The 54,767-nt window shown below is 61.3% G+C and carries 53 protein-coding genes and 1 tRNA gene (1 of these 54 only partly in view); 20 read left to right on the forward strand and 34 right to left on the reverse strand.

What is annotated here, in order from left to right; genetic code table 11:
* The 16 genes from nuoG to I5S59_RS11085 form a co-directional block, all read right to left on the reverse strand.
* On the reverse strand, positions 1-2,197 hold the 5' portion of the coding sequence (gene nuoG / locus I5S59_RS11010; protein WP_197876627.1) for an NADH-quinone oxidoreductase subunit NuoG. 518 nt of this gene lie to the left of the window's left edge; the window shows 2,197 of its 2,715 coding nt (coding positions 1-2,197); the start codon lies at positions 2,195-2,197; its stop codon lies beyond the left edge, outside the window.
* A gap of 130 nt (positions 2,198-2,327) precedes the next feature.
* The gene (gene nuoF, locus I5S59_RS11015) at positions 2,328-3,692 is read right to left on the reverse strand and encodes an NADH-quinone oxidoreductase subunit NuoF (protein ID WP_197876628.1); all 1,365 of its coding nucleotides are present in this window, start codon (positions 3,690-3,692) and stop codon (positions 2,328-2,330) included.
* Complete coding sequence (gene nuoE, locus I5S59_RS11020) at positions 3,689-4,186, reverse strand: NADH-quinone oxidoreductase subunit NuoE (RefSeq protein WP_012313767.1); 498 nt, start codon at positions 4,184-4,186, stop codon at positions 3,689-3,691. Before nuoE ends, nuoF begins: the two co-directional genes overlap by 4 nt.
* Positions 4,187-4,188: 2 nt before the next feature.
* Entirely contained in the window at positions 4,189-5,970 is a 1,782-nt protein-coding gene (gene nuoC / locus I5S59_RS11025) for an NADH-quinone oxidoreductase subunit C/D (protein WP_128324643.1), read from the reverse strand.
* 78 nt (positions 5,971-6,048) lie between these two features.
* Positions 6,049-6,726 carry an NADH-quinone oxidoreductase subunit B gene (locus tag I5S59_RS11030; protein WP_010220398.1) on the reverse strand — a complete coding sequence of 226 codons (678 nt, stop codon included), beginning with the start codon at positions 6,724-6,726 and terminating at the stop codon, positions 6,049-6,051.
* A 10-nt stretch (positions 6,727-6,736) separates the two neighbouring features.
* Positions 6,737-7,150, reverse strand: coding sequence for an NADH-quinone oxidoreductase subunit A (locus I5S59_RS11035; protein WP_128324644.1), 414 nt, complete (start codon positions 7,148-7,150; stop codon positions 6,737-6,739).
* A gap of 358 nt (positions 7,151-7,508) precedes the next feature.
* Entirely contained in the window at positions 7,509-8,171 is a 663-nt protein-coding gene (locus tag I5S59_RS11040; protein ID WP_197876629.1) for a lysoplasmalogenase, read from the reverse strand.
* A gap of 178 nt (positions 8,172-8,349) precedes the next feature.
* The gene (gene aceA, locus I5S59_RS11045) at positions 8,350-9,675 is read right to left on the reverse strand and encodes an isocitrate lyase (RefSeq protein ID WP_128324647.1); all 1,326 of its coding nucleotides are present in this window, start codon (positions 9,673-9,675) and stop codon (positions 8,350-8,352) included.
* 486 nt (positions 9,676-10,161) lie between these two features.
* Complete coding sequence (locus I5S59_RS11050) at positions 10,162-10,896, reverse strand: secretin N-terminal domain-containing protein (RefSeq protein ID WP_232239694.1); 735 nt, start codon at positions 10,894-10,896, stop codon at positions 10,162-10,164.
* A 92-nt stretch (positions 10,897-10,988) separates the two neighbouring features.
* A complete protein-coding gene (locus I5S59_RS11055) occupies positions 10,989-11,423 on the reverse strand; it encodes a GNAT family N-acetyltransferase (protein ID WP_197876630.1) in 435 nt (144 codons plus the stop codon).
* Entirely contained in the window at positions 11,416-12,582 is a 1,167-nt protein-coding gene (locus tag I5S59_RS11060) for a cupin domain-containing protein (protein ID WP_128324649.1), read from the reverse strand. Before I5S59_RS11060 ends, I5S59_RS11055 begins: the two co-directional genes overlap by 8 nt.
* Before the next feature lie 82 nt (positions 12,583-12,664).
* Positions 12,665-14,035, reverse strand: a complete 1,371-nt coding sequence (gene purB, locus I5S59_RS11065; protein ID WP_197876631.1) for an adenylosuccinate lyase — start codon at positions 14,033-14,035, stop codon at positions 12,665-12,667.
* Positions 14,036-14,214: 179 nt separating this feature from the next.
* A complete protein-coding gene (hflD, locus tag I5S59_RS11070) occupies positions 14,215-14,835 on the reverse strand; it encodes a high frequency lysogenization protein HflD (protein WP_128324651.1) in 621 nt (206 codons plus the stop codon).
* Positions 14,835-15,956, reverse strand: coding sequence for a tRNA 2-thiouridine(34) synthase MnmA (gene mnmA / locus I5S59_RS11075; RefSeq protein WP_197876632.1), 1,122 nt, complete (start codon positions 15,954-15,956; stop codon positions 14,835-14,837). The genes hflD and mnmA overlap by 1 nt, the downstream gene beginning before the upstream one ends.
* A gap of 70 nt (positions 15,957-16,026) precedes the next feature.
* A complete protein-coding gene (locus tag I5S59_RS11080) occupies positions 16,027-16,467 on the reverse strand; it encodes an NUDIX hydrolase (protein ID WP_197876633.1) in 441 nt (146 codons plus the stop codon).
* A 76-nt stretch (positions 16,468-16,543) separates the two neighbouring features.
* Positions 16,544-18,769, reverse strand: coding sequence for an NADP-dependent isocitrate dehydrogenase (locus I5S59_RS11085; RefSeq protein WP_197876634.1), 2,226 nt, complete (start codon positions 18,767-18,769; stop codon positions 16,544-16,546).
* A gap of 406 nt (positions 18,770-19,175) precedes the next feature.
* Here I5S59_RS11085 and icd point away from each other — a divergent pair, with 406 nt between their 5' ends.
* Complete coding sequence (icd, locus tag I5S59_RS11090; RefSeq protein WP_197876635.1) at positions 19,176-20,432, forward strand: NADP-dependent isocitrate dehydrogenase; 1,257 nt, start codon at positions 19,176-19,178, stop codon at positions 20,430-20,432.
* Between the two features lie 79 nt (positions 20,433-20,511).
* Here the strand turns inward: icd and cspD are convergent, their stop codons facing one another.
* Entirely contained in the window at positions 20,512-20,769 is a 258-nt protein-coding gene (gene cspD, locus I5S59_RS11095; protein ID WP_128324656.1) for a cold shock domain-containing protein CspD, read from the reverse strand.
* 224 nt (positions 20,770-20,993) lie between these two features.
* Between cspD and clpS the strand changes: the two genes are divergently transcribed.
* Positions 20,994-21,356 carry an ATP-dependent Clp protease adapter ClpS gene (gene clpS / locus I5S59_RS11100; RefSeq protein WP_009400967.1) on the forward strand — a complete coding sequence of 121 codons (363 nt, stop codon included), beginning with the start codon at positions 20,994-20,996 and terminating at the stop codon, positions 21,354-21,356.
* Between the two features lie 30 nt (positions 21,357-21,386).
* Positions 21,387-23,657: an ATP-dependent Clp protease ATP-binding subunit ClpA gene (clpA, locus tag I5S59_RS11105; RefSeq protein ID WP_197876636.1), complete on the forward strand. Its 2,271-nt coding sequence runs from the start codon at positions 21,387-21,389 to the stop codon at positions 23,655-23,657.
* Positions 23,658-23,752: 95 nt separating this feature from the next.
* Here the strand turns inward: clpA and infA are convergent, their stop codons facing one another.
* The 3 genes from infA to aat form a co-directional block, all read right to left on the reverse strand.
* Positions 23,753-23,971: a translation initiation factor IF-1 gene (gene infA, locus I5S59_RS11110; RefSeq protein WP_002553999.1), complete on the reverse strand. Its 219-nt coding sequence runs from the start codon at positions 23,969-23,971 to the stop codon at positions 23,753-23,755.
* A gap of 104 nt (positions 23,972-24,075) precedes the next feature.
* The gene (locus tag I5S59_RS11115; protein WP_128324659.1) at positions 24,076-24,783 is read right to left on the reverse strand and encodes an arginyltransferase; all 708 of its coding nucleotides are present in this window, start codon (positions 24,781-24,783) and stop codon (positions 24,076-24,078) included.
* Positions 24,784-24,840: 57 nt separating this feature from the next.
* Positions 24,841-25,521 (reverse strand): leucyl/phenylalanyl-tRNA--protein transferase, encoded by a 681-nt coding sequence (gene aat, locus I5S59_RS11120; protein WP_197876637.1) that lies wholly within the window; start codon positions 25,519-25,521, stop codon positions 24,841-24,843.
* Between the two features lie 269 nt (positions 25,522-25,790).
* Here aat and ftsK point away from each other — a divergent pair, with 269 nt between their 5' ends.
* From ftsK to cysG, 6 genes are all read left to right on the forward strand, one after another.
* Positions 25,791-28,226 (forward strand): DNA translocase FtsK, encoded by a 2,436-nt coding sequence (ftsK, locus tag I5S59_RS11125; RefSeq protein WP_420066452.1) that lies wholly within the window; start codon positions 25,791-25,793, stop codon positions 28,224-28,226.
* A 63-nt stretch (positions 28,227-28,289) separates the two neighbouring features.
* Positions 28,290-28,913, forward strand: a complete 624-nt coding sequence (lolA, locus tag I5S59_RS11130; protein WP_197876639.1) for an outer membrane lipoprotein chaperone LolA — start codon at positions 28,290-28,292, stop codon at positions 28,911-28,913.
* Between the two features lie 18 nt (positions 28,914-28,931).
* A complete protein-coding gene (locus tag I5S59_RS11135; RefSeq protein WP_128324664.1) occupies positions 28,932-30,257 on the forward strand; it encodes a replication-associated recombination protein A in 1,326 nt (441 codons plus the stop codon).
* Positions 30,254-30,628: a fluoride efflux transporter CrcB gene (gene crcB / locus I5S59_RS11140; RefSeq protein ID WP_038612780.1), complete on the forward strand. Its 375-nt coding sequence runs from the start codon at positions 30,254-30,256 to the stop codon at positions 30,626-30,628. The genes I5S59_RS11135 and crcB overlap by 4 nt, the downstream gene beginning before the upstream one ends.
* A 17-nt stretch (positions 30,629-30,645) precedes the next feature.
* A complete protein-coding gene (gene serS, locus I5S59_RS11145) occupies positions 30,646-31,926 on the forward strand; it encodes a serine--tRNA ligase (protein WP_128324665.1) in 1,281 nt (426 codons plus the stop codon).
* Complete coding sequence (gene cysG / locus I5S59_RS11150) at positions 31,927-33,315, forward strand: siroheme synthase CysG (protein WP_197876640.1); 1,389 nt, start codon at positions 31,927-31,929, stop codon at positions 33,313-33,315.
* A gap of 75 nt (positions 33,316-33,390) precedes the next feature.
* Here cysG and I5S59_RS11155 read toward each other — a convergent pair whose 3' ends face one another.
* From I5S59_RS11155 to I5S59_RS11190, 8 genes are all read right to left on the reverse strand, one after another.
* Positions 33,391-34,359, reverse strand: coding sequence for a glutathione S-transferase family protein (locus tag I5S59_RS11155; RefSeq protein ID WP_197876641.1), 969 nt, complete (start codon positions 34,357-34,359; stop codon positions 33,391-33,393).
* Positions 34,360-34,469: 110 nt separating this feature from the next.
* A complete protein-coding gene (locus I5S59_RS11160; RefSeq protein ID WP_197876642.1) occupies positions 34,470-35,465 on the reverse strand; it encodes a glycosyl transferase family protein in 996 nt (331 codons plus the stop codon).
* Entirely contained in the window at positions 35,462-35,797 is a 336-nt protein-coding gene (locus I5S59_RS11165) for a TusE/DsrC/DsvC family sulfur relay protein (protein WP_197876643.1), read from the reverse strand. The genes I5S59_RS11160 and I5S59_RS11165 overlap by 4 nt, the downstream gene beginning before the upstream one ends.
* A complete protein-coding gene (gene tusB / locus I5S59_RS11170) occupies positions 35,794-36,093 on the reverse strand; it encodes a sulfurtransferase complex subunit TusB (RefSeq protein WP_197876644.1) in 300 nt (99 codons plus the stop codon). The genes I5S59_RS11165 and tusB overlap by 4 nt, the downstream gene beginning before the upstream one ends.
* On the reverse strand, positions 36,093-36,452 hold the full coding sequence (gene tusC / locus I5S59_RS11175) for a sulfurtransferase complex subunit TusC (protein ID WP_197876645.1): 360 nt from the start codon (positions 36,450-36,452) through the stop codon (positions 36,093-36,095). Before tusC ends, tusB begins: the two co-directional genes overlap by 1 nt.
* A gap of 1 nt (position 36,453) precedes the next feature.
* Entirely contained in the window at positions 36,454-36,846 is a 393-nt protein-coding gene (gene tusD / locus I5S59_RS11180; RefSeq protein ID WP_197876646.1) for a sulfurtransferase complex subunit TusD, read from the reverse strand.
* Positions 36,847-36,986: 140 nt separating this feature from the next.
* A complete protein-coding gene (locus I5S59_RS11185; protein ID WP_197876647.1) occupies positions 36,987-38,363 on the reverse strand; it encodes a nucleobase:cation symporter-2 family protein in 1,377 nt (458 codons plus the stop codon).
* A gap of 208 nt (positions 38,364-38,571) precedes the next feature.
* Positions 38,572-39,243, reverse strand: a complete 672-nt coding sequence (locus tag I5S59_RS11190) for a Bax inhibitor-1/YccA family protein (protein ID WP_107025601.1) — start codon at positions 39,241-39,243, stop codon at positions 38,572-38,574.
* A 121-nt stretch (positions 39,244-39,364) separates the two neighbouring features.
* On the opposite strand from I5S59_RS11190, the gene I5S59_RS11195 reads away from it, so the two are divergent.
* Positions 39,365-39,452: transfer RNA gene (locus I5S59_RS11195), tRNA-Ser, on the forward strand.
* 292 nt (positions 39,453-39,744) lie between these two features.
* Here the strand turns inward: I5S59_RS11195 and I5S59_RS11200 are convergent.
* The gene (locus I5S59_RS11200; RefSeq protein WP_197876648.1) at positions 39,745-40,449 is read right to left on the reverse strand and encodes a murein L,D-transpeptidase catalytic domain family protein; all 705 of its coding nucleotides are present in this window, start codon (positions 40,447-40,449) and stop codon (positions 39,745-39,747) included.
* Between the two features lie 83 nt (positions 40,450-40,532).
* On the opposite strand from I5S59_RS11200, the gene I5S59_RS11205 reads away from it, so the two are divergent.
* The 8 genes from I5S59_RS11205 (at position 40,533) to I5S59_RS11240 (ending at position 46,581) form a co-directional block, all read left to right on the forward strand.
* Complete coding sequence (locus I5S59_RS11205) at positions 40,533-42,284, forward strand: L,D-transpeptidase family protein (protein ID WP_197876649.1); 1,752 nt, start codon at positions 40,533-40,535, stop codon at positions 42,282-42,284.
* 301 nt (positions 42,285-42,585) lie between these two features.
* Complete coding sequence (locus tag I5S59_RS11210) at positions 42,586-42,813, forward strand: hypothetical protein (protein ID WP_197876650.1); 228 nt, start codon at positions 42,586-42,588, stop codon at positions 42,811-42,813.
* 68 nt (positions 42,814-42,881) lie between these two features.
* Complete coding sequence (locus I5S59_RS11215) at positions 42,882-43,103, forward strand: HEAT repeat domain-containing protein (RefSeq protein WP_197876651.1); 222 nt, start codon at positions 42,882-42,884, stop codon at positions 43,101-43,103.
* A 379-nt stretch (positions 43,104-43,482) separates the two neighbouring features.
* Positions 43,483-44,226 (forward strand): IclR family transcriptional regulator, encoded by a 744-nt coding sequence (locus tag I5S59_RS11220; RefSeq protein ID WP_197876652.1) that lies wholly within the window; start codon positions 43,483-43,485, stop codon positions 44,224-44,226.
* A 135-nt stretch (positions 44,227-44,361) separates the two neighbouring features.
* Positions 44,362-45,687 (forward strand): short-chain fatty acid transporter, encoded by a 1,326-nt coding sequence (locus I5S59_RS11225; RefSeq protein ID WP_197876653.1) that lies wholly within the window; start codon positions 44,362-44,364, stop codon positions 45,685-45,687.
* 27 nt (positions 45,688-45,714) lie between these two features.
* The gene (catC, locus tag I5S59_RS11230; protein WP_128324695.1) at positions 45,715-45,999 is read left to right on the forward strand and encodes a muconolactone Delta-isomerase; all 285 of its coding nucleotides are present in this window, start codon (positions 45,715-45,717) and stop codon (positions 45,997-45,999) included.
* Positions 46,000-46,011: 12 nt separating this feature from the next.
* On the forward strand, positions 46,012-46,314 hold the full coding sequence (locus I5S59_RS11235; RefSeq protein ID WP_197876654.1) for a YciI family protein: 303 nt from the start codon (positions 46,012-46,014) through the stop codon (positions 46,312-46,314).
* Between the two features lie 126 nt (positions 46,315-46,440).
* On the forward strand, positions 46,441-46,581 hold the full coding sequence (locus I5S59_RS11240; RefSeq protein ID WP_197876655.1) for a hypothetical protein: 141 nt from the start codon (positions 46,441-46,443) through the stop codon (positions 46,579-46,581).
* Between the two features lie 99 nt (positions 46,582-46,680).
* On the opposite strand, the gene I5S59_RS11245 is transcribed toward I5S59_RS11240, so the two are convergent.
* Entirely contained in the window at positions 46,681-48,303 is a 1,623-nt protein-coding gene (locus I5S59_RS11245) for a methyl-accepting chemotaxis protein (RefSeq protein WP_197876656.1), read from the reverse strand.
* A gap of 232 nt (positions 48,304-48,535) precedes the next feature.
* On the opposite strand from I5S59_RS11245, the gene I5S59_RS11250 reads away from it, so the two are divergent.
* Positions 48,536-48,727, forward strand: a complete 192-nt coding sequence (locus tag I5S59_RS11250) for a hypothetical protein (protein ID WP_197876657.1) — start codon at positions 48,536-48,538, stop codon at positions 48,725-48,727.
* Positions 48,728-48,754: 27 nt separating this feature from the next.
* Here the strand turns inward: I5S59_RS11250 and I5S59_RS11255 are convergent, their stop codons facing one another.
* Genes I5S59_RS11255 through I5S59_RS11270 form a run of 4 tightly spaced genes read right to left on the reverse strand, consistent with a single transcriptional unit; the run spans position 48,755 to position 53,008 of the window.
* Positions 48,755-49,351: a TetR/AcrR family transcriptional regulator gene (locus tag I5S59_RS11255; protein ID WP_197876658.1), complete on the reverse strand. Its 597-nt coding sequence runs from the start codon at positions 49,349-49,351 to the stop codon at positions 48,755-48,757.
* The gene (locus I5S59_RS11260; RefSeq protein ID WP_197876659.1) at positions 49,344-50,663 is read right to left on the reverse strand and encodes a spinster family MFS transporter; all 1,320 of its coding nucleotides are present in this window, start codon (positions 50,661-50,663) and stop codon (positions 49,344-49,346) included. Before I5S59_RS11260 ends, I5S59_RS11255 begins: the two co-directional genes overlap by 8 nt.
* 12 nt (positions 50,664-50,675) lie before the next feature.
* On the reverse strand, positions 50,676-52,028 hold the full coding sequence (locus I5S59_RS11265; protein WP_197876660.1) for a spinster family MFS transporter: 1,353 nt from the start codon (positions 52,026-52,028) through the stop codon (positions 50,676-50,678).
* Positions 52,025-53,008 (reverse strand): flavin reductase family protein, encoded by a 984-nt coding sequence (locus tag I5S59_RS11270; protein WP_197876661.1) that lies wholly within the window; start codon positions 53,006-53,008, stop codon positions 52,025-52,027. The genes I5S59_RS11265 and I5S59_RS11270 overlap by 4 nt, the downstream gene beginning before the upstream one ends.
* 198 nt (positions 53,009-53,206) lie before the next feature.
* Between I5S59_RS11270 and I5S59_RS11275 the strand changes: the two genes are divergently transcribed.
* The gene (locus I5S59_RS11275; protein WP_197876662.1) at positions 53,207-54,643 is read left to right on the forward strand and encodes a coniferyl aldehyde dehydrogenase; all 1,437 of its coding nucleotides are present in this window, start codon (positions 53,207-53,209) and stop codon (positions 54,641-54,643) included.
* Positions 54,644-54,767 lie beyond the last annotated feature (124 nt).

Consider the following 54,767-nt stretch of genomic DNA (forward strand, 5'->3'; position numbering starts at 1 on the left):
AAAAGGCGAAGGCGGTGTCTTTGTCTTGCGGGGTACGCGGCTCGTGCACGCTGATGTTGGCGCGCATGGCGGTACGGCCAGAGTAGCGCAGCGGCTCACGCGCGATCTTCATGCCCTTGATGCGGAACGAAGCGGACGGCGCGGCGTTGACGATACCGGTCAGTTGCGGTGCGGCAGTGGCGCAAGCGCTGGTGACGTGGTCCAGTTGGGTCCAGTCCACCGGCTTGTTGAGCAGGGTTGCACGCAGGGCGTGCATCCAGCGCCAGCCTTCGTGAACCAGGATGCTGCTGTCCAGGTAGGTCGGATCGAACACCTGGAAGAAGCGCTGGGCACGGCCCTCCTGGCTGACCAGGGTGCCATCGCCTTCGGCGAAGGTGGCGGCTGGCAGGACCAGGTGCGCGCGTTCGACAGTCGCGGTGCGCTGGTGGTCGGCGACGATCACCACCTTGGCGGCGGCCAGGGCAGCGTCGACCTTGGCTGCAGGTACGCGGCTGTAGAGGTCGTTTTCGAGCACGACGATGGCGTCGGCTTTACCGGAAATCACGGCGTCCAGGGCGGCGTCGACGGACTCGCCACCGAGCATGGCCAGGCCGAGGCGGTTGGCCTCTGGAACGACCAGGCTCAGGGAACCGTTTTTCTCGCGCAGCTTCAGGGCCTTGGCGATGTTGGCGGCCGCTTCGATCAGCGCGCTGGACGCCAGCGAGGTGCCGGCTACGACCAGTGGGCGGTTGGCAGCAACCAGGGCGTCGGCGATGCGCTTGGCCAGTGCCAGGGCTTCGGCATCCAGGCCTTCTACGGCAGGTGCGCTCGGGTCGATGGCGTGGGCAACGGCGAAGCCGATGCGGGCCAGGTCGTCCGGAGCTGCGTGTACGCACTCTTCGGCAACGTCGTCGAGCTTGGTTTCAGCCAGGCTGGCGATGAACAGCGGGTACATGGCGTGCTGGCCGATGTTCTTCACCGCAGCATCGAGCCACGGCTGAACGCGCATGGCATCGGCCATGGCTTCGGCCTTGCCCTTGACCGACTGGCGCAGGGCCAGGGCGACGCGGGCAGCAGTCTGGGTCAGGTCTTCGCCGAGGACGAACACGGCATCGTGGTCTTCCATCTCGCGCAGGGTCGGAACCGGCAGCGGGCTGTCGTTCAGCACTTGCAGCGCCAGGCGTACACGGGCCAGTTCACCGGCTTCCATGCCCGAGTAGAAGTGCTCGGCACCAACCAGCTCGCGCAGGCCGTAGTTGCTTTCGAGGCTGGCGCGTGGCGAACCGATACCGACGATGTTGCGACCGCGCAGCATGTCGGCGGCTTTGTCCAGGGCAGCATCCAGGCTCAGCTTGGTGCCATCGGCCAGCAACGGCTGACGCGGACGGTCGGTGCGGTTGACGTAGCCATAGCCAAAACGGCCACGGTCACACAGGAAGTACTGGTTGACCGAACCGTTGAAGCGGTTTTCGATACGGCGCAGTTCGCCATAACGCTCACCCGGGCTGATGTTGCAACCGCTGGAGCAACCATGGCAGATGCTCGGGGCAAACTGCATGTCCCACTTGCGGTTGTAGCGCTCGGAGTGGGTTTTGTCGGTGAACACACCGGTCGGGCAGACCTCGGTGAGGTTGCCGGAGAACTCGCTTTCCAGCACGCCGTCTTCAACGCGACCGAAGTAGACGTTGTCGTGGGCGCCGTACACGCCAAGGTCGGTACCGCCGGCGTAGTCCTTGTAGTAACGCACGCAGCGGTAGCAGGCGATGCAGCGGTTCATCTCGTGGGCGATGAACGGGCCGAGCTCCTGGTTCTGGTGGGTACGCTTGGTGAAACGGTAGCGGCGCTCGTTGTGGCCGGTCATTACCGTCATGTCTTGCAGGTGGCAGTGACCGCCTTCCTCGCAGACCGGGCAGTCGTGCGGGTGGTTGGTCATCAGCCATTCAACGACGCTGGCGCGAAACGCCTTGGACTCGTCGTCGTCGATGGAAATCCAGGTGCCATCGGTGGCAGGGGTCATGCAGGACATGACGATACGACCACGGGTGTCGTTTTCGTCGGTGTACTGCTTGACCGCGCACTGGCGGCAGGCGCCGACGCTACCGAGCGCCGGGTGCCAGCAAAAATAGGGGATGTCGAGGCCTAGCGACAGACACGCCTGTAACAGGTTGTCTGCACCGTTGACTTCGAGCGCTTTGCCGTCTACGTGGATAGTGGCCATGGTTCAAAGTTCTTCGTTGGCCCGCGTCTGCGGGCGTGGCTAATGGAAATCTGTGTGCCTGCGGCCCGCACAGGGACTACCTGGCGAGCTGCGTGGCAGCGGGTGGCACGGGCCACCCGCATTTCATTTTTTATGCGCCGCCTACGATCGGCTTGGCCAGGTTCGGGCGCAGGGCTTCGCTGCCTGTAACAGGGGCGACGCCGGCCTCGAACTCCGGACGGAAATACTTGATGGCACTGCCCAGCGGCTCGACGGCGCCCGGTGCGTGGGCGCAGAAAGTGCGGCCAGGGCCGAGGAAGTTGACCAGACCCAGCAGGGTCTCGATGTCTTCCGCCTTGCCTTGACCCTTCTCCAGGGCGCGCAGCATTTTCACGCTCCACGGCAAACCATCGCGACACGGGGTGCACCAGCCGCAGGATTCGCGGGCGAAGAACTCTTCCATGTTGCGCAGCAGCGAGACCATGCTGATGCTGTCGTCCACCGCCATCGCCAGGCCTGTACCCATGCGGGTGCCGACCTTGGCAATGCCGCCGGCATACATCTGGGCATCCAGGTGCTCGGGCAGCAGGAAGCCTGTGCCGGCGCCACCAGGCTGCCAGCACTTGAGCTTGAAGCCGTCGCGCATGCCACCGGCGTAGTCTTCGAACAGTTCGCGGGCGGTAACGCCGAAGGGCAGTTCCCACAGGCCCGGGTTCTTGACCTTGCCGGAGAAGCCCATCAGCTTGGTGCCGTGGTCTTCGGAGCCTTCGCGTGCCAGCGACTTGTACCAGTCAACGCCGTTGCCGACGATGGCAGGGACGTTGCACAGGGTTTCGACGTTGTTCACGCAGGTCGGCTTGCCCCAGACGCCAACGGCGGCAGGGAAGGGCGGCTTGGAGCGCGGGTTGGCACGGCGGCCTTCGAGGGAGTTGATCAGTGCGGTTTCTTCACCGCAGATGTAACGCCCGGCGCCGGTGTGCACGAACAGTTCGAAGTCGAAGCCGCTGCCAAGAATGTTCTTGCCCAGCAGGCCTGCGGCCTTGGCTTCGTCGATGGCGCGGTTGAGGTTCTTCGCTGCCGTGGTGTACTCACCGCGCAGGAAGATGTAGCCGCGGTAGGCTTTCAGCGCACGGGCGCTGATCAGCATGCCTTCGACCAGCAGATGGGGCTGTTGCTCCATCAGCATGCGGTCTTTCCAGGTGTTCGGTTCCATTTCGTCCGCGTTGCACAGCAGGTAGCGGATGTTCATGGATTCGTCTTTGGGCATCAGGCCCCATTTGATGCCGGTGGGGAAGCCCGCACCGCCACGGCCCTTGAGGCCGGAATCTTTAACGGTCTGGACGATATCGTCCTGGGACATCTGCGCAAAGGCCTTGCGGGCGGCAGCGTAGCCGTCCTTGGCCTGGTACTCGTCGAACCACACCGGCTCGCCGTCGTCACGCAGGCGCCAGGTCAGCGGATGGGTCTCGGCCGAACGGGCGATGCGGTTGGCAGGGCCGAAGGAAGTGATGGTCATACGTAACCCTCCAGCAACTTGGAGACGCCAGCAGGCTGGACATCGCCAAAGGTGTCGTCGTCGATCATCAGTGCCGGGGCCTTGTCGCAGTTACCCAGGCAGCAGACCGGCAGCAGCGTGAAGCGGCCATCGGCGGTGGTCTGGCCGAGGCCAATGCCCAGCTCGCTCTGGATCTGGCTGACCACGGACTCGTGGCCGCCGATGTAGCAGACCATGCTGTCGCAGACGCGGATGATGTGCCGGCCAACCGGCTGACGGAAGATCTGACTATAGAAGGTGGCCACGCCTTCGACGTCGCTGGCAGGGATGCCGAGCACTTCGCCAATGGCGTAGATGGCGCCGTCCGGCACCCAGCCGCGTTCCTTCTGAACGATCTTCAGGGCTTCGATGGACGCCGCGCGCGGGTCCTCGTAGTGATGCATCTCGTGCTCGATGGCCGAGCGCTCGGTTTCGCTCAGGGCGAAACGGTCGGTTTGGATAAGCGTGCTGTTCATGCTTAGCGGTCCACGTCAGCCATAACGAAGTCGATACTGCCCAGGTACGCAATGAGGTCCGCGACCATGCTGCCGCGGATCACCGAAGGGATCTGCTGCAGGTGCGGGTAGCTCGGGGTACGAATCCGGGTGCGGTAGCTCATGGTGCCGCCGTCGCTCGTCAGGTAGTAACTGTTGATGCCCTTGGTCGCTTCAATCATCTGGAAGGATTCGTTGGCCGGCATGACCGGGCCCCACGACACTTGCAGGAAGTGAGTGATCAGGGTTTCGATGTGCTGCAGGGTGCGCTCTTTCGGCGGCGGCGTGGTCAGCGGGTGATCCGCCTTGTACGGGCCTTCCGGCATGTTGCGCAGGCACTGGTCGATGATGCGGATACTCTGGCGCATCTCCTCGACACGGACCATGCAGCGATCGTAGGCATCGCCGTTGTGGGCCAGCGGTACTTCGAACTCGAAGTTCTCGTAGCCGGAGTAAGGGCGCGCTTTGCGCAGGTCGAAGTCCAGACCGGTGGAACGCAGGCCGGCACCGGTGACGCCCCATTCCAGGGCCTCTTTGGTGTTGTACTGGGCAACGCCGATGGTCCGGCCTTTGAGGATGCTGTTCTGCAGGGCCGCCTTGGTGTACTCGTCGAGGCGCTTTGGCAGCCATTCGACGAAGTCTTTCACCAGTTTGTCCCAGCCGCGTGGCAGGTCGTGGGCAACACCACCGATGCGGTACCAGGCCGGGTGCAGACGGAAGCCGGTGATGGCTTCGATCACGGTGTAGGCGCGCTGGCGGTCGGTGAAGGTGAAGAACACCGGGGTCATGGCGCCAACGTCCTGGATGTAGGTACCCAGGAACAGCAGGTGGCTGGTGATCCGGAAGAACTCGGCGAGCATGATGCGGATCACGTCGACTTTTTGCGGCACCTGGATGCCGGCCAGCTTCTCGACCGCGAGCACGTACGGCAGGTTGTTCATTACCCCGCCGAGGTAGTCGATACGGTCGGTGTAGGGAATGAAGCTGTGCCAGGACTGACGCTCGGCCATCTTCTCGGCACCACGGTGGTGGTAACCGATGTCCGGGACGCAGTCGACGATCTCTTCACCGTCCAGCTGCAGCACGATACGGAACGCACCGTGAGCCGAAGGGTGGTTCGGGCCGAGGTTGAGGAACATGTAGTCCTCGTTGGCGCCGTGGCGTTTCATGCCCCAGGCTTCCGGGTTGAAGCGCGCGGCTTCTTCCTCGAGCTGCTGCTTGGCCAGGGTCAGGCTGTACGGATCGAACTCGGTGGCACGGGCAGGGTAGTCCTTGCGCAGCGGGTGGCCTTCCCAGGTGGGCGGCATCATGATCCGGGTCAGGTGCGGGTGGCCGGCAAAGTCGATGCCGAACATGTCCCAGACTTCACGCTCGTACCAGTTGGCGTTGGGCCAGATACCGGTGACGGTCGGCAGGTTCAGGTCGCCTTCGCTCAAGGCCACCTTGATCATCACGTCGCTGTTCCGCTCCACCGACAGCAGGTGGTAGAACACGCTGAAGTCGGCGCCTGGCAGGCCACGGCGCTGGGTACGCAGACGCTCGTCCACACCGTGCAGGTCGTAGAGCATGCTGTACGGCTTGGCGACGTTGCGCAGGAAGGTCAGCACGTCTTTGAGTTTGGCACGGGTAACCCAAAGCACCGGCATGCCGGTGCGGGTTTCCTGGGCGACGAACGCCTCGGGGCCAAACTTGTTGTTCAGTTCGACAACCACATCCTGGTCGTCAGCCTTGTAAGGCGGGATATAAATAGCGGTGTCCGCTGTCATGGTCTCGGTCGCTTTCGGTCAACGTAGAGAATGAAGCCAGGCTGCCTGTCGCGCATGCGCAGGCAACAGGTCGCTGGATCAGACTTCGTCGGGGCTGCGCAGGTTGGTGACCTGGATGCGCTGTTCACGGCGTTGCTCTTTCTGCGACGGCATCTCGGCACGGTAAATGCCTTGATCACCGACAACCCAGGAAAGAGGACGACGCTCCTGGCCAATCGACTCCTGCAACAGCATCAAGCCTTGCAGGAAGGCTTCAGGGCGAGGCGGGCAGCCGGGCACATAGACATCCACGGGGAGGAACTTGTCGACCCCCTGAACGACCGAGTAAATGTCGTACATGCCGCCGGAGTTGGCGCACGAACCCATGGAGATGACCCACTTCGGCTCAAGCATCTGCTCGTACAGGCGCTGGATGATCGGCGCCATCTTGATGAAGCAGGTGCCGGCGATGACCATGAAGTCGGCCTGACGCGGCGATGCCCGGATGACCTCGGCGCCGAAGCGGGCGATGTCGTGGGGCGCCGTGAACGCCGTGGTCATTTCCACGTAGCAGCAAGAGAGGCCGAAGTTGTACGGCCACAGGGAGTTTTTACGCCCCCAGTTGACCGCACCACTGAGCACATCTTCAAGTTTGCCCATGAAGATGTTCTTGTGGACCTGGTCCTCTAGCAGCGAATCGGAGACGGTTTCCCGCTCTCCGATTGGATATTGCTCGTTAGGCGCATCCGGGTCGATTCTGGTGAGATTGTATTGCATTGCCAAAGCCTCATTGTTTCAGCTTCGCTTGCCGCTTACGGCGGGATTCCGGCGCCCAATCAAGAGCCCCCACCCGATAAAGGTAGACAAGACCTGCCAACAGAATTGCTATGAAAACGAGAGCTTCGACGAATCCGGTCCAGCCGCTTTCGCGGACGGACACAGACCATGCAAAGAGAAAGAGGGCTTCGATATCGAAGATCACGAACAGCATCGCGACCAGATAGAATTTGGCTGACAGGCGCAAGCGGGCGCCGCCAGTAGGCAGCATGCCGGATTCGAACGGTTCGTTTTTGCTGCGGCCCCAGGCCTTGCTACCGAGCAGGGCAGACAGACCGAGCATGAAGGCACACAGGCCAACGACACCGAAAAGGAAAATGGCAAAGCCCCAGTTGTGGGCGATGAGTCCTGTCGAATCGGGCATGCTGAAAATCCTTATACAGAGACCAGTCTCTGCGGCTTGGAAAGTAGTGGAGCAGTGACGATATGTCGCAGCGGAATCTATCGTGCTGATTTTATGGGTAAACCCGGTGCAAGTAAAATTTCTGCAGCAAATTTATTCGTAGCATTAAGAACAAAAATCTTTCGTAACACGCTGCAGGCCGCATGGGACGGGCATTGTCCCGGGTTTTGTTAATTATGTTTCTTGCACGGTGTAATGAAGTTGTAAATTCGTAATGATAATTAATATCATTTGACTCGATACAATTCATCCCACTGTTACGGTCAACTACAAAGTTGTGCGGCATGAGTATCTCCCGCAAGTTTCGGTGCCGGGTGTTTTAACCGAATTTATCCTGGCGTGCCGCGGTCTGGATCAAGGTTTTTGCCGATCGCTGGGTGTGCACTGAAGCGGCAATGGCCCATTGTCCCAGCCAGTAGGCGAGGATGATCAGGTAGGGCGCGGCTTGAAAATGGCCGACAAAGCGGTCAATGCCGATCAGGCTGTCGGAAAATACAAAGGCGATGGCGCCCAGCGCGGCCGGGCCACCACACGCCAGGGCGCGCCAGAGCATGGCGCTGATGGCCAGGGCGTATACCGTCACCGGGATCAGCAGTTCACCCAGGCCGTGACTAATCAGTACGCTCAGCAGTACACCGCCAACCACTGCCGACACCGCCAGCGCCCAGGTGGCCAACCGGCGTGTTTCGCTCAGGTAGGCGCGCAAATAGGCCAGGTGGGCGCAGAGAAACGCCGCCAGGCCAAATACGAACAGGTCGCCTGGAACGGCCAGGAGGATGTCGCCGAGGAGTGAGAAACCCAGGCCTACGGCAATCCAGCGTCGGTAAGCGCAAGGTGCTGCGGTCCGGAGCCAGACAATAAGGGCGATGACAGGAATGGGTTTGACGGCAAGACCGAGCAGCGCGTTCTGGCTGGCCAGTGCATATATATAGATGGCTGCAGCTGTCAGGGCCAGGCTGAGCAGCGTAACGGGGCGGGGCATGGCCAGTCCTTGGTGTTGTTGTGCACCTAGCATAGCCACTGGGGATTTATAGGGAAGGGGTGAATCGGCCGAATCACGCGGCACTGTGGAAGTCCGCGGCCACAAAAAACAAGACCCGGAGCCCCATCACAGGCCCCGGGTTTTGTCTGTTACCCGAATTTCAGCAACCGATCAATGATCAGTGGAACTGCTCTTCTTCAGTCGAGCCGGTCAGTGCGGTTACCGAAGACTTGCCACCCTGGATAACGGTGGTCATGTCGTCGAAGTAGCCGGTGCCGACTTCTTGCTGGTGAGCAACGAAGGTGTAGCCTTTCGAAGCGTCAGCGAACTCTTGCTCTTGCAGTTTCACGTAGGCGGTCATGTCGTTGCGGGCGTAGTCGTGCGCCAGGTTGAACATGCCGTGCCACATGTTGTGGATACCGGCCAGGGTGATGAACTGGTGCTTGTAACCCATGGCCGACAGTTCGCGCTGGAACTTGGCAATGGTGGCGTCGTCCAGGTTCTTCTTCCAGTTGAAGGAAGGCGAGCAGTTGTACGACAGGATCTGGTCCGGGTATTCCTTCTTGATCGCTTCGGCGAAGCGACGGGCTTCTTCCAGGTCCGGCTTGGCGGTTTCGCACCAGATCAGGTCGGCGTAAGGGGCGTAGGCCAGGCCACGGGCAATGGCTTGGTCCAGGCCGGCACGCACTTTGTAGAAACCTTCCTGGGTACGCTCACCGATTACGAACGGCTGGTCGTACGGGTCGCAGTCGCTGGTCAGCAGGTCAGCGGCGTTGGCGTCGGTACGGGCCAGGATGATGGTCGGTACGCCGGCAACGTCGGCTGCCAGACGGGCAGCGGTCAGCTTCTGTACAGCTTCCTGGGTCGGTACCAGAACTTTGCCGCCCATGTGGCCGCATTTCTTCACCGAAGCCAGCTGGTCTTCGAAGTGAACGCCGGCGGCGCCTGCTTCGATCATGTTCTTCATCAGTTCGTAGGCGTTCAGAACGCCGCCGAAACCGGCTTCGGCGTCAGCCACGATTGGTGCGAAGTAGTCGACGTAGCCTTCGTCACCCGGGTTCTTGCCCGCTTTCCACTGGATCTGGTCAGCGCGGCGGAACGAGTTGTTGATGCGCTTGACCACGGTTGGAACCGAATCCACCGGGTACAGCGACTGGTCTGGGTACATGGACTCGGCCGAGTTGTTGTCGGCAGCCACTTGCCAGCCGGACAGGTAGATAGCCTGGATACCGGCTTTAACCTGTTGTACAGCCTGGCCGCCGGTCAGGGCGCCCATGCAGTTGACGAAATCTTTTTCCGGGCGGAAGGATGGGTGTGCACCCTGGGTGACCAGCTTCCACAGCTTCTCGGCACCCATGCGGGCCAGGGTGTGCTCAGGCTGGACCGAGCCACGCAGACGTACGACATCAGCGGCGGTGTAGGTACGGGTCACGCCTTTCCAGCGCGGGTTTTCGGCCCAGTCTTTTTCGAGGGCTGCAATTTGCTGTTCGCGTGTCAGTGCCATGGAAATAAACCTCGTCGCATCGGTCTTGGAAAAATTCTCGCTCACACAGCGCAGATCAGAAGCCTGGCGTCAGTCATGTTCAGCGATTTTGCGACGGTCGAACGATGGGGCTCGACGGGGGAAGTGAGCAGGGGCGGGCGAGGTCTTCGCTGCAGGGTGGCTCGTGGTTGCCGAACTGCAGTGAACAGTGCTGCCGGGTGCCTCTTGATGCGCTTCCGTCCCTCGGGACAACTTCGTTCCAGTCGCAATCTCGTCAAACTGCCTTGTGGGCTGTACAGACACGAGTCGGCTCAGGTGGGTAGGTTAGAGCGCGGCTCGAAGGCCCTTGCCAGGGCCTCTGATTAGCGGGAGCGGGGCCATCATGCCTTTACCAAATGTGGTCGTCAAATGTTTTGTAGTGCTTTTTTATCACCACTACATCTTTTGTCTAATACGACCCATCAGTCAGTTCCGAGGCCGTTGGTCGAGGCCTTGATTTACCTGGGTTCAGTCCAGCGCGTCGACTTTTACACGTAGTGTCACGTTTTCACCGCGCTGGGTACTGTAATTGAGGCTTGACGCGTTGCGATCAGACTGGCTCTGCTGGTTCACACCCGCCAGGGTGATCCATTCACCCAGCTTGCCACTGACGGTTGTGTCGGTACTTTGAACCTTCACTACATCGGGACGTTCCTGGCTCATCCGGTCATTATTGGTGCTGATGCTCAGGTTGACGGTGTCGCCATTGACCCGCGCGGTGACGTAAAAGCCCTGGGTGACATTGCGGTATTCAGTGTCGCTTTGCAGTCGGCCATAACCGTCGGTGCTGGTACTGGTGACGGGAATGCTCTGGCCGGTCTGGATCAGTGCCGGGCTGCCTTCGGTGGCCTGGATCTGCTGCATGCCGCCTTCGCGGTTGGCGGTACCGTAGTGAATGATGCGGGCGTTGCCGCGGTTGTCCTGGAAATTGCTGTCGTTGTTGTCGACGCTGATCAGCAGGCGGCGCTGGGCGGTGTCGAGCTGTTGCAGCAGTGCGCGCAGGTCATCGATCCGTTCAGGGGCTGCGTTGACGATCAGTTTGTTTTCGAAGGCGCTGACGGTGCCGTCTTTGCCGAGAAAGGACTGTGCGGTGGGGAGCAGTTCGGCGCTGGTGCGGTGGTTCAGCGGCAGGACTTCGGTGGCAGCCAGGGTGCTGAGGCTGAACGACAGAAGCAGGGAGGCAAGCAGGGGGCGTAGCGGCATGTCCGTAATCTCCGCGGGTAGAGCGGACATGATGGCAAATTTGTCGGGGTTTTGCTCAAGAGCAGGAGCCGGCATGCCGGCTCCTGCATCCTTCAGGCCAGCTCGCGGGACTCGCGAACCATGTCCACGTGCGGAATTCCTGCTTCGAGGAACTCCTCGCTGACCACCTTGAAGCCAAGGCGCTCGTAAAACGGCGTGGCATGCACCTGGGCGCTGAGCATCTGCTGCTTGAGGTCGCGGTTTTGCGCTTCGACGATAACCGCCTGCATCAGTGCGTCACCGACTTTCAGGCCGCGCCAGTCCTTGAGGACCGACACACGACCGATCTGGCCGTCAGGCAGCAGGCGGGCGGTGCCGATCGGGTAGTCACCCTCAAGGGCCAGAAAATGCACGGCGCTGTCATCGTCGGCATCCCACTCCAGTTCCGGCGGTACGCTTTGCTCGGCGATGAACACGGCTTCGCGAATGCGGCGGATATCAGTGTTGTCTTTGTGCCAGTCGGCAAGGCGGACGCGGATCTTATTCATTGGCAAATCCCAAACTTCCCTGTTTGACCAGTTCGCAGATCAATGTAATGCCTTGATCGTTTTCAAGCCACTGTTCCAGGTTTTCGATATGCAATGCATCGGCGGCGCAGATCAGCTTCAGCAGCTCGCGCAGGTCGCCCGGCAGCAGACGGCTCTGGCCGCTGGCGAACAGCAGCAGGTTGTCGTCGACTTCGGACCAGGCCAGGCGTGCGCTCGGGTTGCGGATCAGGATCGCGCCCTGGGCCAGGCTTTCGATCAACTCGACTTCATCCAGCGGCTCGCCGCTGACCAGTTCCGGGTAGCGTGGCTCGGTCATGAACTGGCCGAACCAGGTCAGCAGCAGGCGCTCGTCGCCCATGTGCTCGGTGAGCAGGCTTTTCAGGCGGTCCAGTGCGTCGTGCTGGATCTGGTGCGGGTCGCTGACCGGCTGGGCGTCGGCATCGCTGTAGCGCTCTTCGTCCGGCAGGAATTGGCTGAGGAAGTCGGTGAAGTGGGTCAGTACTTCTGCGGCGCTCGGGGCGCGGAAGCCTACCGAGTAGGTCAGGCAGTCGTCTTCGGCGACGCCGAAGTGAGCCAGGCGTGGCGGCAGGTAGAGCATGTCGCCAGGCTCCAGGGTCCACTCGTCGCTTTGTTCGAATTCGGCGAGGATGCGCAGGTCGGCGTGCTCAAGCAGCGGGCTGTCGCTGTTGCACATCTGGCCGATCTTCCAGTTGCGTTTGCCCTGGCCTTGCAGCAGGAACACATCGTAGTTGTCGAAGTGCGGGCCAACACTGCCACCCGGGGCGGCAAAGCTGATCATCACGTCATCGACGCGCCAGCTCGGCAGGAAGCGGAAATGCTCCAGCAGCTCGCCGACTTCCGGAACAAACTGGTCGACTGCCTGCACCAGCAGGGTCCAGTCACGCTCGGGCAGGGTGCTGAACGCGTCTTCCTCGAACGGACCGCGACGCAGCTCCCACGGGCGCTCGCCGTGCTCGATGACCAGGCGCGATTCGACTTCTTCTTCCAGGGCCAGGCCGGCCAGTTCGTCGGCATCGATCGGGCTTTCGAAGTCCGGGAAGGCCTGGCGTACCAGCAGGGGTTTCTTCTGCCAGTAGTCGCGCATGAATTCACGGGCGGTGAGACCGCCCAGCAGCTGCAGTGGAGTATCAGGATTCATGTGTAACCTATTGAAAAAAAGTAATTTTCTTTCGGTAAAAAACACGCCCGGCTAAGCCGGGCGTTTACGCGCAGGGCGTAGATCAGATGCGTTTGGCTTGAGCCGCAGCGTTACCGATGTAATTGGCTGGGGTCAGCTTCTTCAGTTCTTCGCGCGCTTCAAGCGGCATATCCAGGCCGTCGATGAAAGTCTGCAGCGCTTCAGGGCTGATGCCCTTGCCACGGGTCAGCTCTTTGAGCTTCTCGTAGGGGTTTTCGATGTCGTAGCGACGCATGACCGTCTGGATCGGCTCGGCCAGTACTTCCCAGCACGCGTCCAGGTCTTCGGCAATGCGCTGGGTGTTGATTTCCAGCTTGCTGATGCCCTTGAGGCTGGCTTCGTAGGCGATCACGCTGTGAGCAAAACCAACGCCCAGGTTACGCAGGACGGTGGAGTCGGTCAGGTCACGCTGCCAGCGCGAGATCGGCAGCTTGCTGGCGAGGTGCTGGAACAGTGCGTTGGCGATACCCAGGTTGCCTTCGGAGTTTTCGAAGTCGATCGGGTTGACCTTGTGCGGCATGGTCGACGAACCGATTTCGCCAGCGATGGTGCGCTGTTTGAAGTAACCCAGGGAAATGTAGCCCCAGATGTCGCGGTCGAAGTCGATCAGGATGGTGTTGAAGCGGGCGATCGCGTCGAACAGCTCGGCGATGTAGTCGTGCGGTTCGATCTGTGTGGTGTACGGGTTGAACACCAGGCCCAGCTCGTCTTCGATGAAGGCGCGGGCATTGGCCTCCCAGTCGATCTGCGGGTAGGCCGACAGGTGGGCGTTGTAGTTGCCTACGGCGCCGTTGATCTTGCCCAGCAGCGGTACGGCGGCAACCTGTGCAATCTGGCGCGCGAGGCGGTAGACGACGTTGGCCAGCTCTTTACCCAGGGTGGTCGGCGAAGCCGGTTGGCCGTGGGTGCGCGACAGCATCGGCACGTCGGCGAAGCGGTGGGCCAGCTCACGGATCGCCTGGGCGATCTGGCGCATCAGCGGCAGCAGCACGTCGTCACGGCCGGCGCGCAGCATCAGGGCGTGGGACAGGTTGTTGATGTCTTCACTGGTGCAGGCGAAGTGGATGAATTCACTTACCTTGGCCAGTTCCGGCAGCTTGGCGGCCTGCTCTTTGAGCAGGTACTCGATGGCCTTGACGTCGTGGTTGGTGGTGCGCTCGATTTCTTTCACGCGCTCGGCGTGCTTGAGGGCGAACTCATCGGCCAGGCCATTGAGCAGGGCGTTGGCTTCGGCAGAAAACGCTGGAACTTCAGCGACTTGCGGATGAGCGGCGAGGCGTTGCAACCAACGTACCTCGACCAGGGCGCGGAAACGGATCAGACCGTATTCGCTGAAAATAGGGCGCAGGGCCTGGGTTTTGCCGGCATAACGGCCGTCAACAGGGGAAACCGCAGTGAGCGAGGAAAGCTGCATGGGGTGTTCTCGGACAGTCAGGCTTTGAAGAGGGCGCATATCATACATGAAAAACGCGCCCGAGTCGGGTGGCTGACAAAAGGTAATGCCAGCAGATCAATCAAACAGTGGGTCGGCATACACCGGGTCTAGTGGGAGCTGGCGTAGCCGGCGATGGGCTGCGCTGCAGCCCCTGAAAATCAGCCGCGCAACATCGGATACAGTTCTTTGAGCAGCTTGCGCCGGCTGACCACCAGTTGCCAGCGGTGGCCGCCCAGCTGTCGCCACAGGCGCGCAGCGCGAATACCGGCGAGCAGCAGGGCGCGGATCTTCGAAGCATTGCTCGGTTGCTGCAGGTGGCGCATGTCGCCATGCACCTGGATGCGCTGGCGCAAGGTGCTCAGCGTGTCTTGATACAGCGCGCCACTGGAGGCGATGACATTTTCATGGACCAGGCCAAAGTGGTCGGCCTGGGACTGAATTTGCGGCAGGCGATTGCCGATCACATCGAGCATGTCGCCGCGCTTGGCCAGCTGGCGCTCAAGGCCGAGCATCGACAGCGCGTAGCGCAGTGGCTCGCGTTGCAGGCTGCCCGGATCGCGTTCCAGGGCGCTGGCCAGTGCGCGGTAACCGTCGCGCAGGTTGAGGTCGTCGCCACCGAACACCTCCAGGGTGTTCTGCGGGTCGCGCACCAGCAGGCTGCCCAGCATGCAGCCGAGGTTGGCCTCGCTGGCCTGGCCGGTGCGGGCAATGCGATCGACCAGCACCGCCGCCTGGAACACGCCACCGAGGGCGATCAGTTGCTCCTGGATCGAGCTCATCAGCGCGCGCTCCACGGCTCGGCCGTTTCGATCACGCCGCCGCCCAGGCAGATTTCGCCGTCATAGAACACTACCGACTGGCCAGGGGTCACTGCCCGTTGAGGCTCGTCGAAGACGGCGCGGTAGCCGTTTTCGGTGCGCTCCAGAGTGCAGGTCTGGTCGCTTTGGCGATAGCGCACTTTGGCGGTCAGCTGGCGCGGGCTGGTCAGGTCGATCGGGTTGACCCAGAAAATTTCCGACGCCAGCAGGGCGCGGGAGAACAGCCATGGGTGCTCGTTGCCCTGGCCGACCACCAGCACGTTACGGCCGAGGTCTTTTTCCAGCACGTACCAAGGCTCGTCACTGGCGTCCTTGAGGCCGCCGATGCCCAGGCCCTGGCGCTGGCCGATGGTGTGGTACATCAGGCCATGATGGCGGCCGATGACTTCACCGTCGGTGGTCTGGATTTCACCGGGTTGCGCCGGCAGGTACTGCTTGAGGAAGTCGCTGAAGCGGCGTTCGCCAATAAAGCAGATGCCGGTAGAGTCTTTTTTCTTTGCCGTGGCCAGGCCATGTTTCTCGGCGATGGCGCGAACTTCGGGCTTTTCCAGTTCGCCTACGGGGAACAGAGTGCGGGCAATTTCCTTGCCGCCGACGGCGTGCAGGAAGTAGCTCTGGTCCTTGTTCGGGTCCAGGCCCTTGAGCAGTTCGGTGCGGCCATCGGTGTCGCGTCGGCGCACGTAGTGGCCGGTGGCGATCAGGTCGGCGCCGAGCATCATGGCGTAGTCGAGGAACGCCTTGAACTTGATTTCACGGTTGCAGAGGATGTCCGGGTTCGGCGTGCGTCCGGCCTTGTACTCTTCCAGGAAGTGCTCGAAGACGTGGTCCCAGTACTCGGCGGCAAAGTTGGCGGTGTGCAGCTTGATGCCGATGCGGTCGCACACGGCCTGGGCGTCGGCCAGGTCTTCGCGGGCGGTGCAGTATTCGGTGCCGTCGTCTTCTTCCCAGTTCTTCATGAACAGGCCTTCCACCTGGTAGCCCTGCTCCATCAGCAGGAGGGCGGAGACGGAAGAGTCCACGCCGCCGGACATGCCGACAATAACGCGTGTCTTTTCGGGTTCGTAAAGTGCTGGACTGGTCATAGGTACCGGCTGTGTATCTGGAAAAAGACAACGATTCTATCAGGCTGCGGCCTTCTCGGCATCGTCACTGTCAGTCGCGGATCAGTGCCAGGCTGTGCAGCGGCCCGGCCAGGTAATCGTCGATGCAGCGCGGCACCAGTTCGCTGCGCCAGCGTTCGGGGTCGGCCAGCAGTTCATCACGGGTCAGCCACACGGCGCGCACGATGTCGCTGTCCAGGGCGCGTCCGGCGTGGTGCTTGAGCGGGCGGGCGGCAAAGCAGATGCGCTGGTAGGTCACGCCATTGCTCGGGGCGGTATACAGGTAGATGCCGACAATGCCGGTCAGTTCGACGTCCCAGGCGGTTTCTTCGAGGGTTTCGCGCCGCGCGGCGTCCAGCAGGCTTTCGTTGGCTTCCAGGTGGCCGGCGGGCTGGTTGTACACGTGTTTGCCGGCCTTGAATTCCTCGACCATGAGGAAGCGGCCCTGGTCTTCGACGATGGTGGCGACGGTGATGTGCGGTTGCCAGGTCATGCAGTGATTCCTTGAGTCCGGAAAAGCGAAAGCCCCGGTGCGTGGCCGGGGCTTTCGATGTTACGTCAAGCGAACCTTACAGGGCGGCAATCGCGCTGTTGAGGGTCTGGCTTGGGCGCATCACTTTGCTGGTCAGCTCGGCATCCGGGTAGTAGTAACCACCGATTTCTGCCGGCTTGCCCTGAACGGCGTTGAGCTCGGCGACGATGGTCGCTTCGTTCTCGGCCAGGGCTTTTGCCAGTGGGGCGAAACGTGCTTGCAGGGCAGTGTCGTCGCTCTGGGCAGCCAGGGCCTGGGCCCAATACAAGGTCAGGTAGAAGTGGCTACCGCGGTTGTCGATACCGCCAACCTTGCGGGCAGGGGACTTGTTGGTGTCCAGGAACTGGCCGGTGGCCTGGTCCAGGGTCGCCGCCAGTACCTTGGCCTTAGGGTTTGCGTAAGCGTTGCCCAGGTGCTCCAGCGAAGCTGCCAGTGCCAGGAATTCGCCCAGCGAGTCCCAGCGCAGGAAGTTTTCTTCGACCAGTTGCTGTACGTGCTTCGGTGCCGAACCGCCGGCGCCGGTTTCGAACAGGCCGCCGTTGTTCATCAGCGGTACGATCGACAGCATCTTGGCGCTGGTGCCCAGCTCCATGATCGGGAACAGGTCGGTCAGGTAGTCGCGCAGTACGTTGCCGGTGACCGAGATGGTGTCCTGGCCAGCACGGATGCGCTGCAGGGAAACCTTCATGGCCTCGACAGGCGACAGGACGCGGATGTCCAGGCCGGTGGTGTCGTGGTCTTTCAGGTACTTCTGGACCTTTTCGATCAGGACGCCGTCGTGGGCGCGCTGCGGGTCGAGCCAGAACAGCGCCGGGGTGTTGCTGGCGCGGGCGCGGTTGACGGCCAGTTTGACCCAGTCCTGGATCGGTGCGTCTTTGGTCTGGCACATGCGGAAGATGTCGCCAGCTTCGACTTCCTGCGACAGCACCAGGTTGCCTTTGCCGTCAACGATGCGGATCACGCCGTCGGTCTTGGCCTGGAAGGTCTTGTCGTGCGAGCCGTACTCTTCGGCTTTTTGCGCCATCAGGCCAACGTTCGGTACGCTGCCCATGGTGGTCGGATCGAAGGCGCCGTGTTGCTTGCAGTCTTCGATGACGGCCTGGTAGATGGTCGCGTAGCAGCGATCCGGGATCACGGCCTTGGTGTCTTGCAGCTGGCCTTCGGTGTTCCACATCTTGCCCGAGTCACGGATCATCGCCGGCATGGAGGCGTCAACGATCACGTCGCTTGGTACGTGCAGGTTGGTGATGCCTTTGTCGGAGTTGACCATGGCCAGCGCTGGACGCACGTCGTAGACGGCTTTGACGTCGGCTTCGATCTGCGCTTGCTGCTCAGCCGGCAGGGCTTTGATGCGGGCGTACAGGTCGCCGATGCCGTTGTTCAGGTTGAAACCGATTTCTGCCAGTACGTCAGCGTGCTTGTTCAGCGCGTCCTGGTAGTATTCGGCAACGATCTGGCCAAACATGATCGGGTCGGAGACTTTCATCATGGTGGCTTTGAGGTGTACCGAGAACAGTACGCCCTTGGCCTTGGCATCTTCGATTTCGGCGGCGACGAAGGCGCGCAGGGCCTTGGTGCTCATGACGGCGCAGTCGATGATCTCGCCGGCCTTGACCGAAGTCTTTTCTTTTAGAACGGTGGTGTTGCCGTTCTTGTCCAGCAGTTCGATGCGCAGGCTGTCATCGGCTTCGATCAGTGCGGCTTTTTCGCTGCCGTAGAAGTCGCCCTGGCTCATGTGAGCAACGTGGGACTTGGAGTCGGCAGCCCAGGCGCCCATTTTGTGCGGGTGCTTGCGCGCGTAGTTCTTGACCGACAGCGGGGCGCGGCGGTCGGAGTTGCCTTCACGCAGTACCGGGTTTACAGCGCTGCCCTTGATGCGGTCGTAGCGAGCCTTGGCTTCTTTCTCGGCATCGGTGCTGGCGGCTTCAGGGTAGTCGGGAACGTTGAAGCCCTTGGCTTGCAGTTCCTTGATCGCGGCCTTGAGCTGCGGTACCGAGGCGCTGATGTTCGGCAGCTTGATGATGTTGGCTTCTGGCGTGGTAGCCAGTTGGCCCAGTTCTGCCAGGTGGTCGGCCACTTGCTTGTCGGCGCCGAGCTGTTCAGGGAAGGCAGAAAGGATGCGGCCGGCCAGAGAGATGTCCCGGGTTTCTACGGCGATGTCGGCGCAAGCGGTAAAGGCTTCGACGATAGGGAGCAGTGAATAGGTGGCGAGGGCAGGGGCTTCGTCGGTGAAGGTGTAGATGATCTTGGATCGGGTGGGCATATTCGGGTTAACTCTCTGTTTTGCTGAGCGTGCGCAGAATCTCGAAGTGCGCAGGGTAGGCGCTTCGCTCAGACACATCTATGAGCAGAAGGTCGAGGGTTCTGTGCGGTGATGGTGGATTGCATCAGTCGAGTGTCAAACGGCTGAACTGCGGTAACAGCCCAGTCAGGTCGGGGTCGCGTTTCAGACGGTTTGCCCCAGTGACCCTTTGGTCACCGGCGGAGTATACCAAATCCTTGGTCGTAATCATCAATCTCAACGTGTATCTGCGGGTTTTTTAGACCAAAGATGTAGGCGTGATGGCCCCAAAATGGTGCATTGGCCACCATGGTTCCCGTTGCCGTGCAACTGGGGTACGCTCTGGGGATCCAGATGACGTACCACACCAAAAAAAACGGAGTGCAGCATGGGATACCAGAAAATCAAGGTTCCGGCAGTCGGCGACAAAATCACCGTCAATGCGGACCATTCTCTCAATGTTCCTGATAATCCGATCATCCCGTTCATCGAAGGCGACGGCATTGGCGTAGACGTCAGTCCCGTCATGATCAAAGTGGTCGATGCTGCTGTAGAAAAAGCCTATGGGGGCAAGCGCAAGATTTCCTGGATGGAAGTCTATGCCGGTGAAAAAGCCACCCAGGTGTATGACCAGGATACCTGGCTGCCCCAGGAGACCCTGGATGCGGTCAAGGATTACGTCGTCTCCATCAAAGGCCCGCTGACCACGCCGGTCGGTGGCGGGATCCGCTCGCTCAACGTTGCCCTGCGCCAGCAACTGGACCTGTACGTGTGCCTGCGTCCGGTGGTGTGGTTCGATGGCGTACCGAGCCCGGTGAAAAAACCGGGTGATGTCGACATGGTGATCTTCCGCGAGAACTCCGAAGACATTTATGCCGGTATCGAATGGAAAGCCGGCTCGCCTGAAGCCAACAAGGTCATCAAGTTCCTTAAAGAAGAAATGGGCGTCACCAAGATCCGTTTCGACCAGGACTGCGGCATCGGCATCAAGCCGGTTTCCAAGGAAGGCACCCAGCGCCTGGTGCGCAAGGCCCTGCAATATGTCGTGGACAACGACCGCAAGTCGCTGACCATCGTGCACAAAGGCAACATCATGAAGTTCACCGAAGGTGCCTTCAAGGACTGGGGTTACGAGGTCGCGAAGAACGAATTCGGCGCCGAACTGCTCGACGGCGGCCCGTGGATGAAGTTCAAGAACCCGAAAACCGGTCGCGAGGTCGTCGTCAAGGATGCCATCGCCGACGCCATGCTCCAGCAAATCCTGCTGCGCCCGGCCGAATACGATGTGATCGCTACCCTCAACCTCAACGGTGACTACCTCTCTGATGCCCTGGCGGCAGAAGTGGGCGGCATCGGTATTGCGCCAGGTGCCAACCTGTCCGACACCGTGGCGATGTTCGAAGCTACCCACGGCACCGCGCCTAAATACGCGGGTAAAGACCAGGTCAACCCGGGCTCGGTGATTCTTTCGGCCGAAATGATGCTGCGTCACCTGGGCTGGACCGAGGCGGCGGACCTGATCATCAAGGGCACCAACGGCGCCATCAAGGCCAAGACCGTGACCTATGACTTCGAGCGCCTGATGGACGGCGCCACCCTGGTCAGCAGCTCCGGTTTCGGTGAGGCCCTGATCAAGCACATGTAAGCTAGGCAAACAAAAGCCGGTCCGTTCGCAAGAGCGGGCCGGCTTTTTTATGTACTGTGTTGCTGTTGAGTTGTAGTGTTTAGGCGGTAGTGGTGGCGGTAGTGGATGGTGCGGCTACCGGATCGGTGGCTGCTTTGGCGCCGGTGATCTTCACCGCATGCAGTCCCTTTGGCCCCTGGATGATCTCAAAGCTGACGGCCTGTCCGGCCTTCAGGGTTTTATAACCGTCCATCTCGATAGCCGAGTAATGGGCGAAGAGGTCTTCGCTTTTCCCCTCTTCATTGATGAATCCATAGCCCTTGGCATTGTTGAACCACTTGACTTTACCGCTTGCCATCCTCATATCCCTCTGCAAAGGACTCCATCACTGGAGTATCATCCACTCCATCCGCATATGAACCTGCGAAAATTTGGTTGACTGCGCGGATCTTTATCGACCACGGTGGGTTCTTATTGGTTGTAACACCGTTTTGCCGATAGTCAAGGTGAGGTGACGGCAGTCCCGCGTCGCCTGTGCAGTCAATCCATAATCCAACCTGTCGAAATGATGAAATTCTTTCCATGCATGCACATAGCCAGATTCGACTAACATTCAATCAGGATCGCCCGCAATCGCATGAGGACGATGGTTCTGGCCTGGCGGTACAGGAGGCCAAACCGGCCCTGCAGGCACCACCTATGTACAAGGTGGTTTTGTTCAACGATGACTACACACCGATGGATTTCGTCGTCGAAGTGCTCGAGGTGTTTTTTAACCTGAATCGCGAGCTGGCGACCAAGGTCATGCTGGCCGTTCATACAGAAGGACGGGCAGTGTGCGGATTGTTTACCCGCGACATCGCCGAAACAAAGGCCATGCAGGTCAATCAATACGCGAGAGAAAGCCAGCATCCGCTACTCTGTGAAATCGAGAAGGACGGTTAATCGCCGACCACTTGGGTATGAGGTGAAGCTATGTTAAACCGCGAGCTCGAAGTCACCCTCAATCTGGCCTTCAAGGAGGCGCGCTCGAAACGTCATGAGTTCATGACCGTCGAGCACCTGCTGCTGGCACTATTGGATAATGAGGCCGCCGCGACCGTTTTGCGCGCCTGCGGCGCGAACCTCGACAAACTCAAACACGACCTGCAGGAGTTCATTGACTCCACCACGCCGTTGATCCCCGTGCACGACGAGGATCGCGAAACCCAGCCGACCCTGGGCTTTCAGCGGGTGTTGCAGCGCGCAGTATTCCATGTCCAGAGCTCGGGCAAACGTGAAGTCACCGGCGCCAATGTACTGGTAGCGATTTTCAGCGAACAGGAAAGCCAGGCTGTGTTTCTGCTCAAGCAGCAGAGCGTGGCACGTATCGATGTGGTCAATTACATCGCCCATGGCATCTCCAAGGTGCCGGGTCATGGTGAGCACTCCGACGGTGAGCAGGACATGCAGGACGAAGAGGGTGGTGAAACCTCATCCTCGGGCAATCCGCTGGATGCCTATGCCAGCAACCTCAATGAGCAGGCCCGTCAGGGGCGCATTGATCCGCTGGTCGGGCGTGAGCTTGAGGTGGAGCGCGTAGCGCAGATCCTCGCGCGTCGGCGCAAGAACAACCCGTTGCTGGTCGGTGAGGCCGGTGTCGGTAAAACCGCCATTGCCGAAGGCCTGGCCAAGCGCATCGTCGATGGTCAGGTGCCGGACCTGCTGGCACAAAGCGTGGTCTACTCCCTGGACCTGGGGGCCTTGCTGGCCGGTACCAAGTACCGCGGCGACTTCGAGAAGCGCTTCAAGGCGTTGCTCGGCGAGCTGAAAAAACGTCCGCAGGCGATTCTGTTCATTGACGAGATTCACACCATTATCGGTGCCGGTGCTGCCTCTGGCGGGGTGATGGATGCGTCCAACCTGCTCAAGCCGCTGCTGTCTTCGGGTGATATCCGCTGCATCGGTTCGACCACGTTCCAGGAATTTCGCGGGATCTTTGAGAAAGACCGTGCCCTTGCGCGGCGTTTCCAGAAGGTTGATGTCAGCGAGCCGTCGGTGGAAGACACCGTGGGCATCCTGCGTGGGCTCAAGGGGCGTTTCGAGTCGCATCACAACATCGAATACAGTGATGAGGCGCTGCGCGCGGCTGCCGAGCTTGCTGCGCGCTACATCAACGATCGCCACATGCCCGACAAGGCCATCGATGTGATCGACGAGGCGGGTGCCTACCAGCGCCTGCAGCCGGTCGAAATGCGCGTCAAGCGTATCGACGTGCCGCAAGTCGAAGACATTGTCGCCAAAATCGCGAGGATTCCGCCGAAGCACGTCACCAGCTCCGACAAAGAGCTGCTGCGTAACCTTGAGCGTGACCTGAAGCTGACGGTGTTTGGTCAGGATGCGGCGATCGATTCGCTGGCGACCGCCATCAAGCTGTCGCGTGCAGGGCTGAAGTCGCCCGACAAGCCGGTTGGTTCGTTCCTGTTCGCAGGGCCTACCGGTGTCGGTAAAACCGAAGCGGCACGGCAACTGGCCAAGGCGCTGGGCGTCGAACTGGTGCGTTTCGACATGTCCGAGTACATGGAGCGTCATACCGTTTCGCGTCTGATCGGTGCGCCTCCGGGCTACGTCGGTTTCGACCAGGGCGGCCTGCTCACCGAAGCGATCACCAAGCAGCCGCACTGCGTACTGCTGCTCGATGAAATCGAGAAGGCGCACCCGGAAGTCTTCAACCTGCTGCTGCAGGTGATGGACCACGGCACCCTGACCGACAACAACGGGCGCAAGGCGGACTTCCGCAACGTCATCGTCATCATGACCACCAACGCCGGTGCTGAAACCGCTGCGCGAGCCTCGATCGGCTTCACCCAGCAGGATCACTCTTCCGACGCCATGGAAGTGATCAAGAAGAGCTTCACGCCAGAGTTCCGCAACCGTCTGGACACCATTATCCAGTTTGGCCGCCTCAGTCACGAGACGATCAAGAGCGTGGTGGACAAGTTCCTCATCGAGCTGCAGGCGCAACTGGAAGACAAGCGCGTGTTGCTTGAGGTGAGCGATGCGGCGCGTAGCTGGCTGGCAGCTGGCGGTTATGACGCAATGATGGGCGCGCGACCTATGGCGCGGTTGATCCAGGACAAGATCAAGCGGCCGCTGGCTGAAGAGATCCTGTTTGGTGAGTTGGCCGAGCACGGCGGTGTGGTGCACATCGACATTCGCGAAGGCGAGCTGGTATTCGAGTTCGAGACCACCGCTGAAATGGCCTGACGGCCTGTGGGGGCGGATAACTCCGCCCCTGACAGGTGTCTGGATGAAGCAACAAAAACGCCCGGCATATAGCCGGGCGTTTTTGTTGGTGTCGCTTAGCGGGCGCGGTAGGTGATGCGCCCCTTGCTCAGGTCATAAGGCGTCAGTTCGACGCGGACCTTGTCACCGGTCAGAATACGAATGTAGTTCTTGCGCATTTTTCCAGAGATATGCGCGGTAACGACGTGCCCATTTTCCAACTCCACACGGAACATGGTGTTGGGCAGGGTGTCGACGACAGTGCCTTCCATTTCGAAGCTGTCTTCTTTCGACATGCAGTAAAGCCCTCGGTGTCCAGTTAATGGCCCGGTGCACGACTGCGCCAGGCAAAAAAAGTGGCGTGCATTGTGCCCGAAAAATGGGCTTTAAGCCAATGATTTCAATTGAGTGTTACCCAGCGCTGATTGATCAGGAGCTCGATCGGGCGGTACTGGGTCTTGTAGTTCATTTTTTTGCAGTTTTTGATCCAGTAGCCGAGATATACCGCGTCCAGCCCCTGGCGCAGGGCTTCGGTGATCTGCCAGAGGATGGCAAAACGCCCCAGGCTGCGCCGCTCTTCGTCGGGATCGTAGAACGTATAAACCGCCGAAAGGCCATTGGGCAGCAGGTCGGTGACCGCCACGGCGACCAGGCGCTCGCCCAGGCGGAACTCATAGAAGCGTGAAAACGGCAGGTCGCGCACCAGGAAGGTGGCGAACTGGTCGCGGCTCGGGGGGTACATGTCGCCATCGGCGTGGCGCTGCTCGATGTAGCGCCGGTACAGGTCGAAGTATTCTTCCTTGAAGCTCGGGCGCGCAGCGCTGACTGTAAGGTCGGCATTGCGTTTGAGAATGCGTTTTTGCTGGCGGTTGGGTAGAAAGCGCGCAGCCGGTATCCGCGCCGGCACGCAGGCATTGCAGTTCTGGCAGTGCGGGCGATACAGGTGGTCACCGCTACGCCGAAAACCCATCTCCGACAGGTCTGCATAGACATTCACATCCATCGGCTGGCTCGGGTCGAGAAACAGCGTGGTGGCCTGTTCGTCTGGCAGGTAGCTGCAGGAATGGGGTTGAGTGGCATAAAACTTCAACCGCGCCAACTCTGTCATGATCAACCCCTCGGGAGGTGCTTTAGATTTAAGTGTAAGCCAGCTGGAAAAACTCGCCTAGCAAACCCAGGTGGCGCTATTGGGTTGATCCAGGTAACGCTGCAGATAATCGGCAAAGGTGGCCCGGGCAATCGCCCGGGCCCCGAGGCTGTGCAGGTGATCGGTCGGCATCTGGCAGTCGATCAGCACGAACCCGGCCTGCTGCAGGTGCTCCACCAGCGCCACAAAGCCGACCTTGGAGGCATTGTCGGCGCGGCTGAACATGGATTCGCCGAAAAACAACCGGCCCATGGCCAGCCCGTAGAGGCCGCCGACCAGCTCGCCGTTCTGGCGCACCTCGACTGAATGGGCAAAGCCCTGCTGGTGCAGCTTGAGGTAGGCGGCCTGCATGCTGTCGGTGATCCAGGTGCCGTCGGCGTAGTCACGGGGTGCGGCGCAGGCCTGAATCACGGCAGCAAAGTCCTGGTCGAAGCTGACCTGGTAATGGCCCTGGCGGATGAATTTGCGCAGCGAGCGCGACACATGCAGCTCATCGGGAAACAGCACGGTGCGCGGATCGGGCGACCACCAGAGGATCGGCTGGCCGTCCTGGTACCAGGGGAAGCAGCCGTGTCGGTAGGCCTGCACCAGGCGCTCTGCGCTCAGGTCGCCGCCTGCGGCAAGCAGGCCGTTGGGGTCGCGCATGGCTTTGTCCAGCGCAGGGAACGTCAGGGAGTCGCGGCTCAACCAGGTCAGCATCGTCATTCTGTGATGGAGAAGGGCAGGGCACCCAGCATCGCTCCATTCCAGAGCCTTAGCAACTTGCTTGGGGCTTTGTTGTCACACTTGCGTAAAAACCCCGCATAAGCCTTTGTCACAAAAGAGAATGCGTGCTCAAATTGCGATATAGGAAATTGGCCCCCGTTTACGCGTGTTTCTGGCGTGCCGCCATGGCGGTAGGCGGGCAGTAATGTTAAAAGTAATGGTTTGTTGACCGTTCAAATCAGGTCAATCACTGTTGGACGCGCATTGAGCGCAGGAATAGACGCGTTTTGAAGAAATCCACCGCAACACCGAATCCCTTGCCTGTGCCGCTGTGGCGCCAGCAGCTGCATTATCGCCTCAAGGAAGGCGCGCTGATCGCCATGGGGGCGCTGTGCCTGTACTTGTGGATGGCCCTGCTGACCTATGACCAGGCCGACCCGGGTTTCAGCCACACCAGCAACGTCGAGCAGGTGCAGAATGCGGCCGGGCGTGCCGGTGCCTATTTCGCCGATGTGCTGTTCATGGTGCTGGGCTACTTCGCCTACATCTTCCCGCTGTTGCTGGCGATCAAGACCTGGCAGATCTTCCGCGAGCGTCACCAGCCGTGGCAGTGGAGCGGCTGGTTGTTCTCCTGGCGCCTGATCGGCCTGGTGTTTCTGGTGCTATCCGGCGCCGCACTGGCCCATATCCATTTCCATTCAGCCTCCAGCCTGCCGGCGTCGGCGGGTGGTGCGCTGGGCGAAAGCCTGGGTGACCTGGCCAAGAACGCGCTGAACGTGCAGGGCAGCACCCTGATGTTCATTGCCCTGTTCCTGTTCGGCCTGACGGTGTTTACCGACCTGTCGTGGTTCAAGGTCATGGATGTGACGGGCAAGATCACCCTCGACCTGTTCGAGCTGTTCCAGGGCGCGGCCAATCGCTGGTGGGCGGCACGCAACGAGCGCAAGCGCCTGGTGGCGCAACTTCGCGAGGTCGATGACCAGGTCCAGGAGGTCGTCGCACCGGTGGTGTCCGACCGCCGTGAACAGGCCAAGGCCAAGGAGCGCATCATCGAGCGTGACCAGGCCCTGACCAAGCATGTGGCCGAGCGTGCGCAGCAGCCCGCACCGGTGATCATGCCGGCCCCGGCCAAAGCGCCAGAGCCGAGCAAACGCGTGCAGAAGGAAAAGCAGGCACCGCTGTTTGTCGACAGCGCCATCGAAGGCACCTTGCCGCCAATCTCGATCCTCGATCCTGCCGAGAAAAAGCAGGTCAATTACTCGCCCGAGTCGCTGGCCGGTGTCGGTCACCTGCTGGAAATCAAGCTCAAGGAGTTCGGTGTTGAAGTCTCGGTAGACTCCATCCACCCGGGCCCGGTGATTACCCGTTACGAAATCCAGCCGGCCGCAGGCGTCAAGGTCAGCCGTATCGCCAACCTGGCCAAAGACCTTGCCCGTTCCCTGGCAGTGACCAGCGTGCGTGTGGTTGAAGTGATTCCCGGCAAGACCACCGTCGGTATCGAGATTCCCAACGAAGACCGGCAGATCGTGCGCTTCTCCGAAGTGCTGTCGTCGCCGCAATACGACGAAGCCAAGTCGCCGGTCACCATGGCCCTGGGTCACGACATCGGCGGCAAGCCGGTGATCACCGACCTGGCGAAGATGCCGCACTTGCTGGTAGCCGGTACCACCGGTTCCGGTAAGTCGGTGGGCGTTAACGCCATGATCCTCTCGATCCTGTTCAAGTCGGGCCCGGAAGACGCCAAACTGATCATGATCGACCCGAAAATGCTTGAACTGTCGATCTACGAAGGCATTCCGCACCTGCTTTGCCCGGTGGTCACCGACATGAAGGACGCCGCCAACGCCCTGCGCTGGAGCGTGGCCGAGATGGAGCGGCGCTACAAGCTGATGGCGGCCATGGGCGTACGTAACCTGGCGGGCTTCAACCGCAAGGTCAAAGACGCCGAAGAAGCGGGCGAGCCGATCTACGACCCGATGTTCAAGCGCGAAAGCATGGACGACGTGCCGCCGCTGCTGAAAACCCTGCCGACCATCGTGGTGGTGGTCGACGAATTCGCCGACATGATGATGATCGTCGGCAAGAAGGTCGAAGAGCTGATCGCCCGTATCGCCCAGAAGGCCCGTGCCGCCGGTATCCACCTGATTCTTGCCACCCAGCGGCCTTCGGTGGACGTCATCACCGGCCTGATCAAGGCCAACATCCCCACCCGGATGGCCTTCCAGGTATCGAGCAAGATCGACTCGCGGACCATCATCGACCAGGGCGGCGCCGAACAGTTGCTCGGCCACGGTGACATGCTCTACATGCCGCCAGGTACCAGCCTGCCGATTCGTGTCCACGGTGCCTTCGTTTCCGATGACGAGGTTCACCGTGTGGTCGAGGCGTGGAAGCACCGTGGCGCGCCGGACTACAACGACGACATCCTCAACGGCGTCGAAGAAGCCGGTAGCGGCTTTGAAGGCGGTGGCGGCGGTGGTGACGGCGATGATGCCGAAACCGACGCGCTGTACGATGAAGCCGTACAATTCGTTCTGGAAAGCCGTCGTGCTTCCATCTCTGCCGTGCAGCGCAAGCTGAAAATCGGCTACAACCGCGCCGCGCGGATGATCGAGGCGATGGAAATGGCCGGTGTGGTCACCGCCATGAACACCAACGGCGCGCGCGAAGTGATTGCCCCCGGGCCGCCCCGCGACTGATGAACCCCCCAGCCTGGGGCCCCTGACGGCCACTGGCCCATTCATACTGCAACGAGGATTGCCATGCGCCTGATTCGCATGATGTTGGTTTCCGCTTTGGCCCTGTCCAGCGCGTCGGTATTCGCCGGTGAGCAGGATGTGGCGCGCCTGACCCAGTTGCTGGAAAAGTCCCGGACCATCGAAGCCCGCTTCTCGCAGCTGACCCTGGACGCCAGCGGCACCAGCCTGCAGGAAACCGCAGGGCAGATGTCGGTACAGCGCCCGGGCCTGTTCTACTGGCACACCGATGCGCCGCAGGAGCAGATCGTGGTGTCGGATGGTGCGAAGGTCACCTTGTGGGATCCGGACCTGGAACAGGCGACCATCAAGAAGCTCGACCAGCGCCTGACCGAAACCCCGGCACTGCTGCTGTCCGGTGACGTATCGAAGATCAGCCAGAGCTTCGACATCACCTCCAAGGAGCAGGGCGATGTCATGGACTTCACCCTCAAGCCGAAAACCAAAGACACGCTGTTCGACTCGTTGCGTCTATCGTTCCGTAAAGGTCTGGTCAATGACATGCAACTGATCGATAGCGTCGGTCAGCGTACTAACATTCTGTTCACCGGGGTGAAAGCCAACGAGGCCATTCCGGCGAGCAAATTCAAGTTTGATATCCCCAAAGGCGCGGATGTCATTTCCGAGTAAGAGGTTGTAACGCCGTCCATGGACCTGTTTCGTAGTGACCCCGTAGCCCAGCCCCTGGCCGCGCGTCTGCGCCCGGCCAACCTGGACGAGTACGTTGGCCAGGAGCACCTGCTGGCCCGCGGCAAGCCGCTGCGCGAGGCACTGGAAGCGGGCGCACTGCACTCGATGATCTTCTGGGGCCCGCCCGGGGTTGGCAAGACCACCCTGGCGCGGCTGCTGGCGCAGTTCTGTGACGCCCACTTCGAGACCGTTTCGGCGGTGCTGGCCGGGGTCAAGGAAATCCGCCACGCGGTGGAGATCGCCAAGCAGCAGGCCGGTCAATACGGGCGGCGCACCATCCTGTTCGTCGACGAAGTGCACCGCTTCAACAAGTCGCAACAGGACGCCTTCCTGCCGTACGTCGAGGACGGCACGCTGATCTTCATCGGTGCCACCACTGAAAACCCCTCGTTCGAGCTGAACAACGCGCTGCTGTCGCGGGCGCGGGTGTATGTGCTGAAAAGCCTCGACGAAGCGGCGCTGCGCAAGCTGGTCAACCGCGCCCTCACCGAAGAGCGCGGCCTGGGCAAGCGTCAGCTGCGCGTCGGCGACGAAGCCTTCCAGATGCTCATGGCCGCTGCCGATGGCGATGGCCGGCGCATGCTCAACTTCCTTGAAAACGCCTCGGACCTGGCTGAAGACGGCGGCGAAATCGCGGTCGAGCTGCTGCAGAGCCTGCTCGGAGACAGCCGTCGCCGCTTCGACAAGGGCGGTGAAGCCTTCTACGACCAGATCTCGGCACTGCACAAGTCGGTGCGCGGTTCAAACCCCGACGGTGCGCTGTACTGGTTTGCGCGCATGCTCGACGGCGGCTGCGATCCGTTGTACATCGCCCGGCGCGTAGTGCGCATGGCCAGCGAAGATATCGGCAACGCCGACCCGCGCGCCCTCAGCCTGTGCCTGGCGGCGTGGGATGTGCAGGAGCGCCTGGGTAGCCCCGAAGGCGAGCTGGCGGTGGCCCAGGCCATTACCTACCTGGCCTGTGCGCCGAAAAGCAACGCCGTGTACATGGGCTTCAAGACCGCCCTGCGCGAAGCCGGCGAGCACGGTTCGCTGGAAGTCCCGCTGCATCTGCGCAATGCCCCGACCAAGCTGATGAAGCAACTGGGGTATGGCGACGAATACCGCTACGCTCATGATGAGCCGGATGCCTACGCGGCCGGCGAAGATTACTTCCCCGACAACCTTGAACCGCGCCACTACTATCAACCGGTGCCGCGCGGCCTGGAGTTGAAGATCGGCGAGAAGCTCAAACACCTGGCCGAACTTGACCGCAACAGCCCGCGGCAACGGAGAAAACCATGATTGCCGTAATCGCTGCCGTCAGCGCGGGAGGCATTGCCGGCACCTTGTTGCGTTTTGCCACCGCCAATTGGGTCAACGCCCACTGGCCACGCCACTTCTATCTCGGTACGCTGGCGGTCAATCTGATTGGCTGCCTGCTGATCGGCCTGCTCTACGGGTTGTTTCTGCATCGCCCGCTGGTGCCGGTCGAGCTGCGCGCGGGCCTGATCGTCGGGTTTCTCGGCGGTCTGACGACATTTTCATCCTTTTCACTGGATACCGTGCGCCTGCTCGAAAGCGGGCAGGCGCCGCTGGCGTTCGGCTATGCCGGCATCAGCGTATTTGGCGGGCTGCTCGCGACCTGGGCTGGCCTGTCTTTGACCAAATTCTGAACCAACGAGAGAACGACATGCTCGATTCCAAACTGTTACGCGGCCAACTTCAGGAAGTGGCGGACCGCCTGGCCTCCCGTGGCTTCAGCCTGGATGTCGCGCGCATCGAGGCACTGGAAGAACGCCGCAAGGTGGTGCAGACCCGTACCGAACAACTACAGGCCGAGCGTAATGCCCGTTCCAAGTCCATTGGCCAGGCCAAGGCCCGCGGCGAAGACATTGCGCCGCTGATGGCCGACGTCGAGCGCATGGCCAACGAACTGGCCAGCGGTAAAGTCGAGCTGGACGGCATTCAGGCCGAGCTGGATTCGATCCTGCTGGGCATCCCGAACCTTCCGGACGAAAGCGTACCGGTCGGTGCCGACGAAGATCACAACGTTGAAGTCCGTCGTTGGGGCACCCCACGCAGCTTCGACTTTGAAATCAAGGACCACGTTGCCCTGGGCGAAATCAGCGGTGGCCTGGATTTCGAAACCGCTGCCAAGCTGTCGGGTGCCCGTTTCGCCCTGCTGCGCGGCCCGATCGCACGCCTGCACCGCGCCCTGGCGCAGTTCATGATCAACCTGCACACCAGCGAGCACGGTTACGAAGAAGCCTACACGCCGTACCTGGTTCAGGCGCCGGCGCTGCAAGGCACCGGCCAGTTGCCCAAGTTCGAGGAAGACCTGTTCAAGATCAGCCGCGAAGGCGAAGCCGACTTCTACCTGATCCCGACTGCCGAAGTGTCGCTGACCAACATCGTTGCCGGCGAGATCCTCGATGCCAAGCAGCTGCCGATCAAGTTCGTTGCCCACACCCCGTGCTTCCGCAGTGAAGCCGGTGCGTCGGGCCGTGACACTCGCGGCATGATCCGTCAGCACCAGTTCGACAAGGTCGAAATGGTCCAGATCGTCGAGCCGGGCAAGTCCATGGAAGCCCTGGAAGGCCTGACTGCCAACGCCGAGCGCGTGCTGCAGGCACTGGAGCTGCCGTACCGCGTACTGGCCCTGTGCACCGGCGACATGGGCTTCAGCGCGGTCAAAACCTACGACCTGGAAGTCTGGGTACCGAGCCAGGACAAGTACCGCGAGATTTCCTCGTGCTCCAACTGCGGTGATTTCCAGGCCCGTCGCATGCAGGCGCGCTGGCGCAACCCGGAAACCGGCAAGCCGGAGCTGGTCCACACCCTAAACGGTTCGGGCCTGGCAGTCGGGCGTACGCTGGTAGCGGTGCTGGAAAACTACCAGCAGGCCGACGGCTCGATCCGTGTACCGGAGGTGCTCAAGCCGTACATGGGTGGCCTGGAGGTCATCGCTTAAATGGAGTTTCTGCCGCTGTTCCACAAACTGCGCGGCAGCCGTGTGCTGGTCGTCGGTGGAGGCGAAATTGCCTTGCGCAAATCGCGTCTGCTGGCCGATGCCGGCGCGGTGCTGCGGGTGGTCGCGCCCGAAATTGAAGCGCAACTGGCCGAGTTGGTCCGGCACAGCGGTGGTGAAATGCTCAGCCGTGGTTATCAGCCGGGCGACCTTGACGGTTGCCAGCTGATCATTGCAGCAACCGATGACCAGGCGCTCAACGCCCAGGTCTCGGCGGATGCTCACCAGCGCTGCGTGCCGGTCAATGTGGTGGATGCGCCGGCGCTGTGCTCGGTGATCTTCCCGGCCATTGTCGACCGTTCACCCTTGGTGGTGGCTGTGTCCAGCGGCGGCGATGCGCCGGTGTTGGCGCGGCTGATCCGGGCCAAGCTGGAAACCTGGATTCCGGCAGCCTACGGCGAACTGGCCGGGCTTGGCGCGCGCTTTCGCGACAAGGTCAAGGCACTCTATCCGGACGTCAATCAGCGTCGTGGCTTCTGGGAGGATGTGTTCCAGGGTCCGATCGCCGAGCGGCAACTGGCCGGGCAGGGTGCTGAAGCCGAGCGTTTGCTGCAGGCCAAGATCGACGGTGCGACCCATCAGGCGCCCGGTGAGGTGTACCTGGTGGGTGCAGGCCCCGGTGATCCGGACCTGCTGACCTTCCGCGCCCTGCGCTTGATGCAGCAGGCCGATGTGGTGCTGTACGACCGTCTGGTGGCCCCGGCCATCATCGAGTTGTGCCGCCGTGATGCCGAGCGCATCTACGTCGGCAAGCGCCGCGCCGACCATGCCGTGCCGCAGGACCAGATCAACCAGCTGCTGGTGGACCTGGCGCGTCAGGGCAAGCGGGTGTTGCGCCTCAAGGGCGGTGATCCGTTCATCTTCGGCCGTGGTGGCGAAGAGATCGAAGAACTGGCCGAGCAGGGCATTCCGTTTCAGGTGGTGCCGGGTATCACGGCTGCCAGTGGCTGCTCGGCGTATGCCGGGATTCCGCTGACCCACCGTGATTACGCCCAGTCAGTGCGCTTTGTCACCGGTCACCTCAAGGACGGCACCAGTAACCTGCCGTGGAACGACCTGGTCGCTCCAGCGCAGACTCTGGTGTTCTACATGGGCCTGGTCGGCTTGCCGACCATCTGTGCCGAGCTGATTCGCCACGGTCGTGCTGCTGACACGCCAGCGGCGCTGGTTCAGCAGGGCACCACGCCGAACCAGCGGGTGTTCACCGGTACGCTGGCTGACCTGCCTACCTTGGTGGCTGAGCATGAGGTCCATGCACCGACGTTGGTAATCGTCGGCGAAGTGGTCCAGCTGCGTGACAAGCTGGCCTGGTTCGAAGGCTCTCAAGGCTGAAATGCATCACCGGCGAGCCATCTCCTGCGAATTGTAGGAGCCGGCTTGCCGGCGATGATGCCAGCAAATACACCCTCAAACCCCAGCCTTGCTCCAGATCCCTTTCCCCGCCAGCCTTTCCCGATCATGTACCCGGGTAAAGTCCTGCAACGGCCCTTTGGGCACAATCCCGTTCGGGTTGATGGTCTTGTGGCTCATGTAATAGTGCTTCTGGATGTGCTCGAAGTTCACCGTTTCGGCCACCCCCGGCCACTGGTACAGCTCCCGTAGCCAGTTCGACAGGTTTTGATAATCGGCCAGGCGCCGCAGGTTGCACTTGAAGTGCCCGTGGTACACCGCGTCGAAACGAATCAGCGTGGTGAACAGTCGCCAGTCAGCCTCGGTCAGGTATTCACCGGCCAGGTAGCGGTGCGCGCCCAGATGCTGCTCCAGGCAGTCCAGTTCGGCAAACACCTCATCAAACGCCTGCTCGTACGCCTGTTGCGAGGTGGCAAAGCCTGCGCGGTACACGCCGTTGTTGATGGCCGGGTAGATCCGCTCGTTGAGCGCATCAATCTTGGCCTGCAGGGGCTCCGGATAGAGGTCCAGGCGGTTGCCGGTCAAGTCATCGAAGGCATGGTTGAAGATGCGGATGATCTCAGCCGACTCGTTGTTGACGATGCGCTGTTCCTGCTTGTCCCACAGCACCGGCACGGTGACCCGGCCGCTGTAGTGCGGGTCGTCACGGGTGTAGCGCTGATGGAGGAAGTCCAGGTGCTCGACCTTGTCGCCGGTGGAGCCCAGGTGGGTGTCGAAGGTCCAGCCGTTTTCGCCCATCAGCCAGCTGACCACCGAGACATCAATCAGGCTTTCCAGCCCTTTGAGCTTGCGAAAGATCAGGGTGCGGTGGGCCCAGGGGCAGGCCAGGGACACATAGAGGTGGTAGCGCCCGGCTTCGGCTGCGGGCAATTGATTGCGTCGCTGCGCATTTTCGCGCTGGAACGCACCGTCTTTGCTGCTTTCATACCACTGGTCATGCCAGCGTCCGTCGATCAACAGGCCCATGGTGAGCTCCTTGGCGATTCGTTCGAATATAGAACCTAGTCTACGGCGTCAGGTTCGAACGAATAGCGCAAAGTCTGCGCCTGTATGATCGACTTTATTGATGCATTGCCTTAACGCGTGCGGCTATCCCAGTAGGCTTGCGCTTGAGCAAAGGCGTCATCGCGAGCCTGACCCAGGCCACGCAAGGCCAGGGCCATGGTCGCCACCACAGCGAGTTCGCCGTAGCTGTCGCGTGCGTCGCCGCGCCACACCGTCAACAGGTGCTCGGGTTCAAGGCTTGCCGGTTTGACATGGCGCTGAGCGGCCAGGGCCGGCCATTCTTCGTCCCAGTCGATGCCGTGGGCGGTGCCGTACAGATGGCTGCTGGTGTCCGGGTTGATCTCGATCTCGCCACCGTCGCCCTTGACCACAATGGCGGTATCGCCGAGCAGGCGGCTGGCTTCGCGGTGCACGGCCTGGTAGCCCGGGTGGAAGATGCTCTGCAGGCCGCAGCGGGCGCCCAGCGGGTTGAGCACGCGGGCCAGCGAGTGGATCGGTGAGCGCAGGCCCAGGGTGTTGCGCAGGTCGATCATCCGCTGCAGGCGTGGTGCCCAGTCCTGCAGGGGGATGAAGGCCAGTTGCTGGCTGTCGAGTGCCCCGGCAACCGCGTTCCAGTCGCGACACAGCGGGATCTGCAGCAGCTCGAGCACCTGCTCGGTGTACAGGCGCCCGGCGGTGTGCGCGCCGCCGCCGTGCAGCAGGATGCGCACGCCGTTGGCAGCCAGGCATTTGGCCGCCAGCAGGTACCAGGGGAGGTGACGCTTCTTGCCGGCATAGCTCGGCCAGTCGATGTCGACCGCAATCGACGGCGCGTTCAGGCGCTGGCGCAGCGCCTCGGTGAAGCCGGCGAGTTCCTCCGGGCTTTCTTCCTTGTGCCGCAGCAGCATCAGGAAGGCGCCCAGCTGGGTTTCCTCGACCTTGCCGTCGAGCAGCATACCCATGGCCTCGCGGGCCTCTTCACGGCTCAAGCCGCGGGCCCCGCGCTTGCCCTTGCCAAGGATGCGCACGAACTGGGCAAAGGGGTGTTCGGCCGGGGTTTCGGTGATTAGCGGGCGAGGATCGGTCATATGCAATTGGTCGGCTTCGGCAGGCCCGCAAGCTTTGCGGCGAGTTTGGCGGGAGTGCCTTTGAACAAGCGGTTGAGGTGCATGCTGTTGCCTTTTTCCGGGCCCAGCTTGAGCGCGGTGTACTTGATCAGCGGGCGGGTGGCCGGCGACAGCTCGAACTCCTGGTAGAACGCGCGCAGCAGCGTCAGCACTTCCCAGTGTTCGGGGGTCAGTTCCAGTTCCTCGTGGGCAGCGAGGGCAGCGGCAACCTCGTCAGACCAGTCGCCGAGCTCAACCAGGTAGCCATCCTTGTCCAGGGCGATGCTGCGCTCGCCTACGGTCAGCGTATTCATAGCCAGCTGTTGACCTTGTCGTAGTCCAGCGACAGCGCGACAAAGCCCGGGTAGTCGATGGCCCGGGTGGTGTCGCCAGCGCTGATGGCGCGCGCGCTCAGGTCTTCTTCAAGGGCGAACAGGCGGCCCTGCAGGTTGCTCGCCTCCAGCCTGGCCAGTGGTTCGCTGCCGGGCTGCAGGGCATACACAGCATCGCCGCAGAGCAACAGGCCATCGTCGCTGCCCAGCAGGCGCAGGCAGCTGCTCAGGCGATTGTCGCCGAACGGCGAGTGGGAAACTACGTGCAAGGTGCTCATCAGAGGGTAATCACCTGGTCAAAACGGTCGATCAACGCGGCCAGCGCGACGTCATCCAGTGCTTGAACCGGCAGGCTCAGGGTCGCTGCGCTCAGGCCGCGTTCCTGCAGGCTGCGGCTGGCGACAAACAGCTCTTCGACGCCGAACATCGGCAAGGCCTGCAGGTTGGCGGCGAGGTTCTTTTGCTGCAGCTGGGCGGGTTGCTGGTCGGGCGCAAGCTGGAACACGCCGTCATCGAGAAACAGCATGCCCAGCGGCAGGTCAAAGGCGCCACCGGCCAGGGCAATGTCCAGCGCCTCACGGGCAGACGGGCCGGCCCAGGGGGCCTGACGGCTGATTATCAGTAAAGACTTGGCCATCTCAGTCGCCTCCAAAGCACATCAGGCGGTCTGCGCTTTGTGCGCCTTCATGCAGCTGGCCCAGGCCAGACAGCTCCCACGGCGCCGGCAGGTTGACCGCCGGGCGCTGATAGCGTTGCGCTTCTTCGGCATTGAGCACGCCACGGCGCAGGGCGGCGGCAATGCACACCACCGCATCAAGCTGGTGCTCCGTGATGAAGGAGCGCCATTGACTGGCGACATCCAGCTCATCCTGTGGCGCGACCACGTTGGCCGAGGCGCTGTGCACGCCGTCCTGATAGAAAAACAGCCGGACAATTTCGTGTCCGCCAGCCAGCGCGGCCTGGGCAAACAGCAAGGCGCGGCGCGAGGAGGGCGCGTGGGCTGGAGAAAAAACCGCGATGGCGAACTTCATGGAAGGCTCATTCAGCAAAACTGCGCCAATAATAAAGCAAAAAGCCCGCAGCAACATGCCACGGGCCCTCGATCCTGCTGCTCCCTATCTGTGGGAGTTGGCGCAGCCTGCGATTGGGCCGCAAAGCGGCCCCACCAGACTCAAGCCTTCTCTTTAGACTCCGGCAAGAACCAGTTCAGCACCAGGGCACAAATCCCCCCGGTCGCCACACCCGACTCCAGCACATTGCGCAGCGCCGACGGCATATGCGCGAGGAACTCCGGCACCTGCGCAACACCCAGCCCCAGGGCCAGCGACACCGCGATGATCAGCAGCGCGCGACGATCCAGGCTGATGCTGGCAAGAATATTGATCCCCGAAGCAGCCACTGCGCCGAACATCACCATCGCCGCACCGCCGAGCACCGGCTCAGGCACCGCCTGGATCACCCCGGCAACGCTTGGGAACAGGCCGAGAATCACCAGCATCGCGGCAATCCACACACCGATATGACGGCTGGCGATACCGGTCAGCTGAATCACCCCGTTGTTCTGGGCAAAGATCGAGCTGGGGAAGGTGTTGAACACCCCGGCCAGCAGCGAGTTGGCGCCGTTCACCAGAACACCGCCCTTGATGCGCTGCATCCACAGCGGGCCTTCGACCGGCTGGCGCGACACCTTGCTGGTAGCGGTAACGTCACCGATGGCTTCCAGCGAGGTCACCAGGTAGATCACCAGCATCGGAATGAACAGCGCCCAGGAGAAGCCCAGGCCGAAATGCAGCGGCATCGGCACCTGGAACAGCTCGGCTTCGTGCATGCCGGTGAAGTCCAGTCGGCCCAGGTAACCGGCCAGGGCGTAGCCCACAGCCAGGGCGATGACGATGGCGCAGCTGCGCATCCACACCACTGGAATACGGTTGAGCACCACGATAATGGCCAGCACCACACCCGACAGCAGCAGGTTCTCGCCGTTGGCGAAGGTGCCGTTGCTCATGGCGCCGAAACCACCGCCCATGCTGATCAGGCCGACCTTGATCAAGGTCAGGCCGATCATCAGCACCACGATACCGGTCACCAGCGGGGTAATCAGGCGCTTAACAAACGGCAAAATCCGCGAAATACCCATTTCAACGAACGAACCGGCGATCACCACGCCGAAAATCGCTGCCATCACCGCTTCAACCGGCGTGCCTTGCTTGACCATCAGCGCGCCACCGGCGATCAACGGTCCGACAAAGTTGAAACTGGTGCCCTGAACAATCAGCAGCCCGGCGCCGAACGGCCCGAAGCGGCGGCACTGAACAAAAGTGGCGATCCCGGAAATGACCAGCGACATCGACACGATCAGGTTGGTGTCACGCGGCGACACCCCCAGCGCCTGGCAGATCAATAGGCCTGGCGTCACGATCGGCACGATGATCGCCAGCAGATGCTGCAGTGCGGCCAGCATCGCGATCAGCGGCCGCGGCCGGTCTTCAAGGCCAAGAACCAGCTCATTGGCCTGCGCGGGTGCGCCAGGTTGCTCGATTGAACTCATGGGAGTGCTGCCCCGGAAGAAAAAAGGAGCGCATTCTACGGGGCAATGGCCATTAGGGGTAGCCATAGATGTCACCCCAGTAGGAGCTGGCGCAGCCTGCGATGCAAGGCAAAGCCTTGCCAACCCCTGCGCCAACCCACTTCAACAAACCCGCCCCATAAAAAAAGCCCGCCGAAGCGGGCTTTCTCACAATCAACCAACCACTGAATCAGTCATCCCGACCCATCAGGCCGAACAGCTGCAGCAGGCTGACGAACAGGTTGTAGATCGATACATACAGGCTGATGGTCGCCATGATGTAGTTACGCTCGCCACCGTGAATGATCGCGCTGGTCTGGAACAGGATGCACACCGACGAGAACAGCACGAAGCCGGCGCTGATTGCCAGTTGCAGGCCGCTGATCTGGAAGAACAGGCTGGCCAGCACCGCACCCATCAGCACGAAGAAGCCGGCGGTGATGAAGCCACCGAGGAAGCTCATGTCCTTGCGGGTGATCAGCACATAGGCCGACAGGCCGCCGAACACCAGCGCGGTCATGGCGAAGGCCGAGCTGACCACTTCAGCGCCACCGGCCATGCCCAGGTAACGGTTGAGGATAGGGCCGAGGATAAAGCCCATGAAACCGGTGAGGGCGAAGGTAGACACCAGGCCCCAGGCCGAATCACGCAGCTTGTTGGTGAGGAAGAACAGGCCATAGAAGCCGATCAGCACCACAAAGATGTTTGGGTAGCCAACACGCATTTGCTGCGCGATGAAAGCCATGACGCCACTGAAGGCGAGGGTGATGGCCAGCAGCCCGTACGTATTGCGCAGGACCCGGCTGACCTCCTGTTGCTCGACCTGCTGGCCGTGATTGACGGCGTAATCCTGTTCGCGCATGGCGACACTCCTGTGGGTTTGTTACGTTCAGATGCAAAGATCATAACAGAGCCACGCAAACCGGCTACACAGAGAGTTTGACAGCTTGTTTCATTTCGGTATTATGGCGCCCGCAATACGAGGAAGCGTGGCCGAGTGGTTTAAGGCAACGGTCTTGAAAACCGTCGATGGGCAACTATCCTAGAGTTCGAATCTCTACGCTTCCGCCACCCATATTCTGAAAAAGCCCGTCTTAGACGGGCTTTTTCGTTTTCGTAGTATATCGGTCCCCCCAACTGGTCCCCCATTTTTTGGTCGGCTTTCCTTTGTAATCTGCGGATTGTCATGGATGCCGTACTGCGGGTGCAGTACACCTAAACTCTTACTCCGACGAGTTATGGAATGGCCAGGCCGGTTCTTTCAATTCCCATCAGGGCTACGTGGCGCAGGGCAAGCCCTGCTCGTCAATGTCGACGAGGCAGGCTGAGACACGGACTACAGTTTTGACAGGAGGGGCTCGGGTTACTGGCGCTTCATAGCCTGCTCCGACGACGCTACCGTGCCACTCCCACAATTAATGTAAGAAGAAGACTTCAGCCAGCGTTGATCGGGATAGTAGGAAAACAGTAACTGCCCATCTTTCATGGCGTCGATCAGCCGATGCGCAATCGCCGGTCTCACTGCCGGGCAGCCGAGGCTTCTGCCGATGCGACCGTTGGCGCGGGCCAGCACCGGACTGACGTACGGTGCGCCGTGGATAACGATTGCCCGATCAAAAGCGTTATCGTTGAAGCCCGGTTCCAGACCTTTCATGCGCAAGGAATAGCCGTTCTGGCCACGGTAGCTTTCCTGGGTACGGAAAAGCCCGAGGCTGGTGGCAAAGCTTTCGTTCTGGTTGGAGAACTGGGTGGCCATGTTCTCGCCGCTGTTACGGCCATGGGCGACGAGTTCGTGGAACAGCAATTTGCGCTGTTTCAGATCGAATACCCACAACCGTTGTTCGGTCGAGGGCAGGGAATAATCGATCACGGCTAGCCTCCGTGCCGGCGCAGCGCCTTGGGCGCGGATACATTGGGTGGCACGAACTCCCAGGGCGATAACCTTGGCATTGGCATTTGGAGCGGCTTTGGCCAGCGCGACTTCAAGCGAATCGGCGTAGGCTGTGGGTATGAAGGCCGACGTCAACAGCAGCGCTGTGAGTGGAAAGCCAAAGCGATCTAGCGCCATAGGTGAATCTCATCAAGAATATGTCGAGTCTAGCAGCGGTTTGCACGCCAGCTTTTTGATTTGCGAGAGATTAAGGATTATCCATGGCGCAATTAACAAAGTTATTCGTCATAAGTAGTGCTTTTTTAGTGGTCCTTCTGATCAGCTGCACTGCGCTGGCTGAAACGTCGCAGATCGTGTCGGAATCTCCTCAAGTCAGTCCGGCGACTGCTGCGCCTGACGATATCGTTGGTCAAGCGATCCAGGCCGCGTTTGAACCCCTGGAGTCGTCATTTCCTCCCTTGATTACCTCTCGCAAGCATCAGCGCGCGGACATCAATCGCGTTGTTCTCGATTTCTATTCCCATCGCAACTATCGCGCCGCCTGGACAGATGGGCGCGATGTCACCCAGTTGCTCAAGAGCCTGAATGACACACACGCCGACGGCCTGAACCCGGCGGACTTCCGGGGTGGCGAGTTGGCCGAGGCTCAATTGTTGTTGCAGGCCTCCGCGCCGACGCCAGCGCAAGCGGCGGCTTTTGATATCGCGCTGACCCGCACCTACATCACCGCGCTTCTGCAATTGCGGCGCGGCAAGGTCAACCCGTCGCGGCTGGATTTTCATTGGAACTTCGACCCGATCGGTGTTGATCCCCGTGAAGATGTGAACAGTTTCTTTGCTGCCCTGGATGCTCACGATGTAGCCCGTGCGTTCGCCCAGGCTCCGCCGCAAGAGCCGGTTTATAGCAGCATGCGTGATGCATTGGCGCAGTTGCGTCAGGTTCGTGATGCCGGCGGTTGGCCGAAAGTCGCCGAAGGGCAGTCACTCAAGCCGGGAATGGACGGCGCTGTGGTCGCACAGTTGCGTGCCCGTCTGGTGGCCGGTGGTTATCTGGAACCACATAAGGGCAAGCGCAACGATTACGACGATAAAGTCATTGCTGCGGTGAAGCAGTATCAGGCCGATCAGTATCTTGGTGTGGATGGCGTGGCTGGCGCGGCGACCCTGGCGGCGCTGAATGTGCCTGTCGAGGCACGGATTGATCAGGTCCGGGTGAACATGGAACGGGCGCGCTGGCTGCTCTACAAACTCCATGGCACTTTTGTCGTTGTCGATATCGCCGGCTACAAAGTGGCGTTTTACCGCGACGGTAAACCCATCTGGCGTTCCCGGGTGCAGGTCGGCAAGCCTGTGCGCAGCACCCCGGTGTTTCAGTCCGAGATCACCTACATTACCTTCAACCCCACCTGGACTGTGCCGCCGACGATTCTGGTCAAGGATATGCTGCCCAAGATTCAGCAGAATCCAGGTTACCTGGCGGCCAGCCGGATCAGGGTCCTTGATCGGGCTGGCAATGAACTCGATCCGGCGAACGTCGACTGGTATAACGCGCGCGGCCTCACGCTGCGCCAGGATGCCGGCCCTACCAACTCGTTAGGGCAGGTGGTCATTCGTTTCCCCAACGACTATGCGATTTTCCTGCACGACACGCCGCATCGCGAGTTGTTCGCCAAGTCCGTGCGCACCACCAGCTCCGGATGTATTCGGGTGGAGAATCCACTGCAGTTGGTCGAGCTGTTGTTCAACGACCCCGTGCGCTGGAACAGCGAGGGGATTCAAAAGCAGTTGGCCAGTGGCAGGACCGAGAACATCAAGCTTCCGGTCAAGATACCGGTGTTGTTGGCCTATTGGACGGTCGATTTGAGCACCGAGGGGCGGGTGACGTTCAAACCCGACATTTATGGCTACGACACGCCGCTATTGCGGCAGTTGAATCTGCCTTCAAAATTGCCCGCCTTGGCGTTGCCGCAGGCAGAAACGACTATGGTGGTCACAGGGCAAACCCAGATGTAGACAGCGCGTGAGCAACCAGCAATTGCGGCGCCCAACGATTGGAGCATGCCTTGTGGGCCTGCTTCTGCGTCACGCTCAATGTCTTCCTTCCTCATCACCAGTACGTCCGCTGGACGCTGGCCCGTCAGATACGCCAAATCCATGGCTACGGTCGTCTGAAATCGAACAGGACACGGCTCATCCTCGCCCGCCTACCGGCAGGCTGAAATATGTGTAGGAAATGTCGGTAACTGCCGGATCGACCGGCGAATCCGGGCTTCAAGTGCTTTCCTAAAGGCTCGCGTGCAGAGGAACGGATTCCATGAAAGCGCTTGAGGAGATATCCAGGGTGATGAAGCTGGTGACAATGAGGGTGTTACTGGTTGTGGCCTGCGCCAACTGGCTGCTAGAGGAGCGTGGCGTGCCATGGCACCGGGCAGTGTGGGTTGTTGTCGAGTGTGCCCTTGTGATGCTGACGGTTGCGATCATTGCCGACCTGGTGCGGTGGTGTGCGGCGACCAAAAAACGGCAGGCTCGAGGGGAGGCTTGAGAGACTGCCAGTACGAGTGGAACCCCACAGGGTTTCAAATGCTTACTTAACGTTAGAAGGAAAGTTGGATGGCAACTCCATTTGAATCAATTCAGCAACTGATCAAAACCATGAATGGATCTTCGTCGATCTCGACTGAGATTAAGGCCGCAGCCGCAGAAGGTCTTGGCTACGCAGGGGGAGCAGACGCGAGGGCGGCGCTGATCAAAGTAATCAATGGAAGCTCTTCAATATCCGTTGAAGTGAAGGCCGCAGCCGCCAAGGCGCTGGGGCATGCGGCTAGTCGCTGAAAAAGATTCGGCTTGATAAAGTTCTGCTGAACGCCGATGGGGTCAGGGTGATACTTACCCTGGCCCTGGTGATTACTGGTTGGCGCCGTATGGACCATCTCCGGACGTGAATCGCTATGGCGTCGCCAAAGCACTTACCTGAATGGCAACTGCCTCGAGTCCGTCACCAGCACGGGTTGAACAAAACCTTCGATATCACCCTCCAGCCACGCCTCTGAGTCGTTTAGCTTTTTGTATTTCAACCGCATGTTGACGGATTTGGACACGTCGATGAAGGCCGCATTTCGCTCCGGCCCATACGCTCTCACCCACACCGATTCCGTGCGATTATCGGTCACCGTCTCTTCTCATAAATTATCGACATAGTGATAATTCTGTCATGGATGTGAAAACAGCAGCCCGTGTATTCGACGTGATCAACTTGTTTGCCGAAGTCCGGCAGCCGATGACCTACAGCGAAATTGCACGCCGAACCGAGATTCCCCTGTCCAGTTGCCATGCGCTGCTGCAGACCATGGTGGCCAAGGGTTTCCTTTATGCCCCCGGGGTCAAGGCTGGCTATTACCCGACTCAACGCTTGTTGCACGTCGCCCGCGACATCTGCAGTCAGGACCCCCTGGCCCTTGTGTTCCAGCCACTTTTGGCGGGCCTGCGCGATGCCACTGGCGAGACCGCCGCGCTGGCGACGCTGGCGGGCAACCGGGTGGTGTACCTGGAAGTGGTCGAGTCACGGCAGAAGATCCGCTACAGCGACGAGCCGGGTGGCTTTATGTACGTGCACGTCAGCGCAGCCGGCAAGGCGCTGCTGGGGGCGTTGAGCGTCAAGGCGCGCCGGCGTCTGCTCGACAGCTGCGAGCCCTTGCCGCTATCGACCGACGGCTCGGCCACCGAGCGTGGTGTCTTGGAGCAGGAGATCGAGCAAGGCCTTGAGGACGGCTGGCACCGCTCTACGGGGGAGAACGTGGAGGATGTGGCGGCAGTAGCCCGCGGCTTCCTGATCAATGGCGAGCCTTTCGCGTTGGTCATCGCCGGCCCCAAGGCCCGGCTGCTGAAACATGAACACAGCACCGTCGAGGCACTGCTGGAAACCTATAAGCAAATCCCTGCATCACTGCTTGGCTGAACGTCCCTGGTGGATGTAGGCGGGTGGGGCGGGGTTTAAAAGCAGCGTGCCTGAAGGCGCTGGCAACACCGGCGCACAGGGTTTAACTGCACGCATCTCGTGTCCAACACCTACTACAACAACAGAGATTCATCCATGCAAAAGATCACCAACTTCTTCACCGAGCTGATGCGTCGGTATCTGCCCGATCCTTTTGTCTTTGCCATTGGCCTGACCCTGCTCACCATGCTCCTGGCTGTCGTCGTACAGAACCAGGCGATTACCGCATTGACCACCAGTTGGGGCTCGGGGTTTTGGGCATTGCTGGCGTTCACCACGCAAATGGCGGTGATTCTCGCGATGGGCTATGTGTTGGCAACCGCGCCGCTGACCGAGCGCTTGCTCGATCGCCTGGTGGTACGTGTCAGCGACCCGCGCATGGCGATCATCGTCGCTACCCTGGTAGGCGGTATTGGTAGCTATTTGAACTGGGGTTTTGGCCTGGTGGTGGGTGGCGTCGTCGCGCGCAAGCTCGCGCTGCACGTCAAAGGCGTGCATTACCCGCTGATTATTGCCTCGGCCTACAGCGGTTTCACCCTGTATGGCCTGGGGCTGTCGGCGAGCATCCCGGTGCTGATCTCCACCAAGGGCCACCCGATGCAGGATCAGATGGGGGTGATCCCTCTGTCGGAAACCATCTTCTCGCCGGCCATGCTGCTGACCAGCCTGGTGGTGGTCGTCACGCTGCCGCTGCTCAATGCATGGCTGCATCCCAAGGCAGGCCAGCCGGTCAAGGAACTCGAACGCAACGTGCCGGTGGAGAAGCCAGCCGCGCCGGTGCTGGACATTGATGAAGACAATACTTTTGCCAGCCGTCTGAACAACAGCCGCCTGCTGAGTTACCTGATCGGCCTGATCGGCATGGGTTACGTGGGGTTGCACTTCTACGAGGGCGGCTCGGTCGACCTTAACCTGATCAACTTCTTCATCCTGTTCCTGGGCATCATCCTGCTCGGCACACCGATCCAGTACGTCGAAAAACTCAACGAAGGCATTCGCACCATTGGCGGGATCATCCTGCAGTACCCCTTCTACGCCGGCATCATGGCAATCATGGCTGCCTCGGGGCTGGTGAACACCTTCTCCCATGCATTTACCCAGGTGGCCACGCCCGAGACGCTGCCTTTCTGGGGGTTGCTGAGCTCCTTTGTGATCAACTTTTTCGCCCCCTCCGGTGGCGGCCACTGGATGGTGCAAGGGCCTTTCATGATCGAGGCAGCCAAGACCCTGGGTGCCTCCGTCAGCCACACCGCAATGGCGGTCATGCTGGGCAATGCCTGGAACGATCTGGTCCAGCCGTTCTGGATCCTGCCGGCGTTGGCGCTTTCCAAGCTCAAGCTCAAGGACATCATGGGCTACACCGTAATCATGATGATCTGGGTCGGCCTGGTGTATGCGGTTGCCATTCTTGCCTGGGCCTGAGCCCGGCTTTCAACCAAGGAGAAACCCATGCTGTTTCTGGTTCACATGCAAGTGCGGATTCCGCCTGATGCCGACAAGGCTTTCACCGATGCGCTCAAGGCCGAGGAGAAAGCCTTCTCGCAGCAGCTACAGCGCGACGGCAAATGGCGGCACTTGTGGCGAGTGGCGGGCGAGTATGCGAACTACAGCGTGTTCGATGTCGGCTCCAACGACGAGCTGCACGAGGTGCTCAGTGCATTGCCGCTGTTCCCGTACATGCAGATCAGCGTGACACCCCTGGCTCAGCACCCATCTGCCATTGCGACCAACTGAGGCATAGTTGCCATGCCCTTTCTGATCGAGACCTTCGACAAGCCCGGTCATGCCCAGGTACGCGCGCGGGAACGCGACGTCCACCTGGCGTTCCTTGAGCGGCACAAAGCGTTGTTGCTGGCCTGTGGCGCCAAGCTGAGCGACGAGGGCGGTGATGCGGGCGGTGGTGTGTACATCGTTGATGTGGACAGCCGCGAAGCAGCCGAACGTTTCATTTCCCTGGACCCGTTCAGCCTGGCGGGGCTGTTCGAGCGCGTGACCATCATCCGCTGGCGTAAAGCCTATCTGGACGGTCAGTGCCGCCTCGGTGGCTGATGCCCCCGGCGTCAAAATCAGACCCTCGATGTTGCTGATTTTCAGGCACCATCCATCGATTGGGGTGGCGGACTGAGGCGCGGTTCGGTAAGGTCCGCGCTTTTTTTTGATGGGCAGGAGCGCCAGATGAGCAGCAGAACACTTTCGGTAATTTTCGGTCTGGCCCTGGTTGCCGCATCCACGACCACCGCGTACTGCGCCTACGAAACAAGCCAGATCGTGCTGAAGACCTATTACATCGGTTTCGAAACTACCCAGCAGATCTGATTGCGACCTCGGAATGGTTCACCCTCTCAGCATCCCGCAGTATCGCTCAGGGTCAGAGAGGGTGAGCCATGCCAGCCACATCGGTTGTGATCGTCTGCGTTAAACCACAAACCTCATCACCAGACCGTTAAGCGACACCGCCAGGCGAGACAGGTCCTGACTGGCCGCGCTGGTTTGTTTTGCACCGGTGGCGGTCTGCGCCGCCAGGTCGCGGATGTTGGCGAGGTTGCCATCCACTTCCCGGGCGACCTGTGCCTGCTGCTCGGCAGCGCTGGCGATCACCAGATTGCGTTCGTTGATCTGGGTGAACGACGAAGCCATCTGGTCGAGCGCCTGGCCCGCGGCGTGGGCCACGTCGAGCGTGTCGCGCGCGTGGGTGTTGCTGCCTTTCATGGCATTCACCGCTGCCACGGTGCCTTCTTCGATGGCCATGACCAGTTGTTCGATTTCCTGGGTCGAGCGCTGGGTCCGGTGGGCCAGGCTGCGCACCTCATCGGCGACCACTGCAAAGCCACGACCTGCCTCGCCGGCCCTGGCCGCTTCGATGGCGGCGTTGAGTGCGAGCAAGTTGGTTTGCTCGGCCACCGTGCGAATCACATCGACGACCTGGCTGATGTCGCGTACCCGGCCTGCCAGGCTTTCTACCTCGCCAGCGGTTGCGGTTACGCCGTTGGCCAGTTCGGCAATGGCGTCGACGGTACGCAAGACCTGCTGGCGGCCTTGCTGCGCGGTCAGATCGGAGGTGCGGGTGGCGTCGGCGGTGGAGCTCGCGTTGCGGGCGACGTCTTCGGCGGCGCTGGTCATTTCGTTGATCGCAGTGGCCGCTTGCTCGATTTCGCCATTTTGCTGATTCAGCCCACGGCTGGCATCTTCGGTTACGGCACTCAACTCCTCTGCCGCAGACGCCAGCTGGTTGGACGATTCGGCGATGGCCATGATGGTGCTGCGCAGGTTGCTCTGCATGGTCGCCAAGGCGCTCATCAGGCGTGCAGGCTCATCGTTGCCATAAGCCACGACGGGGGTGGTGAGGTTGCCGGTGGCCACGGTCTCGGCCAGTTGCACCGATTGGCGCAGCGGCAGGACGATACTGCGAATCAAGCTGACCGCTACAACGCATGACGCCAGTGCAACGAGCAACAACGCGGCGATAACGCCGCTGCGCGCACTTTTGAACACGTCGACGCTGTTGGCGGCCGCCTGATTGGCACCACGGTTGTTCAGCTCGATCAGCTCGGCGAGTGCCTTGCTCAACTCGTCTGCGCGCGGGTTCATTTCGCCGTTGATCAGGTTGCGGGCTTCATCGAGTTGATTCTTGCGCGACAAGTCGATGACTTTGACCTGCAGCGCCATATAGGCAGCTTCGGCCGCCTTGAAGCGCTCGTACAGCACCCGGTCTTCATCGAGGATGATGGTTTTCTCGTACTCCGCCATCGCTTTGCGGGTTTCAGCCTTGAGCACGTCGATCTTGCTGTAGTTCTGCTCAAGGGTTGCCGGGTCGCGGCTGATCATGATGCGCAGGGTCAGGGCACGGATACGTTGTACGTTTTGCGCGCCCTGGCTCAAGACCATGACGCCGGGTAGCCAGTCATCACTTATCTGTCGCGTGCTTTCTCGCATGTCCTCCAGTTTTATCAGCGCGAAAATTCCCAAGACTGCGGTTAGCGCAGTTACCAGAGTAAAACCAATGGATGCACGCCAGGCGATATTGATTTTTCTGAACATATTATTCTTCTTGTGGGCGAGCGGAGGTCGTTTATAGAGTTGCCTTCGATGTGGCTGGCGACTGATTTATCTACGCGCTTTTTCTGAAATCGACTTTTCTTTCGACGTCATTTGCTTTTCTTTCCGTGACAAATTGTCGCCAGCACACAGGTTGCCGACTGTCCCCACCCACACGGAACCCCCCGGATAGAGGGGTAAAATAGGTGTGCTACCTCATCAGAAGGAGCCGCACATGGACACCGCCCAGCTGAATCAACCGTTGTCGGCGCAAGCCGTCTGGGATCAGTACTTCTGCGCAGCGCTGATTGCCGAAAGCAATCTGACCGCACCGGTGGTAGGAGGCGCCACGCATGAAGACCGGCAGAATCTGCTGATAGAACGGGCCAAAGCGCTCGCTGACAAAATGATGGAAAACAGGAAATAGCCTTCGCCCAGCCTTCGTGCTGGGCGTTTACGCTTTTACATCGAGCACACGCAGGCTCATCTGCAAAAAATGCGCTTCAAGACGGGTCGCGGTCCAGCTTGGCGAGCTGCCGCGCAGCGCATCGGCAGTGCGCAGCAACGCCATGATCGCCAGGGCGGCCGACTCGACGTCGATGTTGCCCAGGGCGCTTTTTTGCAAGCCGCGGCGCAGCAGGTTGTGCAGGCGAGACTCCAGGCTGTGGGTGCGCTGGGCGAGCCAGCCTTGCTGCTGGGCGTCGAGGTGACGGTGTTCGTGTTCCAGCACCTTGGCGTCATTGGGGTGCGCCACCTGCCAGGCCAGCACAAAGCGAATCAAACCCTGCAGTTCGCCGAGGAAGGTTTTTTTGCGCGGGAATTGCCGCCAGGCACTGTCGCGCTCTTCCAGCAGGTCTTGCAGTACCAGCAACAGCAGGTCCTGCTTGCTTGCCACATGGTGGTAGAGGCTGCCCGGCAGGATGCCCGCGCGGCTGGCCAGTTGGCGCATCGACATGGCGCCATAGCCGACTTCGGCAAGCAGCTCTTTGGCGGCGACGATGATGAATTGCGCGCTTTCGGTGTTGTGCGCCAGGGCGCCGGCTTTAGGCATAGGCAGAGAGTCTCGAGGGGGCGGTGAGGTGCTGGTAAGTACGCCAGAGCAAAAAGATCGGGATGACGATGGTCAGGTTGACCAGCAGCAGGGCGTAGCGCAGCGATTCTTCGGCCAGCATCGGCATCAGCGCATCGCTGAGCAGCCCGGTTGCCAGCGGGCCGATGCCGACCCCGAGCAAGGTCGAGACGATGGTCTGCAAGGCCACGGCAGTTGCACGGCGATGCGCAGGCACCAGTTGGGTCAACAGCGAAAAGCACGGGCCTACCCACCACACTGAGAAGAAGCTGCCCAGCGCGCACCAGAGCATCGCGCTGGGCACCGGCACGGCACCGGCATACAGCAGGATGTCCCGCGGCCAGAGCAGGTAAACGATGAGCGCGCAGTTGCCGAGCACATGGCCGATCAGCGGAATGCCGATCTGCCACTGTTGGCTGCGAATTGCCAGGCGGTCGGTCAGCCAGCCGCTGAACAGGGTGCCGAGCCCGGCACAGGTGCCACCGACCAGGCCGGCAAGGATGCCGGCGTATTGCAGCGGCATGGCATGCGAGCGCACCAGGAAGCTGGCGTTCCACATGGCAAAGGCGTAGGCACTGAAGGTAGTGATGCCGCAGGCCAGCACCAGGCAACGGTAGGCCGGTTGCGCCATGAGCGCACGGGCGCTGCCCAGCAGGCTTTGTATGGGCGGCGCGGCGTGGCTGGCATGGGGCAGGTCGAAGCGCCCGCGTACCGGGTCGCGCATCACAAAGGCGAACACCGCGCTGATCAGCAGCGAGGGCAGGGCGACAGCAAAAAACGCGCTGCGCCAGCCATACTGGTCGACCACCCAGGCGCCGACACACAGGGCGATGATGGTCGAGAAGGTCGGCGCGGCGGTATAGCAACTGATGGCAAAGGAGCGCCGGTGCGGCGGGTAGATGTCGGCGATGATCGACATCGAGGTCGAGGTGCTCGGCGACTCGAACACAGCCACCGCCATGCGCGCGATCACCAGCATCGCGAAACTGGTGGCCAGGCCGCAGAGCACGGTGGCCAGCGCCCATAACAGGCAGGTGACGGCAAGCAGGCGTGTGCGCGGCAGGCGGTCGGCCAGGCGCCCGGCCGGCAGGCCCAGCAGCACATAGACCGCCGCGAAGGCCAGGCCCGAAACCAGGCCCATGGCGCTATCGCTGGCACCGAACTCGCGCTTCAGCGGTTCGATCATCACCGCGATGATCTGCCGGCCGACAAAGTTGTCGGCATACATCATCGCCAGCACAAACAGCAGGCCATGGCTGCGCCAGCCAATGGCTTCAGAGGGCGTACTGCGCATGGGGGCTCCCGGTCAAACCGCAGAGGTGGGCAATGCAATCGCCGCGTGACGGTAGTCGGTCCTGGATGCATGGCGCGCCGTGCGTGCCAGCAACAGTACCGCGCCGAGCACCGGCAGGCTCATCAGCATCAGTGCATAGCGCAGCGACTCCTGGCCGTAGGCCGGCACCAGCAGGTCGCTGCACAGGCCGACGACCAACGGCCCGACACCGACGCCGAGCAATGTGCTGACGATGGTTTGCAAGGCCATGGCGCTGCCGCGTCGGCCGGGGGCCACCAGTTGGCTGACCAGGTTGTAGGACGGCGCCACCCACCACACGGTAAAAAACGCATACAAGGCGCACCAGAGCATCGCCGTGGGGATCGGCACCGCGCCGATGCGGATCAGTACGGTGTCGGACCACAGCAGGTATGGCACCAGCGCGCAGAGGGCAGTCACATGGCCAAGCACCGGGATGGAAACCTGCCAGTGCGGGTGACGCCGGCTCAGGCGGTCGCTCAACCAGCCGCTGAACAGTCCGCCGAAGCCCGCCGAGATTCCGCAGACCACGCCGACCAGCAGCCCGGCGTGTTGCAGCGACAAACCATGGGAGCGCACCAGAAAGCTGGTGTTCCACATGCCGATGGCATAGGAACTGAGTGTGGTCAGCCCGCCCGCGAGGATCAGGCAGCGATACGCCGGCTGCGCCCAGAGTTCGCCTGCCTCGGCACGCATGCCCAGCAACGGGGCGGTTGCCTGAGCGTGGGGGGTGAGGTCCCAGCGGCCACGTTGCGGGTCGCGCACCACAAAGGCCAGCAGGGCGCTGAACAGCAACGCCGGGGCGCCCAGGGCGATAAAGCCGCTGCGCCAGCCATAGTGTTCAACGACCCAGGCGCCGATGCTCAGGCCGACGATCGAGGAAAAGGTCGGAGCGCTGGTAAAGCAGCTGATCGCGAATGAACGCCGCTGTGGCGGGTACAGGTCAGCGATCATCGACAGCGAGGCCGAGGTGGTTGGCGATTCACTGACCGCCACCAGCATGCGCGCAATGGCCAGCGTCAGGAAACCGCCCGCCAGGCCGCAAGCCATGGTCGCCACGGCCCAGAGCAGGCAGGCCATGGCCAGCAGCCGGGTGCGCGGCATGCGGTCCACCAGCCGTCCGGCTGGCAGGCCCATGACCGCATACACGGCAGCGAACGCCAGGCCGGAGATCAAGCCCATGGCGGTGTCGCTGACGCCGAACTCGGATTTGATCGGCTCGATCATCACCGCGAGTATCTGCCGGCCGACAAAGTTGTCGGCGAACACTGCGGCCAGCAGCAACAGCACACCGTGGCTGCGCCATCCGACGCTGGCCGCTGGCAGGGTGCTCTGCGTGGTGTTCATCGTGGGGCCCAGAGGTCCGGCAAGCCAGGGTCGCTGACCACGATCAGGCGCTTGAGCAACACTTTGAGCGCCTGCGCATCGGCAGGGCCGAGCTTGGACGTGAGGTCTTCTTCCACGGCCTTGGCCAGCGCCAGTTGATGCAGCGACACTTCCCGGCCCTGGGCGGTGAGCACAAAGCGCAGGGCGTCGGCCGAACCTTCGATGGCCACCAGGCGCTGGTGTTCGAGGAAACGCATGCTCGCCAAGGTCACTTCGCGGCCGGTGTAGGTCACGAAGGTATTGATCTCTTCAAGGCTCAGGTTGTCGCGGATGCACAGGATCGACAGGATGAAGAACGCCATTTCATCCAGTTGCTGGTTACTCAGCAGCTGCTGCAGGGCGTTTAGCACCTGATAGTGGCCGCGCCCCAACAGGTAGCCGAGCAAGTCTTCGGTGTAGCTGCACTCCGGTGGCGGCGGCGTGGTGGCCAGGCGCAGTTCGCTGCGTGGCTTGCGGGTTGCCAGGGCATATTGGCCGCTCTGGAACGCCAGTGGTGCGCGGTCGCTGTGATCGAAGGCAAGCACTTCGCCGACAAAAATCACATGGTCGCCACCTTCGTACTGGAACGCCGTGCGGCATTGAAAGCGTGCGGTGCAGTCCTGCAGCAGCGGCGCTTCACTGACGCCGTTATCGAGTTGCACTTCAGAAAACTTGTCTTCGCCCTGGGTAGCGAAACGCCCCGACAGGGTTTCCTGTTCGGTGGACAGCACGTGCACGTTCCAGTGCTTGCCACTGGTGAACACCGGCAGGCTGCGGGCCTTCTTCGACAGGCTCCAGAGCACCAGCGGCGGGTTGAGCGAAACCGAATTGAAACTGTTGGCCGTGATCCCCACGGGCGAGCCGTCTTCAGACTGGGTGGTGATGATCGTGACCCCGGTGGTAAAGGTGCCGAGTGCGGCACGAAAAGCCTGGGGATCGAAACTGACGTTTGGCGTTGCCATGATTGGCCTCATGGAGTGGGATTTTCGTAGGGCCAGTATTGGTCGCAACACGCCGTTAAACATCGTCTCAACGGACTAACAGATTTGGCCGAACCTCGTCCGATCGGACGAGGCGACACAGGGGGTGCAGGGCTAGTGTGGCGGCAAGCGCATCGGGCGCTTCCCGGCCATGGGGCCAGTACCTGCAAGGGGCCACGAATGAGTTCTGTCACATCATCCGTCCAAGGGCTTTCCAGCCTGCTATCCCGGCAAAAAAGCGCGTTCGCCAGCGCCGGTGCGGTAAGTGCCGATACCCGCCGCCGACGACTCCAGCAAGTGATCGACCTGCTGGTTCGTCACCATGGCGCGTTGACCGATGCCATCGACGAAGATTTTGGCGGGCGGCCTGCCGGCTTCTCGCTGATGAATGATGTGGTGGGCGCCCTGGGCTCGCTCAAATATGCCCGGGATCATGTGCAGGGCTGGATGCAGGACGAGCAGCGCGAACCGTTCTCGCCTTACGACCAGCTTGGTGCCAAGGCCTGGGTGATGCACCAGCCCAAGGGTTCGGTGGGCATTCTCGGTACCTGGAACGCGCCGTTGTTTACCCTGTTCAGCCCGTTGGCCTCGGTGCTGGCGGCGGGCAACCGGGCCATCCTCAGGCCGTCGGACGTGGTGCCACGTACCGCTGAGCTGGTGGCGCAGCTGTTTGCTGAGCACATCGATCCACTGGAGATTGCCGTGGTCACCGGCGACGTCGAACTCGCCGAAGCCTTCAGCGCGCAGCCGTTCGATCATCTGGTGTACACCGGCAGTACGTCGACCGGACGCCTGGTGATGCGCAATGCCGCGCTGAACCTGGTACCGGTAACGCTGGAGCTGGGTGGCAAGTCGCCGGTCATCGTCACCGCCAGCGCCGACCTGAAAAAGGCTGCCTTCAATATCGCCGCGGGCAAGGCCTGCAACGGCGGGCAGATCTGCATCAACCCGGATTTGGTGTATGTGCCCAAGGCACAGCTCGAACCGTTCCTGGACGCCCTGCGCAGCAGCTACGCCGAACTCAATCCAACGGTGGCCGGCAACCCGGATGTGGTGGCGGTGGTCAACCAGCGTCACCTCGACCGCGTCGAAGGTTACGTGCTGGATGCCCAGAATCGTGGCGCTCGGGTCGAGAGTGTGCCAGAGCCGTTGGCGGTGAATGCCCAGGACCGTCGTCGTCCGTTGCGCGTGGTGGTCGATCCGGCGCCGGACAGCGTGATCATGCGCGAAGAAATTTTCGGCCCGGCCGTGGTGGTGCTGACCTACGAAGACCTTGACTACGTCATCGACGACATCAATGCGCGGCCACGGCCGTTGGCCCTGTACTACTTCGGCGAAGACCTGCAACAGCAGCAGTACGTACTCGAGCGCACGCTGTCCGGCGGGGTAACCATCAACGATGTGATGATGCACCCGGCGATGCACAACGCGCCGTTCGGCGGCATCGGCGCCTCGGGCATGGGCCATTACCACGGCCGCGAAGGCTTCCTCGAATTCAGCCACCAACGCACTGTGTTCAAGGCCCCGGCACACGACCCGCGTCGTGAATGGGGGCTGTTGCCGCCCTATGGCGAGCACTTCCTGGCGGCCATGCTGGCCAGCGTGACAGCCGACTGACCGAGCGCGGGGGGGGGGGGGGGGGGGGGGCGGCCCCCCCCCCCCCCCCCCGGCGGGTGAGTGTAGGGTGCTCGCGGTCACGCCGACCGGGGGGGGGGGGGGGGGCGCGGGGGGCGGGGGGGGG

Origin of the sequence: Pseudomonas alkylphenolica (assembly GCF_016009175.1) — a bacterium.
Lineage (GTDB): Bacteria > Pseudomonadota > Gammaproteobacteria > Pseudomonadales > Pseudomonadaceae > Aquipseudomonas > Aquipseudomonas alkylphenolica_B.

Bases quoted from the DNA above. Each gene is read 5' to 3' on its own strand.
- serS (WP_128324665.1), top strand. From the start codon at position 30,646: ATGCTCGATTCCAAACTGTTACGCGGCCAACTTCAGGAAGTGGCGGAC.
- lolA (WP_197876639.1), top strand. From the start codon at position 28,290: ATGCGCCTGATTCGCATGATGTTGGTTTCCGCTTTGGCCCTGTCCAGC.
- purB (WP_197876631.1), bottom strand. From the start codon at position 14,035: ATGCAGCTTTCCTCGCTCACTGCGGTTTCCCCTGTTGACGGCCGTTAT.
- clpA (WP_197876636.1), top strand. From the start codon at position 21,387: ATGTTAAACCGCGAGCTCGAAGTCACCCTCAATCTGGCCTTCAAGGAG.
- I5S59_RS11040 (WP_197876629.1), bottom strand. From the start codon at position 8,171: ATGCCCCGCCCCGTTACGCTGCTCAGCCTGGCCCTGACAGCTGCAGCC.
- I5S59_RS11260 (WP_197876659.1), bottom strand. From the start codon at position 50,663: ATGCGCAGTACGCCCTCTGAAGCCATTGGCTGGCGCAGCCATGGCCTG.
- I5S59_RS11205 (WP_197876649.1), top strand. From the start codon at position 40,533: ATGGCGCAATTAACAAAGTTATTCGTCATAAGTAGTGCTTTTTTAGTG.
- I5S59_RS11240 (WP_197876655.1), top strand. From the start codon at position 46,441: ATGAGCAGCAGAACACTTTCGGTAATTTTCGGTCTGGCCCTGGTTGCC.
- I5S59_RS11030 (WP_010220398.1), bottom strand. From the start codon at position 6,726: ATGCAATACAATCTCACCAGAATCGACCCGGATGCGCCTAACGAGCAA.
- I5S59_RS11200 (WP_197876648.1), bottom strand. From the start codon at position 40,449: ATGGCGCTAGATCGCTTTGGCTTTCCACTCACAGCGCTGCTGTTGACG.
- cspD (WP_128324656.1), bottom strand. From the start codon at position 20,769: ATGGCAAGCGGTAAAGTCAAGTGGTTCAACAATGCCAAGGGCTATGGA.
- I5S59_RS11245 (WP_197876656.1), bottom strand. From the start codon at position 48,303: ATGTTCAGAAAAATCAATATCGCCTGGCGTGCATCCATTGGTTTTACT.
- I5S59_RS11225 (WP_197876653.1), top strand. From the start codon at position 44,362: ATGCAAAAGATCACCAACTTCTTCACCGAGCTGATGCGTCGGTATCTG.
- I5S59_RS11160 (WP_197876642.1), bottom strand. From the start codon at position 35,465: ATGACCGATCCTCGCCCGCTAATCACCGAAACCCCGGCCGAACACCCC.
- I5S59_RS11165 (WP_197876643.1), bottom strand. From the start codon at position 35,797: ATGAATACGCTGACCGTAGGCGAGCGCAGCATCGCCCTGGACAAGGAT.
- I5S59_RS11250 (WP_197876657.1), top strand. From the start codon at position 48,536: ATGGACACCGCCCAGCTGAATCAACCGTTGTCGGCGCAAGCCGTCTGG.
- I5S59_RS11115 (WP_128324659.1), bottom strand. From the start codon at position 24,783: ATGACAGAGTTGGCGCGGTTGAAGTTTTATGCCACTCAACCCCATTCC.
- catC (WP_128324695.1), top strand. From the start codon at position 45,715: ATGCTGTTTCTGGTTCACATGCAAGTGCGGATTCCGCCTGATGCCGAC.
- clpS (WP_009400967.1), top strand. From the start codon at position 20,994: ATGCATGCACATAGCCAGATTCGACTAACATTCAATCAGGATCGCCCG.
- nuoF (WP_197876628.1), bottom strand. From the start codon at position 3,692: ATGACCATCACTTCCTTCGGCCCTGCCAACCGCATCGCCCGTTCGGCC.
- I5S59_RS11215 (WP_197876651.1), top strand. From the start codon at position 42,882: ATGGCAACTCCATTTGAATCAATTCAGCAACTGATCAAAACCATGAAT.
- I5S59_RS11255 (WP_197876658.1), bottom strand. From the start codon at position 49,351: ATGCCTAAAGCCGGCGCCCTGGCGCACAACACCGAAAGCGCGCAATTC.
- mnmA (WP_197876632.1), bottom strand. From the start codon at position 15,956: ATGACCAGTCCAGCACTTTACGAACCCGAAAAGACACGCGTTATTGTC.
- I5S59_RS11275 (WP_197876662.1), top strand. From the start codon at position 53,207: ATGAGTTCTGTCACATCATCCGTCCAAGGGCTTTCCAGCCTGCTATCC.
- I5S59_RS11050 (WP_232239694.1), bottom strand. From the start codon at position 10,896: ATGCCGCTACGCCCCCTGCTTGCCTCCCTGCTTCTGTCGTTCAGCCTC.
- I5S59_RS11060 (WP_128324649.1), bottom strand. From the start codon at position 12,582: ATGAATCCTGATACTCCACTGCAGCTGCTGGGCGGTCTCACCGCCCGT.
- nuoE (WP_012313767.1), bottom strand. From the start codon at position 4,186: ATGAACAGCACGCTTATCCAAACCGACCGTTTCGCCCTGAGCGAAACC.
- I5S59_RS11185 (WP_197876647.1), bottom strand. From the start codon at position 38,363: ATGAGTTCAATCGAGCAACCTGGCGCACCCGCGCAGGCCAATGAGCTG.
- I5S59_RS11210 (WP_197876650.1), top strand. From the start codon at position 42,586: ATGAAAGCGCTTGAGGAGATATCCAGGGTGATGAAGCTGGTGACAATG.
- I5S59_RS11265 (WP_197876660.1), bottom strand. From the start codon at position 52,028: ATGAACACCACGCAGAGCACCCTGCCAGCGGCCAGCGTCGGATGGCGC.
- I5S59_RS11235 (WP_197876654.1), top strand. From the start codon at position 46,012: ATGCCCTTTCTGATCGAGACCTTCGACAAGCCCGGTCATGCCCAGGTA.
- cysG (WP_197876640.1), top strand. From the start codon at position 31,927: ATGGAGTTTCTGCCGCTGTTCCACAAACTGCGCGGCAGCCGTGTGCTG.
- I5S59_RS11190 (WP_107025601.1), bottom strand. From the start codon at position 39,243: ATGCGCGAACAGGATTACGCCGTCAATCACGGCCAGCAGGTCGAGCAA.
- I5S59_RS11085 (WP_197876634.1), bottom strand. From the start codon at position 18,769: ATGCCCACCCGATCCAAGATCATCTACACCTTCACCGACGAAGCCCCT.
- tusD (WP_197876646.1), bottom strand. From the start codon at position 36,846: ATGAAGTTCGCCATCGCGGTTTTTTCTCCAGCCCACGCGCCCTCCTCG.
- tusB (WP_197876644.1), bottom strand. From the start codon at position 36,093: ATGAGCACCTTGCACGTAGTTTCCCACTCGCCGTTCGGCGACAATCGC.
- I5S59_RS11080 (WP_197876633.1), bottom strand. From the start codon at position 16,467: ATGACCTGGCAACCGCACATCACCGTCGCCACCATCGTCGAAGACCAG.
- tusC (WP_197876645.1), bottom strand. From the start codon at position 36,452: ATGGCCAAGTCTTTACTGATAATCAGCCGTCAGGCCCCCTGGGCCGGC.
- crcB (WP_038612780.1), top strand. From the start codon at position 30,254: ATGATTGCCGTAATCGCTGCCGTCAGCGCGGGAGGCATTGCCGGCACC.
- hflD (WP_128324651.1), bottom strand. From the start codon at position 14,835: ATGAGCTCGATCCAGGAGCAACTGATCGCCCTCGGTGGCGTGTTCCAG.
- aceA (WP_128324647.1), bottom strand. From the start codon at position 9,675: ATGGCACTGACACGCGAACAGCAAATTGCAGCCCTCGAAAAAGACTGG.
- I5S59_RS11270 (WP_197876661.1), bottom strand. From the start codon at position 53,008: ATGGCAACGCCAAACGTCAGTTTCGATCCCCAGGCTTTTCGTGCCGCA.
- aat (WP_197876637.1), bottom strand. From the start codon at position 25,521: ATGCTGACCTGGTTGAGCCGCGACTCCCTGACGTTCCCTGCGCTGGAC.
- I5S59_RS11135 (WP_128324664.1), top strand. From the start codon at position 28,932: ATGGACCTGTTTCGTAGTGACCCCGTAGCCCAGCCCCTGGCCGCGCGT.
- icd (WP_197876635.1), top strand. From the start codon at position 19,176: ATGGGATACCAGAAAATCAAGGTTCCGGCAGTCGGCGACAAAATCACC.
- infA (WP_002553999.1), bottom strand. From the start codon at position 23,971: ATGTCGAAAGAAGACAGCTTCGAAATGGAAGGCACTGTCGTCGACACC.
- I5S59_RS11055 (WP_197876630.1), bottom strand. From the start codon at position 11,423: ATGAATAAGATCCGCGTCCGCCTTGCCGACTGGCACAAAGACAACACT.
- I5S59_RS11220 (WP_197876652.1), top strand. From the start codon at position 43,483: ATGGATGTGAAAACAGCAGCCCGTGTATTCGACGTGATCAACTTGTTT.
- nuoC (WP_128324643.1), bottom strand. From the start codon at position 5,970: ATGACAGCGGACACCGCTATTTATATCCCGCCTTACAAGGCTGACGAC.
- I5S59_RS11155 (WP_197876641.1), bottom strand. From the start codon at position 34,359: ATGGGCCTGTTGATCGACGGACGCTGGCATGACCAGTGGTATGAAAGC.
- I5S59_RS11035 (WP_128324644.1), bottom strand. From the start codon at position 7,150: ATGCCCGATTCGACAGGACTCATCGCCCACAACTGGGGCTTTGCCATT.